The 57,671-nt window shown below is 48.7% G+C and carries 45 protein-coding genes (1 of these 45 running past the window's edge); 22 read left to right on the top strand and 23 right to left on the bottom strand.

Going from position 1 to position 57,671, the window contains the following annotated elements:
- From ABJO30_05265 to trxA, 8 genes are all read left to right on the top strand, one after another.
- Window positions 1–656: the 3' portion of an acyl-CoA synthetase gene (locus ABJO30_05265; GenBank protein ID MEP3232217.1), read on the top strand. Its footprint begins 946 nt before the window's first position; the window shows 656 of its 1,602 coding nt (coding positions 947–1,602); the start codon falls outside the window, past its left edge; its stop codon occupies window positions 654–656.
- Between the two features lie 175 nt (window positions 657–831).
- Window positions 832–2,235, top strand: a complete 1,404-nt coding sequence (ahcY, locus tag ABJO30_05260) for an adenosylhomocysteinase (protein ID MEP3232216.1) — start codon at window positions 832–834, stop codon at window positions 2,233–2,235.
- Between the two features lie 222 nt (window positions 2,236–2,457).
- Window positions 2,458–4,986, top strand: a complete 2,529-nt coding sequence (locus ABJO30_05255) for an ATP-binding protein (GenBank protein MEP3232215.1) — start codon at window positions 2,458–2,460, stop codon at window positions 4,984–4,986.
- The gene (gene tsaE / locus ABJO30_05250) at window positions 4,986–6,491 is read left to right on the top strand and encodes a tRNA (adenosine(37)-N6)-threonylcarbamoyltransferase complex ATPase subunit type 1 TsaE (GenBank protein MEP3232214.1); all 1,506 of its coding nucleotides are present in this window, start codon (window positions 4,986–4,988) and stop codon (window positions 6,489–6,491) included. The genes ABJO30_05255 and tsaE overlap by 1 nt, the downstream gene beginning before the upstream one ends.
- A gap of 47 nt (window positions 6,492–6,538) precedes the next feature.
- Window positions 6,539–7,267: a nucleotidyltransferase family protein gene (locus ABJO30_05245; protein MEP3232213.1), complete on the top strand. Its 729-nt coding sequence runs from the start codon at window positions 6,539–6,541 to the stop codon at window positions 7,265–7,267.
- An 8-nt stretch (window positions 7,268–7,275) separates the two neighbouring features.
- Window positions 7,276–10,494, top strand: coding sequence for a double-strand break repair protein AddB (gene addB, locus ABJO30_05240; GenBank protein ID MEP3232212.1), 3,219 nt, complete (start codon window positions 7,276–7,278; stop codon window positions 10,492–10,494).
- The gene (addA, locus tag ABJO30_05235) at window positions 10,491–13,976 is read left to right on the top strand and encodes a double-strand break repair helicase AddA (protein MEP3232211.1); all 3,486 of its coding nucleotides are present in this window, start codon (window positions 10,491–10,493) and stop codon (window positions 13,974–13,976) included. The genes addB and addA overlap by 4 nt, the downstream gene beginning before the upstream one ends.
- Before the next feature lie 177 nt (window positions 13,977–14,153).
- The gene (gene trxA, locus ABJO30_05230) at window positions 14,154–14,471 is read left to right on the top strand and encodes a thioredoxin (GenBank protein MEP3232210.1); all 318 of its coding nucleotides are present in this window, start codon (window positions 14,154–14,156) and stop codon (window positions 14,469–14,471) included.
- Between the two features lie 87 nt (window positions 14,472–14,558).
- On the opposite strand, the gene ABJO30_05225 is transcribed toward trxA, so the two are convergent.
- Window positions 14,559–14,810, bottom strand: coding sequence for a hypothetical protein (locus ABJO30_05225; GenBank protein MEP3232209.1), 252 nt, complete (start codon window positions 14,808–14,810; stop codon window positions 14,559–14,561).
- A 500-nt stretch (window positions 14,811–15,310) separates the two neighbouring features.
- Here ABJO30_05225 and ABJO30_05220 point away from each other — a divergent pair, with 500 nt between their 5' ends.
- From ABJO30_05220 to ABJO30_05200, 5 genes are all read left to right on the top strand, one after another.
- A complete protein-coding gene (locus ABJO30_05220; protein MEP3232208.1) occupies window positions 15,311–16,606 on the top strand; it encodes a cyclopropane-fatty-acyl-phospholipid synthase family protein in 1,296 nt (431 codons plus the stop codon).
- Window positions 16,607–16,703: 97 nt separating this feature from the next.
- A complete protein-coding gene (gene cobW / locus ABJO30_05215; protein ID MEP3232207.1) occupies window positions 16,704–17,741 on the top strand; it encodes a cobalamin biosynthesis protein CobW in 1,038 nt (345 codons plus the stop codon).
- 48 nt (window positions 17,742–17,789) lie between these two features.
- Window positions 17,790–21,473, top strand: coding sequence for a cobaltochelatase subunit CobN (cobN, locus tag ABJO30_05210; protein MEP3232206.1), 3,684 nt, complete (start codon window positions 17,790–17,792; stop codon window positions 21,471–21,473).
- Window positions 21,470–22,087 carry a cob(I)yrinic acid a,c-diamide adenosyltransferase gene (gene cobO / locus ABJO30_05205; GenBank protein ID MEP3232205.1) on the top strand — a complete coding sequence of 206 codons (618 nt, stop codon included), beginning with the start codon at window positions 21,470–21,472 and terminating at the stop codon, window positions 22,085–22,087. The genes cobN and cobO overlap by 4 nt, the downstream gene beginning before the upstream one ends.
- A 96-nt stretch (window positions 22,088–22,183) precedes the next feature.
- The gene (locus ABJO30_05200; protein ID MEP3232204.1) at window positions 22,184–22,582 is read left to right on the top strand and encodes a hypothetical protein; all 399 of its coding nucleotides are present in this window, start codon (window positions 22,184–22,186) and stop codon (window positions 22,580–22,582) included.
- A gap of 22 nt (window positions 22,583–22,604) precedes the next feature.
- Here the strand turns inward: ABJO30_05200 and ABJO30_05195 are convergent, their stop codons facing one another.
- A complete protein-coding gene (locus ABJO30_05195) occupies window positions 22,605–24,098 on the bottom strand; it encodes an LTA synthase family protein (GenBank protein ID MEP3232203.1) in 1,494 nt (497 codons plus the stop codon).
- Window positions 24,099–24,279: 181 nt separating this feature from the next.
- Here ABJO30_05195 and ABJO30_05190 point away from each other — a divergent pair, with 181 nt between their 5' ends.
- Window positions 24,280–25,533, top strand: a complete 1,254-nt coding sequence (locus ABJO30_05190) for a capsular biosynthesis protein (protein MEP3232202.1) — start codon at window positions 24,280–24,282, stop codon at window positions 25,531–25,533.
- On the opposite strand, the gene ABJO30_05185 is transcribed toward ABJO30_05190, so the two are convergent.
- Window positions 25,530–26,843: an FAD-dependent oxidoreductase gene (locus tag ABJO30_05185; GenBank protein ID MEP3232201.1), complete on the bottom strand. Its 1,314-nt coding sequence runs from the start codon at window positions 26,841–26,843 to the stop codon at window positions 25,530–25,532. The genes ABJO30_05190 and ABJO30_05185 overlap by 4 nt on opposite strands.
- Before the next feature lie 128 nt (window positions 26,844–26,971).
- On the opposite strand from ABJO30_05185, the gene ABJO30_05180 reads away from it, so the two are divergent.
- A complete protein-coding gene (locus ABJO30_05180; protein MEP3232200.1) occupies window positions 26,972–27,763 on the top strand; it encodes an SDR family NAD(P)-dependent oxidoreductase in 792 nt (263 codons plus the stop codon).
- Here ABJO30_05180 and ABJO30_05175 read toward each other — a convergent pair whose 3' ends face one another.
- From ABJO30_05175 to ABJO30_05145, 7 genes are all read right to left on the bottom strand, one after another.
- The gene (locus ABJO30_05175; protein MEP3232199.1) at window positions 27,764–29,182 is read right to left on the bottom strand and encodes a hypothetical protein; all 1,419 of its coding nucleotides are present in this window, start codon (window positions 29,180–29,182) and stop codon (window positions 27,764–27,766) included.
- A gap of 115 nt (window positions 29,183–29,297) precedes the next feature.
- A complete protein-coding gene (locus ABJO30_05170) occupies window positions 29,298–32,891 on the bottom strand; it encodes a hydantoinase B/oxoprolinase family protein (protein MEP3232198.1) in 3,594 nt (1,197 codons plus the stop codon).
- Window positions 32,892–32,977: 86 nt separating this feature from the next.
- Window positions 32,978–34,261 carry a TRAP transporter large permease gene (locus tag ABJO30_05165; protein ID MEP3232197.1) on the bottom strand — a complete coding sequence of 428 codons (1,284 nt, stop codon included), beginning with the start codon at window positions 34,259–34,261 and terminating at the stop codon, window positions 32,978–32,980.
- Window positions 34,261–34,821: a TRAP transporter small permease gene (locus tag ABJO30_05160; GenBank protein ID MEP3232196.1), complete on the bottom strand. Its 561-nt coding sequence runs from the start codon at window positions 34,819–34,821 to the stop codon at window positions 34,261–34,263. The genes ABJO30_05165 and ABJO30_05160 overlap by 1 nt, the downstream gene beginning before the upstream one ends.
- An 86-nt stretch (window positions 34,822–34,907) precedes the next feature.
- Window positions 34,908–35,957 (bottom strand): TRAP transporter substrate-binding protein, encoded by a 1,050-nt coding sequence (locus ABJO30_05155; protein ID MEP3232195.1) that lies wholly within the window; start codon window positions 35,955–35,957, stop codon window positions 34,908–34,910.
- Between the two features lie 38 nt (window positions 35,958–35,995).
- The gene (locus ABJO30_05150; GenBank protein ID MEP3232194.1) at window positions 35,996–36,814 is read right to left on the bottom strand and encodes a putative hydro-lyase; all 819 of its coding nucleotides are present in this window, start codon (window positions 36,812–36,814) and stop codon (window positions 35,996–35,998) included.
- 85 nt (window positions 36,815–36,899) lie between these two features.
- The gene (locus tag ABJO30_05145) at window positions 36,900–37,784 is read right to left on the bottom strand and encodes a LysR family transcriptional regulator (protein MEP3232193.1); all 885 of its coding nucleotides are present in this window, start codon (window positions 37,782–37,784) and stop codon (window positions 36,900–36,902) included.
- A gap of 264 nt (window positions 37,785–38,048) precedes the next feature.
- Here ABJO30_05145 and ABJO30_05140 point away from each other — a divergent pair, with 264 nt between their 5' ends.
- The 3 genes from ABJO30_05140 (at window position 38,049) to ABJO30_05130 (ending at window position 41,086) form a co-directional block, all read left to right on the top strand.
- On the top strand, window positions 38,049–38,471 hold the full coding sequence (locus ABJO30_05140; protein ID MEP3232192.1) for a hypothetical protein: 423 nt from the start codon (window positions 38,049–38,051) through the stop codon (window positions 38,469–38,471).
- Between the two features lie 132 nt (window positions 38,472–38,603).
- The gene (locus ABJO30_05135) at window positions 38,604–39,710 is read left to right on the top strand and encodes a serine/threonine protein kinase (GenBank protein ID MEP3232191.1); all 1,107 of its coding nucleotides are present in this window, start codon (window positions 38,604–38,606) and stop codon (window positions 39,708–39,710) included.
- A gap of 17 nt (window positions 39,711–39,727) precedes the next feature.
- Window positions 39,728–41,086, top strand: a complete 1,359-nt coding sequence (locus ABJO30_05130) for a saccharopine dehydrogenase NADP-binding domain-containing protein (protein MEP3232190.1) — start codon at window positions 39,728–39,730, stop codon at window positions 41,084–41,086.
- Between the two features lie 44 nt (window positions 41,087–41,130).
- Here ABJO30_05130 and ABJO30_05125 read toward each other — a convergent pair whose 3' ends face one another.
- Window positions 41,131–42,159 carry a TPM domain-containing protein gene (locus ABJO30_05125; GenBank protein MEP3232189.1) on the bottom strand — a complete coding sequence of 343 codons (1,029 nt, stop codon included), beginning with the start codon at window positions 42,157–42,159 and terminating at the stop codon, window positions 41,131–41,133.
- 15 nt (window positions 42,160–42,174) lie between these two features.
- On the opposite strand from ABJO30_05125, the gene ABJO30_05120 reads away from it, so the two are divergent.
- Window positions 42,175–42,663: a hypothetical protein gene (locus ABJO30_05120; GenBank protein ID MEP3232188.1), complete on the top strand. Its 489-nt coding sequence runs from the start codon at window positions 42,175–42,177 to the stop codon at window positions 42,661–42,663.
- Window positions 42,664–42,674: 11 nt separating this feature from the next.
- Here the strand turns inward: ABJO30_05120 and ABJO30_05115 are convergent, their stop codons facing one another.
- The 3 genes from ABJO30_05115 to ABJO30_05105 all read right to left on the bottom strand — a co-directional run bounded on the left by ABJO30_05115 (window position 42,675) and on the right by ABJO30_05105 (window position 46,812).
- Window positions 42,675–44,444: an SLC13 family permease gene (locus ABJO30_05115; protein ID MEP3232187.1), complete on the bottom strand. Its 1,770-nt coding sequence runs from the start codon at window positions 44,442–44,444 to the stop codon at window positions 42,675–42,677.
- Window positions 44,445–44,497: 53 nt separating this feature from the next.
- The gene (locus tag ABJO30_05110; protein MEP3232186.1) at window positions 44,498–45,130 is read right to left on the bottom strand and encodes a class I SAM-dependent methyltransferase; all 633 of its coding nucleotides are present in this window, start codon (window positions 45,128–45,130) and stop codon (window positions 44,498–44,500) included.
- A 71-nt stretch (window positions 45,131–45,201) separates the two neighbouring features.
- The gene (locus ABJO30_05105) at window positions 45,202–46,812 is read right to left on the bottom strand and encodes a SulP family inorganic anion transporter (GenBank protein MEP3232185.1); all 1,611 of its coding nucleotides are present in this window, start codon (window positions 46,810–46,812) and stop codon (window positions 45,202–45,204) included.
- Window positions 46,813–46,993: 181 nt separating this feature from the next.
- On the opposite strand from ABJO30_05105, the gene ABJO30_05100 reads away from it, so the two are divergent.
- Window positions 46,994–47,644: a class II aldolase/adducin family protein gene (locus tag ABJO30_05100; protein ID MEP3232184.1), complete on the top strand. Its 651-nt coding sequence runs from the start codon at window positions 46,994–46,996 to the stop codon at window positions 47,642–47,644.
- On the opposite strand, the gene mtnA is transcribed toward ABJO30_05100, so the two are convergent.
- Window positions 47,634–48,719 (bottom strand): S-methyl-5-thioribose-1-phosphate isomerase, encoded by a 1,086-nt coding sequence (gene mtnA / locus ABJO30_05095; protein MEP3232183.1) that lies wholly within the window; start codon window positions 48,717–48,719, stop codon window positions 47,634–47,636. The genes ABJO30_05100 and mtnA overlap by 11 nt on opposite strands.
- 4 nt (window positions 48,720–48,723) lie before the next feature.
- Entirely contained in the window at window positions 48,724–49,992 is a 1,269-nt protein-coding gene (gene mtnK, locus ABJO30_05090; GenBank protein ID MEP3232182.1) for an S-methyl-5-thioribose kinase, read from the bottom strand.
- 196 nt (window positions 49,993–50,188) lie between these two features.
- Between mtnK and ABJO30_05085 the strand changes: the two genes are divergently transcribed.
- Window positions 50,189–50,689, top strand: coding sequence for a c-type cytochrome (locus ABJO30_05085; protein ID MEP3232181.1), 501 nt, complete (start codon window positions 50,189–50,191; stop codon window positions 50,687–50,689).
- 69 nt (window positions 50,690–50,758) lie between these two features.
- Here the strand turns inward: ABJO30_05085 and ABJO30_05080 are convergent, their stop codons facing one another.
- Window positions 50,759–51,436: a sulfate transporter family protein gene (locus tag ABJO30_05080; GenBank protein ID MEP3232180.1), complete on the bottom strand. Its 678-nt coding sequence runs from the start codon at window positions 51,434–51,436 to the stop codon at window positions 50,759–50,761.
- Between the two features lie 112 nt (window positions 51,437–51,548).
- On the opposite strand from ABJO30_05080, the gene ABJO30_05075 reads away from it, so the two are divergent.
- Complete coding sequence (locus ABJO30_05075) at window positions 51,549–52,550, top strand: adenosine kinase (protein MEP3232179.1); 1,002 nt, start codon at window positions 51,549–51,551, stop codon at window positions 52,548–52,550.
- A gap of 55 nt (window positions 52,551–52,605) precedes the next feature.
- Here the strand turns inward: ABJO30_05075 and ABJO30_05070 are convergent, their stop codons facing one another.
- From ABJO30_05070 to ABJO30_05045, 6 genes are all read right to left on the bottom strand, one after another.
- The gene (locus ABJO30_05070) at window positions 52,606–53,430 is read right to left on the bottom strand and encodes an alpha/beta hydrolase (GenBank protein ID MEP3232178.1); all 825 of its coding nucleotides are present in this window, start codon (window positions 53,428–53,430) and stop codon (window positions 52,606–52,608) included.
- Between the two features lie 14 nt (window positions 53,431–53,444).
- A complete protein-coding gene (locus ABJO30_05065) occupies window positions 53,445–54,503 on the bottom strand; it encodes a 3-hydroxyacyl-CoA dehydrogenase family protein (protein MEP3232177.1) in 1,059 nt (352 codons plus the stop codon).
- Window positions 54,503–55,387, bottom strand: coding sequence for a helix-turn-helix transcriptional regulator (locus ABJO30_05060; GenBank protein MEP3232176.1), 885 nt, complete (start codon window positions 55,385–55,387; stop codon window positions 54,503–54,505). Before ABJO30_05060 ends, ABJO30_05065 begins: the two co-directional genes overlap by 1 nt.
- Window positions 55,388–55,432: 45 nt before the next feature.
- Window positions 55,433–55,891, bottom strand: a complete 459-nt coding sequence (locus ABJO30_05055; GenBank protein ID MEP3232175.1) for a flavodoxin domain-containing protein — start codon at window positions 55,889–55,891, stop codon at window positions 55,433–55,435.
- A 39-nt stretch (window positions 55,892–55,930) separates the two neighbouring features.
- Window positions 55,931–57,385, bottom strand: a complete 1,455-nt coding sequence (boxB, locus tag ABJO30_05050) for a benzoyl-CoA 2,3-epoxidase subunit BoxB (GenBank protein MEP3232174.1) — start codon at window positions 57,383–57,385, stop codon at window positions 55,931–55,933.
- Between the two features lie 8 nt (window positions 57,386–57,393).
- Window positions 57,394–57,671, bottom strand: a 278-nt coding sequence (locus ABJO30_05045; protein ID MEP3232173.1) for a benzoyl-CoA-dihydrodiol lyase, incomplete at its 5' end; no start/stop codon positions are given.

Below are 57,671 nucleotides of genomic sequence, written 5' to 3'. Positions count from 1 at the left end.
TCGTCCAGTATTTTGGTCTGGGTGAAGTGACAGGGTGTATTACGGTGTTACCTGTTGATGATCACAGCCTCGATGATGAGAAAATGCCTGTTGGTTCATGTGGTTATCCGCGCACGGGCATTGATGTTGCAATCTTGGATGATAAGGGAGGGCAGTTAGCAGCCAATAGCACGGGCAATATCTGCATCGGTGGTTTGGGCGTTTTTGCAGGCTATTACCAAAACGATGAGGCAAACCGCGAAGTGTTTCTTGATGGTTGGTTCATGACAGGTGATCTCGGTCATGTGGATGATCGGGGGTATGTCTACATTACAGGACGGCGTTCAGATATGTATATTTCTGGTGGCTCCAATGTGTATCCACGTGAGGCAGAAGAGAAAATATTAGAGCATCCAGCCATTGATGAGGCAGCGATCGTCGGCGTACCAGATGCTGATTGGGGCGAGGTTGGCGTTGCTGTCATCACGCTGCATGAAGGAGCAGCCTTTGATGAAGCAGAGTTCAAGCTTTGGCTCATGGATAAGGTTGCCCGCTACAAGCAGCCAAAATCGATTTATATCTGGGGTGAGATGCCAAAATCGGGATATGGAAAAATCGAAAAGAAGCGGATTAAAGCCATGCTTGAAGAGCAAGGTTTGATTGATTTTTCAGGCTAAATTGCGTGTTCAAGCAGGTGAATTTGTGAGTCGGCTGTAGCTTCATATAAAGATTTCCTTATGTGTTCTTGCTTCATTAACCCAAGCCGTGCTATGCACGCGCCAAATACGTCGGAACGGCAGGTTTTCTGTCGTTTCTTTCTTCTTTAAAAATGATGCTTATGGGACACCGATAATGGCTGACTATTACGTAAAAGACATTGGGCTTGCTGACTTTGGCCGCACAGAATTGGATATTGCTGAAACAGAAATGCCGGGCTTGATGGCTCTGCGTGAAGAGTTTGGCAAAAGCAAACCGTTGAAGGGCGCGCGCATTGCGGGTTCACTTCACATGACTATTCAAACGGCTGTGTTGATTGAAACATTGGTTGAACTTGGCGCAGAAGTGCGTTGGGTGTCTTGCAACATTTTCTCAACACAAGACCACGCTGCTGCTGCAATTGCTGCTAAAGGCATTCCGGTTTTTGCTTTCAAAGGCGAAACACTTGAAGAATATTGGGCGTTTTCAGACCGTATTTGGGAATGGCCAGATGGCGGTTATGCAAACATGATCTTGGACGATGGTGGCGACGCAACAATGCTGATCCTCAACGGTTCAAAATCTGAAACAGATCCAAGCATTCTTGAAAACCCAGAGAACGAAGAAGAAGAAGCCTTCTTCGCGACAATCAAGAAGCGTCAGGCACAAGACCCGACATTCTATTCAAAAGTAAAAGCAAGCTTGCGCGGTGTTTCTGAAGAAACAACAACAGGTGTTCTTCGTCTTTATGATTTGGTGAAAAAGGGTGAGCTTCCTTTCCCTGCAATCAACGTGAACGACAGTGTAACGAAATCAAAATTTGATAACCGTTATGGCTGCCGTGAATCATTGGTTGACGCGATCCGTCGCGGTACAGACACAATGATGGCCGGTAAAGTTGCAATCGTTTGTGGCTACGGTGATGTTGGTAAAGGTTCTGCACAATCACTTCTTGGTGCTGGTGCCCGCGTTAAAGTAACTGAGATCGATCCGATCTGTGCGCTTCAAGCGGCAATGGATGGCTATGAAGTTGTAACAATGGAAGACGAAGCGCCAAACGCTGATGTTTTCGTTTCAGCAACAGGCAACAAAGACGTCATCACCGTTGACCACATGCGCGCTATGAAAGACATGGCGATCGTTTGTAACATCGGTCACTTTGATAATGAGATCCAAGTTGCTGGTTTGAAAAACTTCAAATGGACAAATGTTAAGCCACAGGTTGATTTGATCGAGAAACCAGATGGCAACCGTATGATCCTTCTTTCAGAAGGTCGTTTGGTGAACCTTGGCAATGCAACAGGCCACCCGTCATTCGTGATGTCTGCGTCATTCACGAACCAAGTTCTTGCTCAAATGGAGCTTTGGGCTGATTCGAATGCGGCAGAGAAAAAATACGAAAACGACGTTTATATCCTGCCAAAACACCTTGATGAGAAGGTTGCTGAACTGCACCTTGAAAAACTTGGTGTAAAATTGACAACGCTCTCAAAAGAGCAATCAGACTATCTTGGCATTTCTCCACAAGGCCCATACAAGCCAGAGCACTACAAGTATTAGTTGCATCTTAACTGCATACTAGATGTTGTATCCGCGCGAGATTTATCTCGCGCGGATTTTTATTTTTCAGCTCTTTTTCAAAAAAGAGCTTTTGTTTGAGCGCATTCAAACAGTATCTTGGTAACGATTCGGTAAGATTTAGGTTCAATATTGTAGGTTGTAGAGCTTTTGTAACGGGTGGCTCGTCAGCACGATTGCGGATTCTTTGGCCAGGGAAAAAATATGCACACCCGCTTCAAACAACAGTTCAAGAACAAAGCGTCGAGCTTTGCTGGATTGTGCCTGAAGCGTATGAAGACCTTTGCCATATCGTCTACATCGCTTTTCTCACCTTTATTGTTCACCCAGTCAGCATCTGCCAATGAGCTTTTCCAAGCGGTCGGCGCTGACCTTCGAACAACACAAGTATTTTCTTATGCAGCCTTTCTTGCGACGCTTGCTTTCGCCATCGTCAGCACTTTCGTCTTTTTGCGTTCACGCAATGAAGCGGTAAAAGATCGCGACGCCATGGCCGAAGAGTTGGCTGATTTGCGGGCAAACTCAGAGCGGTTTGAGAGCCTCATCCAAGCAGATGATCAACGCCTCATCGTTTGGGCAACACCAAAATCAAATGCGACTGTGATCGGCAATCTGCCAGAAGGCTCTGATGCCCCAGAAGATGTTGCAACCTTCATGGCGTTCGGCAAATGGTTGGCTCCCGCATCGGCTGCTGGCCTAGAGCGCCATATCGAGGATTTGCGAGAGAACGGTACCGCCTTCCAATTGGCCGTTAGTACGAGATCTGGCAATTACCTTGATGCTTTTGGGCGTACTGTGGGCGGACGGATTTTTGTTCGTTTCCGCGATTTGTCCGGTGACCAGCAAGTCATGATGGAATTGCGCCGTCAGCTTAAGCAGAGTTCTGCTAATGTTGAAAATTATCAGGCCTTGCTCGAAGAAATTGAACAACCGGCATGGTTGATGCAAAACGGTGAAGACGGCCGAGTGCTGCATTGGGCCAACAAAGCCTATCGAAGCGCCATAGAAACAAGTGGTTCGGAAGATGAGCAAGCCTACTTGTTTGAGAGTGAAGCGCGGACAGCTATTGCAGCATGTCACAGCGAAGACGCTCTTTTCAAGGAGCGGGTAAACGCGATTTCTAAAGGCGCTCGCCGAACTTTTGATGTGGTGTCTGTTCCAACAAGCAATGGTAGTGCAGGTATTGCAACCGATGTGAGTGAGGCTCAAAAAGCACAGGCAGCCCTCAGCCGCACCATTGAAAGCCATGAAAAGACCTTCGATGATTTAGCAACGGCTGTTGTGATCTTCGATAAAAATCATAAGCTAACATTCCATAATAAAGCCTATAGTGAGTTGTTCGACCTGTCGGAATCTTTCCTTTCAAGCGGGCCAACAGATTCTGAGGTGATTGATAAGTTGCGCTCACTGGAAAAATTGCCAGTGGAAGCAAACTTCAGAGAATGGAAAAGCAATCTTTTAAAAACTCATCTTAGCGCTGAGATGAAAGAATTTACTTGGCACCTGCCAGATGGACAAACGTTGCGCGTTGTTTCTAGTCCTCGTTCAACGGGCGGTGTTACGTGGATTTATGAAAATCTGACCGCAAAGCTAAATCTCGAAAGTCGCGTCATTGTCTTGTCTCGTCTCCAAGATGAAACGCTGAACCGTTTGAATGACGGCGTGGCGGTGTTCTCAAGCGATGGCAGATTAACGCTTTCAAATCGCTCGTTTGGCGATTTGTGGAAAATGGATGATGAGATGCGAGGCGAAATGCCTCACGTCAATCAGATCGCGGATTTCTGCGTCGAGACACAAGGCTGTAAGGACGATTGGCATCAGCTTAAAATGGCTGTTGTTGGTGTCAGCGAGAACCGCGACGAAGCCTCCGGTACAATGGAACGGCCTGATGGATCGGTCATTCAATATTCAACCAATGCCCTAATTGATGGGCGTACGATGGTGACCTTCATTGACACGACAGACAGTGTCAATTTTGAACGCGCGTTGACTGAAAAGAACGAATGGTTGAAAGAGGCCGACACGCTGAAAAATGATTTTGTTCAGCACGTGAGTTACGAATTACGCTCACCGCTGACAAACATTATCGGCTTTACGCAGTTGTTGGCTGATGCTGATATTGGTCCACTGACGGAAAAGCAAAAAGAATATACTGATTATATTCTTTCTTCATCGTCCTCGCTGCTTGCCATTATCAATGACATTCTCGATCTAGCAACGGCAGATGCTGGTGTGCTGGAGCTTGATTTAGGAACAATTTCAGTTCGCGATGCGATTGAAAACGCTACTGAAGGTCTGCAAGATCGTCTGCGTGAACGTGAGATTGAATTAGAAATGGAAGTTTCTAAAGAGATCGGCGAGTTTGTTGGTGACGAACGTCGGATCATCCAGATTTTGTTCAACCTAATTTCTAACGCCATCAAGTTTTCAGACGATGGTGGAAAAGTGGCGCTGAATGTTCGCCAGACAGAAGAAAACATCGTGTTTGAAGTGCAGGACTGGGGTGCTGGCATTCCAGATGCCTTTATTGACCAAATCTTCAGCCGGTTTGAAAGCCGCGCAAATGGCCAAGTTCGCGGCGGTGCCGGTCTTGGTCTTTCCATTGTGAAGCAGCTTGTTGAACTTCACCAAGGTGAAGTTAACGTGGATAGCACTGAAGGGCAGGGAACGATTGTAACGTGCACAATGCCAGCCACACCGCCAGTTGATGCTGATAAGGCGGCTGCAGAATAGTGGCGCATAACAGCCCCTTTTATTCCCTATTTCTTGAAAATGAAGCCGCAAGTTTGCGCTTCGGTGAAGACTTTTCGCCCGTGCTTCGGCCTAATGATTGCGTGCTTTTAGATGGTACGCTGGGTATGGGAAAGACCACCATTGCCCGCGCCATTATCCGCTCGTTTTTGGGTGATGATGAAGCAGAAGTGCCAAGCCCGACATTCACGTTGGCGAATATCTATGACAAAGGCCGCACGCCGCTCACCCACTACGACCTTTATCGGTTGTCTGACCCAGAAGAGCTTGAAGAGATAGGTTTTGCTGAAAGTTTGGACGCTGCCATTGTGCTGGTAGAATGGCCAGAGCGTGCCTTGCAAGAGATGCCAAGTGATGGTTTGCGCATTGAAATTACAGAGAAGGATGGCGGGCGTCTCTTAGAGTTTTTTGGTCCAGAGCGCTGGCAAAAGCGATTGCACCGAACGCTTTCAGTCAGAACATTTCTCAATGACAATAAGTGGGAAAATGCAAAGCGTCGCTTCTTACAGGGTGATGCTTCTCCAAGGGCTTATGAGCTTATAACGCATACAAATGGCACTGAGGCCGTTTTGATGGATAGCCCTGCCATTGAAGATGGCCCTATTGTCAAAGATGGGAAGCGCTATAGCGAACTTGCCCACTTGGCTGAAGATGTCAGACCATTCCTCGCAATTGGTGAGGCGCTGCGGTCAGCTGATCTGCCAGCACCTGAAATGTACGCTTTTGACTTGAAGCAAGGCTTCTTGTTGATGCAAGATTTCGGGCAGGAGACAGTGATCGCCAATGAGGCGCCGCACCCAGAGCGTTATCAGGTGGCCGTCGATATTCTAGCAAAAATGCACGGTCAAGAGTGGCCTTCCGCCGTCTCTCTTCCAGATGGAAGTAAGTATAGTCTTCCCACTTTTGATCAGAGTGTTTTCGATATTGAGATTTCATTGCTTGCTGATTGGTATGCCCCAAAAGTGGCTGAAACCACCTTTAGTGAAAAGGCTTGGGCTGAATATTTGGCCATATGGCAAAGCCTGTTTGAACTTGTTTCAACGGGAGAAAAAAGCTGGTTTCTGCGTGATTATCACTCGCCCAATCTCATGTGGCGTGAAGATCAAACCGGATTAGAACAGATCGGCCTGATTGATTATCAAGATGCGCTCATTGGTCCTTCGGCTTATGATGTCGCGTCACTTTGTCAGGATGCGCGTTATACGGTGCCGCAGGACATGGAGTTGATGCTGAAAGCGCGCTACATTGAGACAAGAACCGCGCAAGAAAAACCATTTGATAAAGATGCTTTTGAGCGCGATTACGCCATTATTGCAGCAGAGCGCGGCACGCGTTTATTGGGGCTTTGGCCGCGCCTAAAATATCGCGATGGCAAGCCGCATTACATGAACCACATGCCACGAACCAAAGACTATCTTCGCCGCGCTTTAAAACATCCAGCACTTGTTGACCTAAAACGCTGGTATGCAGATAATCTCGGGCTATAATCATTGTAGTGAGTCGCTTGGGCGGCGTGCAAGGGATATGATTGGCGATGAGCGGTAAACAACATCCAACAAAGGCATTTGTAGCGGCGGCAGGCCTTGGCAAGCGCATGCGCCCACTAACGGCGACCACACCAAAGCCATTGATTGAAGTTTGCGGCAAGTCCCTGATTGATCACGGTTTAGATGCCCTCGCTTTGGCAGGCACAGAGCTGGCTGTCGTCAACGTTCATTACATTGCGGATTTATTGGAAGCCCATGTCTTGCGCCGTAGCGAGCCTGAAATTATCATTTCTGACGAGCGTGACGAATTGCTTGAAACAGGCGGTGGAACGGTCAAGGGTTTGCCTCATTTAGGCGATGAAGCGTTTTTCTATCTCAATGCGGATTCTATTTGGATAGAAGGTCTAAGACCTAATTTCACCATTCTTGCTGATGCATGGGATGACGATAAGATGGACGCGCTTTTGCTGTTGTCACCGACGGTCAGCGCTGTCGGCTTTAGTGGCGCCGGTGATTTTACAATGGATAGTGAAGGGCATTTAGCGCGCCGCCGTGAGAACATCGTCGCACCCTATGCTTATGCGAGTGCTGCGATCTTCCATCCGCGCCTGTTTAAAAATGCACCTGACGGAAAGTTTTCGCTCAATGTTCTGTTTGATCAAGCCATTGAGGCTGACCGTTTGTTCGGTGTTCAAATGGATGGCACTTGGCTGCATGTTGGAACGCCTGAGGCAATTGACGAGGCCGAGCGTGCCATTCGCTCTGCTAGAAGCTGAGGATAGAAGTGGACGGTTTTCAGCGAGCCAATGTTTACACAATTCCGCCTGACGTTCCCTTTTTAAAAACGCTGGCTAATGCCATTTTAGACGGTAGTTTGTTGCCGCCAAATTTTGATAGTGCAGATCCGCTGGCGCTTTCAACAATCACGATATATCTGCCAACCCAGCGTTCTGTCCGCTTGTTAGAAGATGCCTTTTTGGAAGCGGCATCTACACCAACATTGATTTTGCCAGCTATTAAAGCGCTTGGTTCTGTTGATGAGGATGACATCTATTTTGATGTGAACCAGTTTGCTGAACCTGACCAATCTGTTCTACCTGCCATCTCCCCAATAACCAGACAATTGGTGCTCACCCGCCTTGTTATGAGTTGGGGCCAAGCGATGAGTAAACAAGACAGTGCCGTGCGTTCAGGCGACCAGCCTCTGCTCGTGCCTGCCTCGTCCGCTGATGCGGCGTGGCTTGCGGCCGACCTTGGCGATTTGCTGGACCGTGCCATTACGGAAGAGATCTCATGGGACAAACTTGGTAGCTTGGTAGAGGCCAAAGATTTGGCGGCCTTTTGGGAGCTGAGCGTCGAGTTTTTAAAAATCGTCACCGAGCTTTGGCCCGCCCTGTTGAAAGAACGAGGGTTGATTGACCCCGCTGCAAGACGAGATTTATTGATTGGGCAGGAGCAAGCAAGGCTTGCAACAACCAACGGGCCAGTCATTGCCGCTGGTTCAACGGGTACCCTGCCATCAACGGCACGTTTTCTGGCGGCCGTTGCAAAACTTCCCAATGGTCGCCTTGTTTTACCGGGCTTTGATAAAAGCCTTGATGATGCTTTCTATGAGGCGATTGGCGGCACTGATAAACGTGATCAAGCCATCAGTGGCCATCCACAATATGGTTTGAAGCAATTGCTGACGGACTATGTGAAAATTCTTCCAAGTGAAGTGGAAGAATTAGGCACGCGCAACCAAGCTGCACAGAACCGTTCAACCCTAGTCTCTCACGCCATGTTGCCTGCCCCTGTGACAAATCATTGGCCGCATTTGCGTGCTCAATTCAATGACGAGCAGGTCGCCCGCGCTTTTGAAGGCATTACTTTTGTCAACGCGAAAAGCGATTCTGATGAAGCGCTGGCAATTGCTGCCGCCTTACGCGAATTTGTGGGAACGACTGAAGGTTATGCCGCCTTAGTAACACCAGACCGTGCGCTTGCCCGTCGTGTGGCGCTGGAGTTACAACGCTGGGGGTTGAAGGTAGACGATTCCGCTGGTCGTCCGCTGCCCAAAACAGCGCTCGCTATTCTTTCTCAACTCACCATCGAAACAGTATCCAGCCAATTTGAGCCGGTAAAATTACTAGCCCTCTTAAAGCATCCGCTCGCAACTTTCGGTCTTGAACCTTTAGAAGTGCGTCGCGCAGCGCGTGTGTTAGACCTTGCTATTTTGCGCGGTCCTAGAATTGCTGGCGGTATGAGAGGGCTTTCAAATCGTCTCGATAATATGCGCAATGAAGTTATGCGCGGGACAGGCAAAGAACCTGATGTAACAGGCAGTGAACCTGTTGATAGAGAAGAAGCGAAACGGGCGATTAGTCGGCTTCATCCTGCGATTAAAGGCTATAGCATAGAAGATTGGGATGCGGCGGAAGTGCTCGTCGCACGACTTCGTGGGATATTCGAACCTCTCGAAGCGCTGTTTTCAGCGGGCGATACTGTGCCAGTGAGTACCCTTTCAAAAGCGCATCAAGCAGCGCTGTCTTTGATTGAAGGTGAGGGCGCAAAACCGCAGCCCGCACGAAAAGAAATCGCAAACTTGTTTGAGACGACCCAGCTACCAGATGGCGATGATTTCGTGGTCATGCCTCATGAATATCCAAAGCTTTATCGTGCGCTGCTGGGCAATGGCACCGTGCGTGAACGGGGGGCGGAAGATCCGCGCATTCTAATTCTGGGCGCTTTGGAAGCACGGCTCTTAAATCCTGAGTTTATTATTTTGGCAGCCCTCGACGAAGGATCGTGGCCGAAGCAAGCAGATACAGACGCCTTCATGTCACGCAGTATGCGGGCGGAGATGGCGCTGGAAGCTCCAGAGCGACGTATTGGTTTGGCCGCTCACGATGTCTGCCAAGGTCTTGGCGCGCCGCGTGTTATGCTAACGCGGGCTGCAAAACGCGGTGGAACGCCAACGGTGATGTCGCGTTGGTTGCAGCGCCTCTTGGCGTTGATCGGGCAAGATCACGCAAAGTCATTAGAACAACGCGGGCGCGCTTATCTCAACCATGCCTCAAGCTTAGATAAGCCGCTTTCAGTATCGCCACCGAACGTTGAGCGTCCGAATCCAAAACCACCTGTTGAAACGCGACCGACATCGCTTTCGGTCACCAGAATTGAAGTTTGGGTGCGTGACCCTTACGCGATTTATGCCGACCGTATTTTGCAATTAAAGTCGATTGATCCACTCGGTCATATGCCTGGCTTTGCCGAACGCGGCACCATCATCCACGAAGCGCTGGATCGGTTCAATCAAAAATGGGACGGCGTTGTTTCCGAAGAAGCATTGCAGCGCTTCCTTGAAATTGGCCGTGAACTTTTCATGGAAGAAATGGCAGACTTTCCAGATCAGCGCGCTCTATGGTGGCCACGCTTTGAACGCATCGTGCACGCTTATCTTGCATGGGAAGAAAACCGCGAACCGCAACCAACCAAACGTCATTCTGAGGTTTATGCCCGCTTACCAATTCCTGTTGATGGCCAAGATTTTGTCTTAAGCGGAACGGTTGATCGGCTTGATGTCTTGTCAGACGGGTCGCTTTCCATCATTGATTTTAAAACCGGCAACCCACCAAGTGCCAAGCAGGTGAAATCAGGCCTCGCCTCGCAATTGCCGTTGGAAGTTTTAATGCATCATCGCGGCGCGTTTGAGCCGCAGAGCTTGGCGCAAGATATGCCTGTTTCAGAACTTGGGTGGGTGAAGCTTGATGGTCGTGAAGACCAAGCGCATCTGCAAAGCGCTATTCAATCGGTGAAAAAGGATGAGGTGCCAGACACACCAGATGATCTTGGCGATATGGCAGAAAAGCAATTGCTTGGTCTCATCAAACAATACCGCGATCCAAACCAAGGCTATATGTCGCGCCCGCGTCCTGATTTTGATTTCCGTTATGTCGGCCCTTATGACCATTTGGCCCGTGTAAAAGAATGGTTGGTGGCTGATCAGGAGGAGGGCGAATGAGTGCTGATTTCGCCGTTGATGAGCGCACTAAGAGCTTGCAAGCGACCGCATCAAACCCTGCCTTGTCCGCATGGGTTGCAGCCAATGCTGGCTCGGGCAAGACCTATGTTTTGGCGCGGCGGGTTATCCGCTTGTTATTGGCAGGTGCTGACCCATCGAAAATCCTCTGCCTCACTTTCACCAAAGCGGCGGCGGCTGAAATGTCAGCGCGGGTGTTTGATGAGCTTGCAAATTGGGCAACGCTGAGTGATGAAGCCTTGTCTAAAGAAATTGGTGAGCTAACGGGAAAGCCGCCAAACGATTTGGCGCGTAACACCGCACGTCAGCTTTTCGCCAAAGCGCTCGAAACACCAGGCGGGCTGAAAATTCAAACCATCCATGCGTTTTGCGAACGCTTGCTACACCAGTTTCCGGTGGAAGCAAATGTCGCAGGGCATTTTGAAGTTCTGGATGATGTTGGCAAAGAACACTTGATCAACGAGGCGCAGCGTTCCGTTTTGCTGGAGGCGGCAGATCATCCAACAAGCCCGATTGCAAACGCCTTGTCTGACGCTATCGCAAACGCGTCTGATACGGGCTATCAACAAGCGCTCTCAGCTTATCTGCACAGTTATAAAAAGCTTGATCAATGGCTTGAAAATACAGGCGGTATTGATGGGGCGTTGCAGGAGTTGGCAAAGCACTTTGGTATCTCCAGTAATGATACAGCAGCAGGCCTCAAAGAGCAGATGCTTGCCTCGCCTCATATGGATGACGTCTATCTGGAAAGCGTTCGCCAAGAGCTGTTACAGAGCTCTGTGAAGTTCAAGAAAATGGGAGAGATCCTAACTGACGCTTTGCAACCCAATCCGTCCAATGTGCGTGTTCAAGCCATGCTCTCTTTCTTCTTTACTCAGAAAGAAGAAGCGAGAAAAATATCAAGTATCGCGTCAAAAGACATCGTTAGTCTGTTTCCTGATCTTGAAGAACGGGTAGCACAAGAACAAGAGCGCTTGTCTGGATTACTAGATAAGCAAAAAGCGCTTGCCACATTGGATGCAACGCGGGCTTTGTTGATCTTAGGCTCAACAGTGAGTGCAGATTATCAGCGTCGTAAAGCCGATACGGGCATGATGGACTTTGATGATTTGATCGAGAAGGCGGCCCAGCTGCTTGAAAAGCCAGATGCGGCAGCATGGGTGCATTTCAAACTTGATCAGGGGCTTGATCATATTCTGGTCGATGAGGCGCAAGATACAAGCCCACGCCAGTGGGATGTGGTGAGCCATCTTGCTAGCGAGTTTTTCACCGGAGAAAGCGCCCGTCTTGTTGACCGCACCATGTTTGCGGTGGGCGATGAAAAACAGTCGATCTATTCGTTCCAAGGCGCGTCCCCTGAGAAATTCTCTGACATGCGTGAACATTTTATCCAGCTTTCAAGTGCAGCTCAAAAGCCTTTTGAAAAAGTGCCGCTCTCGCTCTCGTTCCGTTCGACAGCAGATGTTTTGGGTGCCGTTGATTTGGTGTTTGCGAATCAAAATATTTCGGAGCAATTGACAAGCGATTACGTCGACCACAGCGCTGCGCGACTAAATCAACCTGGCTCAGTTGAGGTTTGGAAAGCATTCACCCAACCGCCAAAACTGGAGCACGATGACGATTGGTGGAAGCCGCTTGATCGGTTGGGTGAGGATAGCGAAAAGGTGGCGCTGGCCAAGAAAATCGCGACCGAGATCAAAACCCTCACAGCTGGCGATGTGCGTCTTGAAGGCACAGGTGAGATTATCACTGCAGGCGATGTTTTGATCCTCACCAGAAAACGCGGACCGCAGGTTGAGGCGATAAACCGAGCCTTAAAATCGCAAGGCGTGCCCGTTGCAGGTTCTGATCGATTGAAGCTTCTCGATAATATCGCCATTTTGGATTTAATGGCGCTTGCTGATTTTGTCCTTCTCTCAGAGGATGATTTAGCGCTCGCAGGTGTTTTAAAATCACCGTTGATTGGTCTATCAGAGGACGAGCTGTTTGATCTGTCCCATGACCGTCGAGGCACATTGTGGAGTGAGCTTTATCTGCGTGCTCAACACGGTGACGCGCCTTATGTGAAAGCCCATCAGGTGCTAGATCGCTGGCGGCGAGAAGCCGACTTTGTGCCGCCGTTTGATTTCTTCTTGAACATCCTATCCCGTGATTTGGGCCGTCGCGCGTTTTTGACATCACTTGGTGCTGAAACGGATGAAGTGCTCGATGCCTTCTTGTTGCAAGTGCAAACTTATGAGCAAAGCGAAGTGCCGACCTTGCAAGGCTTCGTGTCTTGGTTCCGCGATGGGTCGGTTGAAATTAAACGCGATATGGAATCAAGCCGCGACGAAGTTCGTGTGATGACGGTGCACGGTGCAAAGGGTCTTGAGGCGCCGATTGTTTTCCTTGTCGATGGCGGCGCGCCTTATCATGCGGTCCACCAACCTGATATTTTGGGGCTGGATGATAAGGACGGTGCACCGTTTATTTGGAAGCGTGGCAAAGAGCACCAGACTGAAGCGCAAGCTGCAAGCCTTAGCCGTGATAAGCAATCATCAATGGCTGAATATTACCGCCTGCTTTATGTTGCCATGACCCGCGCCCGCGATCGGCTTTATGTGGTGAGTACAGCAGATAAAAAAGGGGCGACCAACAAAGATGGTTGGTATGCGACGATTTTCAATGCGCTATCTAATGATGAAAACTGTCAGAAGGTTATGGGCGAAGACGGCGAGGTTGACCGTTGGCGTTGGCAAATGAGTTCGGCGCCTGCATTGCCTGCTAAAGAGCACAAGGAACAACTGGTTGACCCTTATCGCCCACCCCATTGGTTGAGCGAGACAGCGCCCGAGGCGTCGACGGGACTCAATTATCTCTCGCCATCAAAAGCGCTTGGTGCTGATGAACTATCCGAAAACATTGACTATGCCGCACAAGAGAGTGACGCGGGTGCTGATATGTTGGCCGATATTCCGCCCGCTGAGCGCGGCACGCTTATGCACCGATTGTTAGAACGATTGCCAACCCATTCACCTGCTGAGCAGCCAAACATTGCCGCACGCTATTTAAGTGAGATATTGCCCCAAGCAAGCGCTGAAAGTCGCGCCATCATGCAAGCTGAAGTGCTTTCTGTATTGTCGCATCCTGATATGGCAGGGCTGTTTGATGAGAAGGCGAAAGCCGAGGTCACGGTTGCAGGTCGCGTTGATTTAGAGGCAAGCAGTGTCATGGTGCGCGGTCAAATTGACCGTTTGGTTGTCAGTGATGAGAGCGTGCATATCGTTGATTTCAAAACCCACCGCAAAATTGTAACTGATGGCGCGGAGCGCAAACAAATTGAGCGCCAACTTGCGCTTTACGCCAAGCTTCTAATGTCAATTTATCCTGATAAAGAGATAATGGCTTCTATTCTGTGGACATCTAAGCCGCAGCTCGAAACACTTGAATTTGGCTGTCTAGAAAACGCTCTCAAAGGGTTATGAACACGCTAACGTGAGCTAAATGGAATATCAAAACCTTGCAAATCGGCGCGAAATTCCTATTTCTTATAACGAATTAACAATCGAATCCTACTTGCTTATGGGCAAGGATATGGAATCATTGTAGAAAGCATTCAAGGAAAGCCGCAAAGAGCAGGTTTTAACAAAAGGGACAGAAATATGCCAACAACAGCCGTGACAGACGCATCTTTTGAGCAAGAAGTCATCAATTCAGATACACCCGTTGTCGTAGACTTTTGGGCGGAATGGTGCGGACCTTGCAAAATGATCGGCCCATCACTTGAAGAAATCTCAGATGAGATGAGCAACGTGAAAATCGTTAAAGTGAATATTGATGAGAACAATGAAACAGCCATCAAATATGGTGTGCGTTCAATTCCAACAATGATCATGTTTAAAGATGGCGCGCCGGTAGACACAAAAGTTGGTGCAGCCCCTAAAAGCGATTTGGCTAAATGGATTGGCGCAAGCGTTTAATTCAAAACCAAATGACGAAGACAAGAAAGCCGGAGCTTGCTCCGGCTTTTCTTTGTTTTGGCTTTGAAAATTTTGAATTTGAAATGTTTATTGCGTCTCAGGCATTTCGAGACAGCGGAAATCTGCGGGTAGTCGATTTCCTTGGAAATCAATATGCACCACGTTGATGTTATGGCGTCTGCACCAAACCTGCACGCCAATGCTGGTAAATCCTATATCAACGGCTGCATATTCACGCATCGACAAGCCATTAGAGCGGCCTTGCAGCACATCTTCTGAACATTTGGCGCAAACGATAGGGTGCGTCAGGCTATATTTAAGCGCGGTGGTATCTGTCATGTCGCAAAGCCTTATCTAAAAAGCGAAAAAATTCAATATTTGAAGTGCGGTTGATAGAGTTTATCCCACGATGAAACCATTAGGCAAAAGAAAAGGGGCCACCTGTAAGTGACCCCCGTCCGCAAGAGGCGTGGAACGTTGCCCCAATGCGCTTTGGGCTTTCGCCCGTGCCAATGGCTATGCAGACCCAAAAGTCATGCAGATAATGAAGGCTGCTCCATCATCATACCCATATGGCTTTGCACATTGTGCCTCAAATACGTGACTGACATTGGATCACCTCCTCTCGTTTGTTTCAGATATTCATGAGAGTAGAGATTCTTTGTAGATTGGCAAGAGGGAGGTGTGTTTTGGCGTGATGAGAGCAATCTCTATTCAACTCAAAATTTATTTGCCTCAAATTGCATGGCCTCTATAACAAAGACGCATTCCAATAAAGCAATCGAACCGATGGTCGATGGGCTTGGATGAACAATGATGAGCACTGAAAGTTTCAATTAATGGCATCTAACGCTTCCGATCAAAAGACATTGCGCTTTGTGCGTACTGTTGTTGAGCACCTTGAATTGCCAATTCCCGTCTCGCTATGGAATGGCGATGTGCTGGGTGGGGCCGATGATTTTGATGCTCAAAAGACTTTGCATGTGCATGTGGCGTCCCCCCAAGCGGTGCGCACTGTTGCCCGTCATCCCTCTATTGATAGTTTGGTTGAACTTTGGGCTTCCAAGCAAGTTGATTTGATAAACGGCACCATTTTTGATGTCGCTGCCATGAACAAGCCATCGGGCTTGAAAGCGAAACTCAAGACCTTGCCAAAATGGGCTCTTGCTAAAGACCTGCCTTCCTTATTGCTGGGTGATCGCAATTACGAAGCCGCAGCTAGCAACCTTTCTGGTGACAACGCTCATGTGGGTGGCTCCAGCAAAAGCGCGATCCAGCATCATTATGATGTTTCCAACGGTTTTTATAAGCTCTTCCTTGATGATGCGATGTTGTACACATGCGCCTATTTCAAAGATTGGAACAACACGCTTGAACAGGCGCAGTTTGATAAGCTGGACCATATTTGTAAAAAACTCCGCCTAAAGCCTGGCGACCGTTTGCTTGATATTGGGTGCGGTTGGGGTGCGATGCTTATTCATGCCGCCAAGCATTATGGCGCCACGGGGCATGGTGTTTCCTTGTCGCAAGAGCAGACCGAACTTGCCAGAAAGCGAATTGAGGAAGAAGGCTTGAGTGACAAGATTACCATTGAGATAAAGTCATACACCGAGCTTGATCAGCGCTTTGATAAGATTTCATCCATCGGCATGTTTGAGCATGTTGGCATTGAAAACTATGAAACTTATTTTTCAACGGTTGCGCGGCTGTTAGAACCGGGTGGAGTTTATCTGCATCACGCGATTACGCGGCGAAATAAAAAGGGCAAGCGCTTTAACAAAAAGAGCAAAGAGCATAAGGCGCTGGTTAAATACATCTTCCCCGGTGGAGAACTTGATCATATCGGTATGTCGCTCTCAAATTTGGAAGCACATGGTTTTGAAGTTCACGACGTGGAAAACCTGCGCGAACATTACGGGCGTACGTGCCGGATATGGGCAACGCGGTTGTGGGATCGGTTCGATGAAGCGATTACAGAAATTGGTGAGCCGAAAGCGCGGCTTTGGTTTTTATACATGGCTGGATGCGCGCTCGCCTTTGAACGCGGTGCAGTGCAAATCAACCAAACCGTTGCAACACGTCGCAAACGCAACAAAAATGTGATGCCACAGACACGCGACGATCTTTATAACTAGCCAAATTCACCGCCAATCAACAATGACGGGAACAAAGCGCTAGACAGCGCCATTCGTTCGTTTATGTCATGAGCACGAATTAAACGGAGCATCGACCATGCACAACAAAATCCCAGCAACTGTTTTCACAGGCTTCCTCGGTGCGGGAAAAACGACCATCATTCGCCAGCTTTTAGAACAAGCAAATGGCAAAAAGATCGCGCTTATCATCAATGAATTTGGTGACGTTGGCGTGGATGGTGAAGTGCTAAAAGGATGCGGCGACGAGGTTTGCTCCGAAGATGACATCGTTGAGCTGGCAAATGGTTGTATTTGTTGCACCGTGGCAGATGACTTTCTACCCACCATGTCGAAGCTTCTAGACCGTGAAACACCGCCAGATCACATCGTCATTGAAACATCGGGTCTGGCCCTGCCTCAGCCGCTGGTTAAAGCCTTTTCTTGGCCAACGATTAAAGAGCGCGTTTCTGTTGATGGCGTCATCACCATTGTGGATACACCGGCTGTTTCAGAAGGCCGTTTTGCTGCCAATGAAAAAGCGGTTGAAGCGCAACGTGCTGCCGATGAAAATCTTGATCATGAAAGCCCATTGCATGAGCTTTTTGAAGATCAACTCGTTTGCGCTGACATGGTGCTTCTCAATAAATCTGATTTGGTTGATGGCGATACGCTTTCTAAAGTCGAAGCAGACCTTCGTAAAGAAGTGCGCCCAGGTGTTTCTTTTATTGCGACCCACGAAGGGGCCATTGATGGTGGCATGTTGTTAGGTCTTGATAGTAAGGCGGAAGACGACATGGCAAACCGCCTCTCGCACCATGAAGCGGACCACGGGCACGAAGATCACGACCATGATGATTTCGAAAGCTTCGTGGTTGAAACAGGGACATTTGCAGATAAAGAAGCAGCTGTTGAGCAATTCACTAAGGTGATGCAAGACCACGATATTTTGCGCCTAAAAGGCTTCGTCTCGTTGGAAGGTGTCGCAGCCCGCCTCGTGGTGCAAGCCGTTGGCCCACGCGTGAATGCTCATTTTGATCGCCCTTGGAATGCGGGTGAAAAACAGGCAACATCCCTTGTTGTCATCAGTGAAAAAGGCATGGACGAAGCGGCGATCCGTTCAGCGCTTTCTGCGTAAATCTAAAAGACATTCAAAGCCAATTCAGCAGGTTGAAAATAGAGACATATGCATTTATTGGCAGCACAAGCAGGCGAGATTAGCGATGGTGATGAAGCCATCGACCTTGGTCAATCGCCTGCCGATGTGATTTTTCTGAGTGCGGCTGATACGGAAATAGTCGCTCTTTCAAAAGCAGGTGCGAACACGCCTTATTCATTACGGCTTGCCAATTTGATGCAGCTTAAACATCCAATGTCCGTGGATGTATATCTTGAAAAAACCTGCGGCAAAGCGAAGCTGATTGTCGCCCGTCTTTTAGGTGGTCGTGCTTATTGGTCTTATCTGGTGGATGAGCTGACAGCTTTTGCTAAAGCCAACAATATTCAACTCGCACTCTTGCCTGGTGATAATAAACTGGATGACGAACTCACCAGCCTCTCAACGGTGAACGAAGAAGATTTTCATGCGCTTTGGGGCTATTTGATTGAGGGTGGTCCAGCCAATGCATCGGGCTTTATCGGCTATATCGCGCATATGCTCGACCCCGAACGGCCAGAAGCAAACCCGCCCAAAGCGCTGTTGAAAGCAGGTTATTACTGGCCCGGTATCGCGCAACCCTCGCTGATTGATTTGGAAGCCACATGGATACCGAATGCACCGGTCGCCGTGGTCGTGTTCTACCGCGCGCTTTTAGAAGGCGGTAATGCAGCACCGATTGATGCGTTGATCCACGGGCTATGGAATGAAGACATCAACGCGCTGCCGATCTTCGTGCCAAGCTTAAAAGACCCGCTCGCCATGGCGCTACTTGATGAAGTGGTGCGCGAGGCAGAACCTTCGGTGATCCTCAATACAACGGGCTTTGCCGTCTCAAGTTATGATGGAAGCGAAAGCCTCAATCCGTTTGAAGAAGCGGATTGTCCTGTACTGCAAGTGGTGCTTTCTTCAAGCTCTAAGCAAGCGTGGGAAGATGATATTCAAGGCCTCTCCGCCCGTGATTTAGCTATGCATGTGGTGCTGCCAGAACTTGATGGCCGCATCATGAGCCGCGCGGTTTCGTTTAAGTCTGCCGCCCAATTTGATGAGCGAACACAAACCAATATTGTCACCTATGAGCCGCAGCAAGACCGCATTGCCTATGTCTCAAAACTAGCCAAGCACTGGGTAAAGCTTCGCAACGCTGAGAATAGTGAGCGCAAGGTTGCGATCATCCTAGCCAATTACCCAAACCGCGATGGACGCATTGGCAACGGCGTCGGCTATGACACGCCACAAAGCACGATTGAGATTTTAAAAGCGTTGGATGGCGAAGGTTATCAGGTTGAGGGTATTCCAGCTGACGGCACGACCTTGGTGCACCAGCTTTTAGACGGCACTACCAACGCAGAAACACGCGGGATCAGTACCGCGCAATTGTCCGTTGCAGACTATGAAACAGCCTTTGCAACGCTCCCGCAAAAATTGCGCGATGAAGTTCTGGAGCGCTGGGGCGAGCCATCCAAAGACCCTTTTGTAAAAGGCGGCGCATTTCAACTTGCACTGCAAATGCATGGTAATATCGCCGTCGGCATTCAGCCTGCCCGTGGCTATAATATCGACCCGAAAGAAACCTACCATTCACCAGATCTCGTACCGCCTCATGGCTATTTCGCGTTTTATATTTGGTTGCGTGAGCGGTTCGGCATTCATGCAGCAATTCATAATGGTAAGCACGGCAATCAAGAATGGCTTCCGGGTAAAGCGTTGGCCTTGTCTGAGGAATGTTACCCCGAGGCGGTCCTTGGTCCGTTGCCAAATCTCTATCCGTTCATCGTCAATGACCCGGGTGAGGGCACACAGGCAAAGCGTCGTTCTTCTGCTGTCATCATCGACCATCTCACCCCGCCGCTCACCCGCGCAGAGACTTATGGCCCGCTTAAAGACCTTGAGGCTTTGGTGGATGAATATTATCTCGCCAGCGGCCTTGATCCGCGCCGCCTGACGCTGTTGCGCAAACACATTCTTGATTTGGTGCGGGCTGAAAAACTCGACCTTGATGCTGGCATCTCAGATGACGATGGAGAAGATGACGCACTCCAAAAACTAGATGCCTACCTGTGCGATCTGAAAGAGGCGCAAATCCGCGATGGTTTGCATGTGCTGGGTCTCTCGCCTGAGGGTGAGCAGGAACGCGATTTATTAGTCGCACTCACTCGGGTGCCGCGCCGTTTGGGTGAGGGCGGTGATCAATCCCTGATCCGCGCTTTGGCTGGTGATTTGGGTTTTGATTTTGATCCGTTGGATTGTGATTTTTCAAACCAATGGGACGGTGAAAAACCATCTGTCTTGGCTGAGTTGGATGCTAGCCCATGGCGCAGTGTTGGTGACACGGTCGAGCGCTTGGAACTCTTGGCGCAAAAGCTTGTAACGTCGCATTCCACGTTGTCAGACTTGATCCAACAATCAGGCTCTGAGGATGAGCCGTTTTCTTCAACAACTGTCCTTGAAGCATTGGAAAGCACCATTCGCCCGAAACTCCAATCTTGCGGGCCTAATGAACTTGGTAATCTCGTCAAAGGTTTGAACGGTCAATTCGTTCCCGCTGGCCCTTCTGGTGCCCCAACACGTGGGCGGTTGGATGTGCTTCCGACAGGGCGCAATTTCTTTTCAATTGATAACCGAACCTTGCCAACGCCTGCAGCTTGGGCGCTTGGTGAGAAGTCAGCCTCTTTGCTCATTCAGCGCTATTTCCAAGACAATGGCGCATGGCCTAAGAGCTTTGGTTTGTCAGTCTGGGGCACATCCAATATGCGCACAGGCGGTGATGACATTGCGCAGGCTTTAGCCCTGATTGGGGTGAAGCCAAAATGGGACCCTGCAAGTTGGCGCGTGACAGGATTTGAGATTACCCCCCTTGCAAAACTTGGCCGACCACGCGTGGATGTCACCTTGCGCATATCTGGCTTTTTCCGTGATGCCTTTCCAGCGCAAATTGCTTTGTTTGATTCTGCCGTTCAAGCCGTCGCTGCCTTGGATGAAGAAGAAGCAGAAAACCCGCTTACAAAGAGCGAAAACCCAATTCGCATTTTCGGGTCAAAACCCGGTGCCTATGGCGCGGGGCTGCAGGCCTTGATTGACGAGAAAATCTGGGATGATCAAACCGATCTTGCCAATGCCTATATGGAATGGGGCGGTTATGCTTACGGCGCGAAGCTTAAGGGCGAGGCCAAGCATGATGATTTTAAAGCGCGTCTTTCAAGCATTGAAGCGGTGATCCATAACCAAGACAACCGCGAGCACGATCTTTTAGATAGCGATGATTATTATCAGTTTGAAGGCGGCATGACAGCAGCTGTGGAAACCACTTCTGGCAAGCGGCCAAAGGTTTATCACAACGACCATTCCCGCCCTGAGCGCCCTGTTATTCGCTCGTTAGAAGAAGAAATTGGCCGTGTCATGCGTTCGCGTGTTGCTAATCCAAAATGGATTAAGGGCGTTATGCGGCATGGCTATAAGGGTGCTTTTGAGATCGCTGCCACAGTTGATTATATGTTTGCTTTTGCAGCCACCACGGGGGCTGTGAAAGACCATCATTTTGATATGGCTTTTGATGCTTATATCGCTGATGAAGAAGTGCGTGCCTTTATCGAGGAAAATAACGCGCCTGCCCTCACCGAAATTTCAGAGCGTCTCAAGGAAGCAATTGATCGCGGCCTATGGACGCCGAAGCTAAATTCCGCCTATGGTTTGTTGGAGGAGATATCGACATGACCGAAAAGACCGAAGAAGAAATCAATGCACGCCATTCAGAAAAAATGGCCAAGAAGAAAGCCGCTCGCGACAAAATCCTAGCGACCAAAACGGAAGAGCGCGGCCTTGTGATCGTGCATACCGGCAAGGGCAAGGGAAAATCCACGGCAGCTTTCGGCATGGTATTCCGCTCTCTCGGTCATGGGTTTAACGTCGGTGTGGTCCAGTTCGTCAAAGGCGCATGGGAAACGGGCGAGCGCGATGTGCTTGAGAAGTTCCCTGACCAAATTACCATCAAAGCCATGGGCGAAGGCTTCACATGGGAAACGCAAGATCGCCAACGCGACATCGATTCTGCGCGCGCTGCATGGGAAGAAGCAAAGCTAATGATCGCCAATCCAGACATCAAAATGGTGCTCTGTGATGAGCTGAACATCGTGCTGCGCTACGATTATCTGCCGGTGGAAGAAGTGGTTGAGGTTTTGAAAAATAAACCAGAAGACAAACACGTCATCATCACAGGCCGTAACGCCAAGGATGAAATAATTGAAGTGGCTGATTTGGTGACTGAAATGGAACTGATCAAACACCCATTTAGAAGCGGCGTGAAAGCACAGGCAGGTGTTGAGTTTTAAAACTTCTTTTGTTGGAGTGGCTATTATTCGATGTGGCCTAACCGGGGTTGCGATTACCTTTGGATAGATACCCAAACAAGCTGGAGGATTTGAAAATTGTTAAAGCTATTTTTTACCGTACCATTCTGGTTTCTCGCATGGGGAACATTGTCAGTTGCCGCATCTGAAAATATTGTCGGCACATATAATGGTGTTATTACATCAGGTCGGGAAACTGCTGGGACTACTATTTTTTCTCTTTCTAACGCCAGAGAAATCAGCGGTGTATATAAATTCAAATATGACGGCGGAATTGAAACGGGTGAATTGACAAATTGCCAGCTTACGAACTTGAACCTTTATTGTATTTGGCATGATAGGTTTGGATCAGGCGATTTTAACGTAACATTTTCAGACGACTTTAGTTCATTTGATGGCAAGTGGTATGAAGCTGTTGGAGACTTTCAAAAATACGGACGAACCGCTGGCGAACGTTGGAGCGGCGAGAAGTCTTAGAACGATTGCTTTCGCGCCATTGCTATTGGTTCAAACCTTTGATCAACGCTTGAACATCCCACGCTGCAATATCTTTTTGAACGCTCGTTGCTTTCGATTTTTGCGTTCCAAGCTCAAGCAAGAGGTAATCGGTCTCTCCGCTTGGGAACGGATTGGCGAAATCCATTAATAGTGGCAAATGGTCGCCGTAAAAGAGTAACAAGAAGCGACCTTCTTGCGCGTCTAAATAGTCAACAACTTGCCCCAGCATAGCATCTGCGTTTTCAATATGCTTGCAATAGACATCCACAGCGCCCAACTCAGGAAAATCTGGAAGGCGGCCTTCATACCACGGGGCGTGATTTTCCATTGTTGTTATGAAAAAGAAGTCTTTTTTGTCATTTGCATCGAGTGCTTTTTTCGAGGTTGAAATAAGGTACTCACCCAACGCGTGATCGGATGTGTGTGGACCGTATGTTGCAAGCTCAGATAGGTCACCTTTCATCATTAGCTTTTCAAAGCCCATAGCTGGCATGGCCTTCTTACGTCCGAAAAACTTCTCCATAAATGGATGGATAAAAGTGGTGCGGTAGCCATTGTCGACTAAGCTTTGGGGAAGTGACAGAGAGCTAAAATCTGTGGTTTTAAAATAAGGGTAATATCGATCGAATCCGATATCCTCGACACTTAATCCCGTTAGAACAGCAAATTCAGTTCGCTGTGTGTATCCCCCAGAAAATGCGCTTTCAAAAAGCCCATACTGCAATGTCTCGCTTTTCAACCGATCAAGGTTTGGCAACGACACATTCTTTGCACCAAACCGTCTTAAGTCGCAAAAAGCTTCAGATTGGATGATGATTATTTGATCATAAATTGGTGCAGTTGGGGTTTTTGAGTGTTCTTTTTTAGCTTGAACGAGCGCGGATCTATCCGCGGCTAACCAATGGATAAAATAGCCCACAAATACGGTTAAAAGCCCATATTTGCGACAATCTTCTTGGATGTCTGGTCTTATGATAAAGCGACTAACCCAACCCTTCATCAATGGCTGTGTCAGCGGGATGAATGGGGCTGCTAAAATGGTTGCGATCATGCCAAAAGCGATGGCTCTCCAGTGCGAAACATCATGGCCTGCAAGCGGTGTTTCAAAGGTGGTCGTAAAAATAATCACGAAACCAGCAGACACAAATCCCAATAAGATGAGCTTGGCTAGCTTGGGCGTAATGTGAAACAATTCCGGATAGCGGAATACATCGATGTATAAAATACAATCGCTGAACACCAGCGGCTCTTGCAAAACACTGGTTTTCCCCAGCGATACTCGGTTGGCCAGCAGTACGACAGCTTGGGTGAAAACAAACGCATGTATACCGCGCCATGTCAGAGCAAAATCGATGAAGAATAAGCCGACAAATATCGTGAGCCGCATAAGGTAAGCGGGCAGGCTGGCGGCAAGCCATGGGCCTTTGGGTGAATGGAACCGCTCGATTAATGTCGCGCAGACAACGGTAAGGACAAGTAATAAAAGCAGTTGCATTGTTCCATCTAAAACGGTTAGTGGATATCGGCAAGGGCAAAATAAATAGATACGTGATTTTAAAGACCGACAAATCATATCAGCGGCATAAAACAGTTGAACAGATGAGGAGACCGGAAGTTCCGGCGATCCGTTGACCGATAACAAAAACAAGCGCACTTTTTTATTTCTGCAAGGACCGATGTCGCCGTTTTTTTCACGGCTGGCCGAACGATTACGCACAGAAGGTCATGATGCACATCGCATCAATTTAGGATTTGGCGATTGGTTGTTTTGGCGTTCTGGCGGTGCGCGTAACTTTCGTGGACGTTTAAAAAACTGGCCAAATTACCTTGAAGAGTTTCTCAAAGACAAAAACGTAACGGATATTATTCTACTGGGCGATTGTCGGCCTCATCACCGTGTTGCGATAGAAAAAGCGAGAGCGCTTGGTGTTGAAGTTACCGTTATTGAGCTTGGATATTTGCGACCAAATTGGTTGACGATTGAGCGCTATGGTATGAGTAGCTTGTCGCATTTTCCCAACGATCCAAAAAAGATTTTGGCGATTGCCAATCAAGTAGATGAAGTTGATGTGCCAGCGGCTGACCCCGACCGCTATTTTGCACGAATGGCCTTTTGGGATGTTTGTTATAAGCTCTCAACGGTGTTTTTTTTCTGGCTTTACCCGTTTTACAAGTTCCACTCTATCTATCATCCAATCCATGAATACTTTTTCTGGATCATGAGACTTTTTGGTGAGAAGAGAAGGAACAAGCAAGCAGATCATATCGTTGATGATGTGGTGGCGCACGCTCAAGAGAAGCCTTATTTCGTCTATGCTCTTCAATTGAATACCGACTATCAAATCAGATCGCATTCGCCTTTTGATGATCAAGAGCGCGCGCTTGATCTTGTCTTTCAGTCGTTCAAGCTGAATGCCGATGAAAATGCCCGCATCGTGGTAAAGCAACATCCGCTTGATGCAGGTGTCGTCAATTGGAGCCGTGTTGTGCCGCGTTTAGCGCGGGAAAACGGTGTTGAGGATAAAGTGGTGTTTGTCGATGGCGGCAATCTAGACTTGCTACTGGCAAACAGTCTCGGCTTGATTGTGGTCAATAGTACGGTTGGAACTTCAGCATTATCCTTAGGCGTGCCGTTTATAACGCTTGGTGCTGCGATTTTTGATGTCGAGGGTTTAAGTTTCCAAGGTTTTATTGATGACTTTTGGTCAAATCGAAAACCACCGGACCCTGAATTGTCTGCGGCATTTTTGAAAACCATCAAAGCGACGGTTCAAATTCCTGGCGGGTTTTATTCCAACCTAGCCATGGAGCAGGGTATTGAAGCAGCTACAGCCAAGCTTCTTGGCCGCGGGGTGAATGGGAGCGATGCTTACGAGTTGCTGCCGCCGCGATACAAGATCAAGGCAAGTGTGGAAGTGCCGTGGTTCTAGTAGAAGCCTTTTTTGCCTGTGATGCGTGTTACCGCACGTTCAGAACTCCAAAGTGCACATTCTAGATAGCCGCCTGAAAAATAATCGCCGCAAAATTCGATACCGTCACGTTGATCAACCAGTTCTAAGAAAGAGCGGGCTGCTGCATTATGCCCTGGCTTTGCTTGCGGCACAGATTGAGCATGGCGTTGAACGTGGCTGTGTTCAATCTGATTTTGAATGTCTGGAAAATGCTCTTGTAGCTCCGCGGCGACGGTGGCTGTGATTTCATCATCGCTTAGGGCTGTGAGTTTTTCACAAGCTGGATAGCAAATCCACGCTTGAAGGGCTGCCTTGCCAGTGGGGGCCATGTTTGGGTTTCGCTTTGCGCCATCGACACAAAAGCTTATCAATTTGTCATCTTCTTCTCGGAAAACATAAGACCAGACTTTTGTCTCTAAAGCGCGATCTAAAAACAGGGTTACGACCATCATCGGCGGATGGGAAATACTTTGTAAGAAGTCTTGTTCTGTAGCCCAGTCATCTGGAATAATCGCGGAAGTAGCACTTGGTGGCATGGCAAGAATTGTGTGATCTGCTTCGATGGTTTCACCACTAGCCGTTACAACACCGCCAACCTTCTCACCCTTCATAATCAGTGATGAAATAGGCGTGTTGTAGTGCACTGTAAGCTTGGCTGCCATTGCTTCATGAAACGCGGGCATACCGTGATTGAGCGATAGGTAATTGGTCGGGACAATAATACGCATCAACCGTAAAACCTGAAGATAGGACTGCTTCTCCTCGATCTGATCTGGTTCAACTAAGGAACCAACAGAAATGAGTGCGCGGGCATTATATTCCCACTCAAATTCATTTGGGACGAGTTCCTTCGCAGACTTTGCGTCGATATAATCATAATTGCCGACTGCATAAGGGTTGATTGGATGGCGCAACATCTGCCAACCACCCGAAAAAATCAGCCGTATATTGTCCCAGATAGAGCCGGACGCAATGTAAGGAAACCAGTGGTGGACGAGAAACGAGCCAGATTTTTTCCTTTTGTCGAAAAAGCGGGTCGGTCCATTGATCATGTGTAGGTCTTTGTGCAAACCACAATCGCGCAACAAAGAACGGGCGCGTTTATAGTTGGAATGAAAGTACTGCGTTCCCACATCGAACAGGTCATCAGACTGCGGACGTTTCGCAATTTTTGCACGCCCACCAGCACGGTCTGTTGCTTCTAAAACTTCAACCTCATGGCCAAGTTTTGTGAGCCACGTGGCGGCCGCCAAACCTGAAGCTCCAGCGCCTGCAATGATAATTTTCATATAACCACAACCCACAAACAATGGATGATTGTAAACCAGCGCCCTGCGCATTCATCTACCCTTATAGGCGCAGTTCGTTGAATATGCTAACTGTGCCGCATCATTGTTTTATACCGCATCGAGTAATTATGAAAAACACACAGATAATTGCCATTACAGGTGCCAGCGCAGGTCTTGGCAAAGCGCTGGCTCTGAGCTATGCCGGTGAAGGAACACAGTTATTCCTCTCCGCTCGCAATGAGAAACGCTTGGAAGAGGTGGCTGCGCTTTGTCGTGACAAAGGCGCTGAGGCTCATGTGCAAACTGTTGATGTATGCGACGTATCAGCGGTTGAGAACTGGTTAGCATCAATTGCAGCTTATGGTCCGATTAATCTGGTTGTCGCCAATGCGGGCATCATGATGACCAACGATGAGATGGGCGAAGATAAGTCGATTGAAATTGCTCATCAGCAGGTCGATACAAACATGAAAGCAGTGATGACACTGACCTTTGCTGCAGAACGGATCATGCGCGGCCAAGATAAATTTGAAAACGGTACCCGTGGACAAATCGGTATTGTCGCTTCTTTATCGGCCATTCAACCCATTGGAGGCATTGCTGCCTATAGCGCCTCAAAAGCAGGCGTTAAAGCCTTCGGCGAGGCGATGGGAGAGCACCTAGCAAAACGCGATATCGAAGTAAGCGTGGTCTGCCCAGGATACATCAAAACAGACATGATAACCCGCTCGCGCAGTTTTCGGCCTTTCACCATGACAGCCGAACAAGCAGCGGCCAAAACCAAACACGCCTTCGACCGCTTAAAGCCCTACGCCGCTTTTCCACTCGTTCTCGTCTTAATCACGGCACCCGCACGATTGTTGCCAACAAGATTACGCAGGCTCGCTACGGCGGCATTTGGATTTAAGAAATTGGGGTGATTAGGGTGAGAGGGTGGTTTGTTCTTCGGTGGCAGAAGATGTTGCCATTCCCAATAAAAACGCACCACATCCAACTAACGTTGTCCCTGCTGACAGAAGTAAGAGCTTGGCGTATTTGTGCTCCAGTCCGGTCATTGGGTTGATGATATCTGTGTAGCCTGATGACTCTGTAAAATAGAGTGTTGCTGCAATCATCGCGCTGGCGAATGAAGCGAGGTAGCTCCAAACCGGAATGTCTGTGCGGCCCATCCAGAGGGAGAAGAAAATCACAGGGGCTAAGAACATCGAGGCGGTGCCAGAAACGGCCACGGCTGAGAACAAATCTTTCGAGCCGAAGAACACCATCAACAATCCGCCGATTAAAAAGACGACCATGGCGATGCGCCCGTTTTGAATGGTCTCTTTGCCAAGCCCCATATTCACGATTGTCAATTTCGCTGTGCTGGAAAAGGTTGAATCCAATGTGGACATGCAGGAGATGACAAGCGCGATGTTGAACAAGACAAGCGGCCATTCGCCAATCAATCGTCCAAGCGAAGATGTGAAATTCTCATCAGCCAATTTTTCAAGCCCTGCCCAAACGCCGATGAGGCCGAAGGCTAAGATGCATAAAACAGAAATCCAACCAGCATGATAAAAACTTGCCAAGGTGGTTTTACGGTCAGCGATAAAGCCGCGATCCATCATAACGGGATCATGCAGCGGGTAACTCCAAACCTGCAAGAAGGCGACGGCGAGCAAAATCCAACCTGGGTTATCAACATCAGGAGTGGAGGCATAAACGGCGCTCATATCAAGCGAACCAGTTGAGAAGACGAAGCCCAATAAAACACCCAAAACGGCAATGAAAAAGACCATTTGAAAAACGTCAGTTTTAAGTGATGCATTGAGGCCGCCCATGACTGAATAACCAAGAGCGACACCACCGACAATTAAGATGGACGCTGTGTAAGCAGCGCTGCCGTCGACGCCAAACAACAGCCCGATGACCAGCAAGTTGGCGAAGATTTCAGACACCAGTCTAACGCCCACAACGAAGTTGTAGCTTGTGGTGCCAGCAACGCCGAACCTATCGCTTAAAAAGGCTTGCACACTGTCATAACCGTGACGGAAACGAAGGCTTCGAATAATCCAAGCACCCGTCAGGAATGAGAGGTAGTAAGCGGCATAAGCAAGTGCGCCGCCGATGCCGTAAAAGTACCCAAGAATTACCGCGTTCATGATGGAGCGGGCGAAAATCCAAGTGGTAACTTGCGAGAAGGTGAGTGTCCAAAGGCCAGGAATTTTTGCGGAGAGTTCGCTACCATCACTATGCCCTTTAAAGAAGGAGGCGATGCTGCGGGCTTTTGGGCTGAGGTAGAAACTGGCGAGAGAAATGATCGATGTAACAGCGATCAAGGTAATAAGCTGCGGGGACACGGTGTCTCAATTTTTTGCGAAAGAACGGTTGTGTTCTCATGCGGCTTTATGTTGCGCCGCACAAGTCTTTTTACTTCACAAATTTGAGAATGCACTCAATTGTCTTTGATGAGCTTTATTTTCCAAATCCGCCGCCGCCCGGTGTCAGCATTTCATAGACGTCACCTGCTTCAAGCGCGCATTCATCGTTGCCTTTAAGCTCCACCCGTTCACCGCTCATGCGCAGCACACGGTTTTCGCCGATGGCACCTTTTTCACCACCTGCAACACCGTGAGGTTGGGTAACGCGGTGGCAGCATAGGGTGGTGACGATGACGGGTTCTAGGAAACGGATCTGTCGCTTAATCCCTTCGCCGCCGTGCCATTTTCCGCCGCCACCTGAACCGTTGCGGATTGAAAACTCTTCAACGCGCACGGGAAAGCGTTTTTCTAACACTTCAGGGTCGGTCATGCGCGTGTTGGTCATATGAATTTGGATGGCATCTGTGCCATCAAACCCTTCGCCCGCACCTGAGCCACCGCATATGGTCTCATAATTTTGGAAGTGATCATTACCCCAGACGAAATTGTTCATCGTGCCTTGTGAGCCCGCAATCACGCCGAGTGCCCCAAGCAGACAATCGCAGATTGATTGGCTGACCTCTGTGTTGCCTGCGATAACGGCTGCAGGGTATTGCGGGTTAATCATGGAGCCTTCGGGGGCGACGATTTTGAGGGGTTTTAAGCAGCCTTCATTAAGAGGAATATCTTTGCCCGTGAGCAAGCGGAAGACATAAAGCACCACCGCTGTGCAAACAGCACTTGGCGCGTTGTAATTGCCTACGTCTTGGCTGGAGGTTCCCGTAAAGTCGATGGTCGCTTCGCGGGCCTGCTGGTCAACGCTGATCTTAACTTTGATCTCTTGCCCTTCATCCAGCGGATAAGTGAAAGAGCTATCTTTCAAGCGGCCAATCACTTCGCGAACAGATGCTTCCGCGTTGGCTTGAACGTGGCCCATATAAGCGAGAACGACATCAAGGCCGAAGGTGTCCATCATGCGGTGCACTTCACGGATGCCCGTTGAATTGGCCGCAATTTGAGCTTCTAAATCGGCCATATTTTCTTCAATGTTGCGGCATGGATATTTGCCAGAGGCAAGCAGGGCGCGCGTCTCACTCTCGCGCAAAGTGCCGCCATCAACCAGCCTGAAATTGTCGATCACGACGCCTTCTTCTTCGATATGTTTGCTGTCTGGTGGCGCAGAGCCAGGCGTGCGTCCACCAATGTCTGCGTGGTGGCCGCGGGAGCCGACGTAAAACAAGATCGTCTCACCTTGTTTGTCGAAGACGGGGGTAATCACGGTGACATCTGGAAGGTGTGTGCCGCCATTATAAGGGTTGTTCAGCATGAAGCTGTCACCCGGTTTAATTTGCCCTTCATTAAGCCGCGCCACGGTGCGCACGCTTTCACCCATTGAGCCTAAGTGTACTGGCACATGCGGCGCATTGGCGACCAAGCCGCCGGTGCTATCAAATAGGGCGCAGGAGAAATCGAAGCGTTCTTTGATGTTTACAGAATAAGCGGTGTTGGCAAGCGTCGCGCCCATTTGTTCTGCAATCGACATGAAGAGATTGTTGAACACTTCAAGCATGATCGGGTCAGCATCTGTGCCCATTGCGGTCATGCGCTTGGCTGCGATAAAGCGCTCGAGAATGAGATTGCCATGAGCATCAATCGTGCCCTGCCAACCTGGTTCAATCATATTGGTGCCGGTTGGTTCCACGATGATAGCAGGACCTTTGACGACGGCACCTGCCGCGAGGGTTTCGCGGTCAATCATTGGAATGTTTTGCAATGCCCCTTCAAGGTGAACAGGGACATTTGTTGGTGCGCTCTCGTCTTTGGTCTGGGTGATATTATTAGCATCCGATACATCGCCCGCACGGCCAACGGCTTCTGCACTTAGCATGTCAAAAATCAAAGCGCGGTCTGGTGATGAAAAACCAAAGCGAGCTTTATGGGCACCGTCAAAACTCTTCGACATGGCCGCCGTATCGCTAAACGGCACCTCAAGAGTTTGGTGGGAGCCTTGATAGCGCAAATGGGCGCGTGTGATGACCTTGATGCCGTCTTCGCCAATACCTTGCTCGGTTACTTCCTTAGTGACAGCTTTTGAAAGGCGGGAGAGCATCTCGCGGGCACCGTCTAGTGCATTAAGCGGTTGCTCATATTGCTCTTCTTTTATCGCACGAATATCGGCAAGGCCCATACCAAAAGCAGATAGAACGCCTGCGAACGGATGAATGAACACACTCTTCATGCCAAGCGTGTCAGCGATAAGACAGGCGTGTTGTCCACCCGCACCACCAAAACAATTGAGCGTATATTGAGTGACGTCATAGCCACGTTGGACCGAGATTTTCTTAATCGCGTTCGCCATATTTTCCACGGCGATTTTCAAGAAACCTTCAGCCGTCTCTTCAGGAGACAAGGGCGCATTGCCTGTGGCATCGGCCACCTCTTGTGCAATGGCCACGAACTTTTCACGCACAACATCGGTATCTAGTTTTTCGTCCGCATTAGGGCCAAAGACGGCAGGGAAATAGTCAGCGTTTAATTTGCCCAAAAGCACATTGCAATCGGTCACTGTTAGCGGTCCACCACGGCGGTAGCATGCAGGGCCGGGATTTGCGCCAGCGCTTTCTGGGCCTACTTGGTAGCGGCCATCTTGGAAGGTGAGGACAGACCCACCTCCGGCAGCAACGGTATGAATATTCATCATTGGCGCGCGCATACGAACGCCTGCAACCTCGGTTTCAAACGAGCGTTCATATTCGCCTGCATAGTGACAAACATCGGTTGATGTGCCGCCCATGTCAAAACCGATGAGCTTGTCGAAACCTGCTTGTTCTGCTGTCTTCACCATGCCAACAACGCCACCAGCTGGGCCAGACAGAATGCTATCTTTTCCTTGGAACAAATTTGCGTCCGTTAGCCCGCCATTTGATTGCATAAAGAAGATACGTTCACACGCACCGCCTTTTACATCCAAAGCGGTTGCCACTTGGTCGATATAGCGACGTAGAATAGGCGAGAGATAGGCATCCACCACCGTGGTATCACCGCGCCCGATGAGCTTGATCAGCTTGGATGTTTCATGGCTTGTCGAAATCTGCGTGAAGCCGATTTCTTTTGCAACATCTGCAACCTGCAATTCATGATCTGGATTGAGGTAAGAGTGCATGAAGGCAATCGCAACACCGCGCAGGCCCTTATCATAGGCGCGTTGCAGGTGTTGACGCGCAACATCGAGATCAAGCTCGGTTACAACCTCGCCATCCGCATTCAATCGTTCTGGTACTTCTTGCACATCGGTATAAAGAAGCTCTGGCAATTGGATGTTTAGATCGAAGAGCTTTGGTCGGTTTTGGTAGCCAATGCGCAACAGATCGCCAAAGCCTTGCGTGATGAGCAGGAGGGTCGGATCGCCCTTGCGTTCCAACAGAGCATTGGTGGCAACAGTCGTTCCCATTTTAACGGCATTTATGCTGTGCGGCGGCAAGGGGGCATCTTGGGAAAGACCCATAAGATCGCGCACACCTTGCACGGCTGCATCTTTATATTGCTCAGGGTTCTCAGAAAGAAGCTTGTGAGTAATTAATTCCCCGTCAGGTCTTTTGGCCACCACATCTGTGAATGTGCCACCACGATCTACCCAAAATTGCCACATCGGACATAACTCCTTCATTCGCCGACAAGGTTGCGGCGGTATTCATTTTAAAACTTATAGATACAAAACGACTTAGATCAACTTACTCAATAAAATAGTGAGGGGAGCCAAAGTGCGATTTGTGGGAACGCTAATAGCAGTGCGATCATGGCGAACATGGTGCCGACAAAAGGCAAGGCACCCTTCATGACATCCAGCATCTCACCTTTTCCGCGCACGGCCTGCACAACATAAAGGTTGATGCCGATTGGTGGGGTGATCAGCGCAGTTTCCAAAAGAACCATCAACAAGACACCAAACCATACCGGATCATAACCAAGGGCAACGACGATGGGCGTGATCAATGGCGCTGTGACGAGCAGCATGGAGAGTGTCTCCATGAAGCAGCCGAGGAATATCAACAGCGCGACAATGAGTAGCAGCGTTTGAAAGGGTGATAGCCCAAGGCCGGTCACAAAATCTGCCAGTGCTTGTGTCAGCCCGATCACTGAAAGCACGAAATTTAAGAACACGGCGGCCAAGATAATCAACATGATCATCGAGGTCGTACGCATGGTGCCCTCAACCGCTGCTCGCAACATAGGGATCGTCAGTTTGCCATTGAAGGCTGCAAGGATCATCGCGGCAACAACGCCAAGTGATGCAGCTTCTGTCGGTGTTGCAATGCCTGCATAGATAGAGCCAACGACTACTAAGAAGATGCCAATTGGCGGAACGAGGGAAGGGAGTGCTCCAAAGCGTGTTGCCCAGTCAGCATTGACCGTTTCACCGCCCCAGCCTGTTTTGATTTTGCATAGGATGACCACAGTCACCATAAAGAGAAGAGCCAGCAAGAAACCCGGAATGAAGCCTGCTAGATAAAGCTCTGGTACTGAGGTGTCCGTTAGAAGACCATAAAGAATAAGGTTGATGGAGGGCGGAATGAGAATGCCAAGGGTGCCGCCTGCTGCAATTGTGCCAAGGAAAAGCTGCTCGTTATAGCCGCGTTTTTCAATTTGTGGAATTGCGATGGTGCCGATGGTGGCAGCCGTTGCAACTGAAGAGCCAGAGGTTGCCGCAAACAAGGCTGACGAACCAATGTTGGAATGCATCAAGCCACCTGGCAACCAGCCAAGCCATTTCACGATGCCTTCATACATGCGCTCTGTGATGCCTGCGCGAAGGAGGATCTCGCCGAGCAGTACGAACATTGGGATAGCAACCAGCAGGAAGTCCGTGCCTGTTTGCCAAACCATATCGCCAAGGGCGCGGTGAAGCGGCATGGGTGTATCTAAAAATTGCAGGGTTAAACCAAGCCAGCCAAGCGAGGCGGCAATTGGTACGGCGAAAGCAATGAGGGCGACGAGTATGAGAAGTGGTTTAGTGACCATTAGATTGTCTCCTCTTCCACTTGCTCATCAAGCGTTTTTGCCCCGATCAGTGCTTCTGCTCCTTTGATGTCACGTTTTATAAGCGCGATGACCGCTGTTAAGATCAATAAAACAGAGCAGAACACGAAATAGATCCAGCCAAATAGCCACGGGATTTGCGGGTATTTTAGTGGTGTTCTAAGCGGAGTTATGGAGTGGGAGTTATGTGTCAGCGTATCTGCCACCAACTGCCAAGACATAACGGTGATAACACCAGCAAAGCTTGCAAGAAGAATGATGCCAACAAAGTCAGCGATTAATTTCAACCAAGCTGGAAATAGATTGTAGGCTGCATCAACGCGAATGTGAGCGCGCTGGAAAAGAGCGTATGCCAGACCAAAGGTGGTTGCGATGCCGAAGGCGTAGCCAGATAGTTCGTCTGCACCGCCAATGCTGACATTGAAAACCTTGCGTAAGAAGACCTCGAGGGTGACCAGCAGGGCTGACAAAATAATGAGGCCGCCACCGATCCAAACCAATACATGGCTAAATTTTTCAGACAGGTTGAGGAGCTTGGTCATCGGGTACTCATGAGGTTTTTATTGGATTGCGCGATTTTTAAAAAAGGTCGGCGACAATGCCGCCGACCCAGTTCGTCGGTAAGAGATTACTTGGCTTTCGCTTCAAGACCAAGGATGGAGCCGACAGTTTTGTTCCAGTTTGCAGCGCACTCTTCGCCACAGCGTTCTGCCCAACGAGCAAGGATCACGTCGTTGGCGACTTTGTCACGTACTGCCAAATCAGCAGCTGTTGGCTCAACCAATTTCATTGCACCTGGTTCGCCAATGTCACATTTGCCGCCTGTAATGCATGAAATTGCAACTTCGTCTTCTGTCGCTGTTTCTGCCCACATGCGGTCGTTCAAAGCAGAAATTTCTGTTTCTAACGTTGCTTTTTGTGCGTCAGACAATTTGTTCCACTTGTCCAAGTTCATCGCACCAAAGGCAAGACCCCAACCAACGCGTAAGGTGTAAGCATGGGTTGCAACTTGGTGCCATTTTGCTTTGTAAGCAGACATGGTGCCCGTGATGCCGCAATCAACAACGCCTTTTTCTAGCGCTGGGATAACTTCGGCAAATGGTACGGTTACAGATGTACCACCGACGCCTTCAACAAAGTCGCCAAGTGTTGTTGAGTAAACGCGGATTTTCTTACCCTTAAGGTCAGCAAGCCCTGCAACTTCTGCGTTGCACCATAGTGTTTGACTTGGGAACGGGTAGAGCATCATCAGCTTAGCGTTGTAGATTTCTTGGAAGGATTTTTCCAAGGTTGGATAATAAGCGTCAGCCACTTTGCGCTGTGTTGCGATGTCTTGCGTTACAGCGGATAGGTCACCACCTTCAAAGATTGCGTTTTCAGCAGCCACATAGCCTGGCAAACCAAAGGCAAAATCAAACACGCCGTTTTTCACAAGGCGCATAATTTCAAAGCCCTTAAGGCCAAGTTCTGTTTGTGGTTTGATGTCGCCAATGATGGAGCCGCCACTTGCTTCGGAAATTTTCTCATTCCAAAACGGGCCTTCATGTTTTTGGTAGTTTGTAAGGCTACCCCATGTGCCAACGGCTTTGATGGTGGCAGGCTTATCAGCGGCCCCAACGCTCGTTGCTGCAAAGGCCAACGCCGTTGCTGCTAGTAGTGTTTTCATCGCGTATTTCATTTTTTTCTCCCTTGTTAAATGGTATTTTGACGTGTCGTTTATTGAAATGATGTCATGCCTGTAATCGGCGAAATGCGTTCGCTGGACGCAATGTCGGTTACCAGCATGTGGCCCGGTGCATGGGTGATGGATAAATGTGGTTTGGCTTTTTCAATCGCTGCTTGCGGTGTTACGCCACACGCCCAAAAGACGGGCACTTCATCATCCATGACAGTGACGGGATCGCCGTAGTCTGGTTTTTGTAAATCAGCAATTCCGATTGCGTCAGGATCGCCCCAATAGATAGGCGTGCCGTGTGCGTGCGGATATTGAGCGCAAAGATCGAAAATTGCGGGAATTTGATCCTTCTTATAAGGGCGCATTGTAACCACGAGAGGGCCATTGAAAATGCCACTTTTAACGGTCTCAATTCCGCATTTGAACATTGGTACATTTTGACCTTCGCTAATATGGCGCACGCCAAAGCCATCACGAATGAGGGCTTCTTCAAAAGTGAAGGAACAGCCAAGGACAAAAGTTACAAGATCATCGCTCCAAAGGTCATCAATAGTGTTCAGCTCACTATCCAGTATCCCATCACGATAAACGCGGTAACGCGGTACATCAAAGCGAATGTCAATGTTGGAGCCAAGACTTGGAATGCTCGCGTCACCCGGTTTTGAAAGACCAATAAGCGGGCAAGGCTTTGGATTATTCAGGCAAAATTGCAAAAAATCAGATGCGTATTGCTGGGGCAATACCACGACATTACCTTGCAAATGATCAGGCGCTTGGCCTGCCGTTTGCCCATTAAAGTCGCCAGCACGAACCAGTGCACGCAGTTCCAAACCATTGCTTGTTTGTATCGCCAAATCCATCAAGACGTCTCCCTATAAACAAAGGAAACAATGGTTTTGAAATAAAATCAAATCGAATAAATTTGTGAATTTCAATAAAATATTTTTATGAATAGCTCTCTAAAAACACAAGTGCTCCGTCTGTGATGTCGGCTAAAAGAGTGCTCAACGGTGAACCTGAAACATAAGAAGCGGTGAACGTGAGAGGCGGCAAATTTTCTGGGGTATCAAGTTCCACAAGTTGATTATTGTCCAGCTCATCTGTGATTACCGCGCGGGGAATGGCACAAATTCCCATGCCTGATACGGCCAACCTTATGATGGCTCCAAGCGATGTTGATGTGGTCATTTTGGGTTGTTGTTTGTCGCTTGTTAAAAGCTCTTTGATTTGGCGACTTGGTTTGGTGTTGGTTGAGAACGTTAGAACAGGCTCATTGGCGATGTTTTCAAGCGACCAACGCTTATGTTTCTTCGCCAAGTTTGGTTCTGCTGCAAACACCATATCATAGGCGCAGACTTCATGATTGGTAATGCTGACCTCTGCCACTGGGCCCATCAAAAAGGCAAGGTCAATCTCGCGGGCAACCAGCGCGTTTCTTAAGTTATCGGTAGAATCCACCCGAAGATCGAAGGAAAGTCCCGCCCGTTGCTGGCTAAAGGTGCTCATAAATTCTGGCAGCCATGTCGATACAATTGTCTCCGATGAGCCAACTCGTATGGTCTGTTCTATATTGGCTGTTTGAATGAAGGCGCTTAAAATATCTTGCTCAAGGTTCATAAACCGCTCGGCATAATTAAATAGTTTACGACCGGCAGGTGTCAGCTCCGCATTGCGGGTTTCGCGTATGAATAACTCCGTGCCGATATCTTGTTCAAGCACCTGTATGCGGGCAGAAATGGCGGGTTGCGTCAAATTGAGTTTTTCCGACGCTGCGCGAAAACTGCCAAGATTTGCTATCCAATAAAATGTATCAAGATTTCGAACCTTCAAGATGGGCTCCCTGTATCCAATTCAATAAAATTGATTGATCAATATACATAGTAATAAATCATTTTTATCTAATTGGGCAAAGTTTATAATACTGGCTTTGGTATTGAGTGGGATCGGATTTAAGCGGAAGGTTATTCCAGCAATCGGCAACAGATAAGTTGATCTCAAAAATTGATTTATTATAATCGCCCTGATTTTTAAGCGGGCTGCCTGACTCATGATGAGTTTGAGGTGTGGCTACAAACCGAAATAGAAAGTACTACCATGACGAATGATCGTTCTACTGAATTGGGCTTGTTTTCCCTCCGTTTGACTATTTTCATCCTAATGATTGTCTGGGCCGGACTAAAAATTATTGCTCCCGGTTCTTACGCGGGTGCAGGTGATAATCCGGGTGTTTTCCAAAATTTCTATGGTGTTAGTGTTGGCGCCCAGATTGTTTTGATACTAGGCATCGCACAAGTCCTCTTCCTTCTCGCCTATTTAGCTGGCCTGTTTAAAACCATCACAGTCGGTGGTGTGATGTTGATGAACCTTTCATCAATGATTGTTTCAGCCCCTAAATTTCTCGCCCCTTTTGCAGACAAACCTAACCTTTTATTCCTTACGTCGGTGACAGTGTTTGGCGCGTCACTTGCTCATTTTCTAATGCGCAAAAACGATACGTTCCTATCCTTTGGAAAATAGACTGTCGACATTGAACCGATGGCGAATTTGTCTTGCCGTCGGTTTTATTCAATCAGGCTAATTTACTGCTTGACCGGCGGTTTTTACACTCCTAACGTCCCTCCGAAATTATGGTCTTGGAGGGGCATTTAAATGAGCACTGTCGTTGAATCTTGGAACGAGTGGGATCCACTCAAACACGTTATTGTTGGCCGTGCAGATGGATGTTGTATCCCGCCGCCAGAACCAGCCTTAGACGCTAAAGTTCCTGAAGACAGCGACATGCGTGGCCAGTTTGGCCCGCGCCCGCAAGAAACAGTCGACCGCGCCAATGAGTTGCTCGATAATTTCGCCGCTATGCTTCAAAAGCGCGGTGTGATTGTTGATCGCCCAACACCGCTTGATTTCAATCAACGCTCAGCAACACCCGATTGGGAAACCGAAACCATGTTCGGTTGTATGCCGCCCCGTGATGTTTTGTTGACTGTTGGTAAAGAGATGTTGGAAGCGACAATGTCTTATCGTTGTCGGTGGTTTGAGTATCTTTGTTACCGCCCGCTTTTGCAGCGTTATTACGATGAAGACCCAAAGATGCGCCACGAGTCTGCGCCAAAACCACGCCTAACAGACGAAGACTATCGCCCTGATTATCTGTCAGAGAAAATCGGTGTTGAAAAACGTCTGGAATGGACCGCTGAGAAGTTTTTCGTCACCACAGAAGAAGAGCCGCTTTTTGATGCAGCCGACGTTTTGCGTTTCGGCAAGGATTTGATTGTTCAACATGGCTTCACGACAAACCTAAAAGGCATTGATTGGCTACAACGCCACTTCCCAGACCATCGTGTTCATGCGGTGAATTTTCCAGGTGATCCTTACCCAATTCACATTGATGCGACCTTCACGCCTATCAAGCCGGGTCTCATCATCAACAATCCAGATCGCCGTTTGCCGGATGATCAACGTGCTTTGTTTGAGAAGAATGGATGGGAGATCGTGGATAGTGCGCGCCCAGCCCACAACACACCGCCGCCACTTTGTTATTCTTCCACTTGGCTCTCCATGAATGTCTTGGTGCTTGACCCTAAAACGGTTTGCGTTGAAGCCAGTGAAGTGCACCAGATGGACCAACTTGATAAGCTTGGTATGGAAGTTATCCCCGTTGATATGCGCGATGCATATGCCTTTGGCGGCGGTTTGCATTGTTGTACAGCGGATGTTCTTCGTGAAGGCACATGTGAGGACTATCTTCCAAAACAATAACGTTATAGAACAGGGCGATGGGTGGTTATTTAGCAAAATTTACTGGTAAAAAATTTCTTGTCCTTGGGGCAGGGTCCATCGCCTCCACTTTTTTGCCGATGTTACTGCGGCATATTGATATTGATAAAGAAAAAATCGTTGTTCTGTCTGAAGCGCATATATATGGCCATGCGCTTGAAGAGCTGGGTATCGCCCAAGAAAACATTCGTTTAACGCCAGATACATTTGAACAAGTGTTCACTGAACGATTGAGTGCTGGTGACATGGTGCTCAATTTAACGGGCGGTGTGTCCGCGATTGATTTGGTGACATATTGCCTCAATAACGCGATCAACTATCTCGATACCAGCAATGAACGCTGGGAGCATGGCGCGCTTAATAATGATGCGGGCGACTACTCACAGCAATGGAACAAGATGATTGGGATGCGTCCTAATCTGCCTCAAAACGCCACGGCTTTAGTGAGCCATGGCGCCAATCCGGGCATCGTCAACCATTTTGCGAAACAAGCGGTTGAAGATTTGGCCCGTGCTAATGGTTTATGGCCTGATGGAGATCACAACGCGGTTGATTGGGCAGACCTTGCCCAAAAACTTGGCGTGCGAACTTTGCATATTTCCGAGCGAGATACGCAGACCACGAAGATTGAAGAAGGGGCGGGTGATTTCTTCAATACATGGTCAATCGAAGGGCTTTTAGAAGAAGCAGAATCGACCCCTTATTTTGCTTGGGGTAGCCACGAAGAACTGTTCGACGATTTGTTCTCACGTCGTGATCCTGTTTCCATGATTGCAGCAAAACCGGCCTTGGCGAAAGATTGCCATTTAACAAGCTGGCTCCCAGGGCATGGTTGTTTTGAAGCACACCTCATTCCCCATGAAGAAACATTCAGTATTGCTGAACTCTTCAGTGATCCTGATGGCACTGGCTATCAACCAACAGTTTTGTTTGCTTATCGCCCTTGCGACCTTGCTTATGGCCGTCTTCAACAAGATTATAGCAAGAAGAAACCGCGCGTTCTAATTGATGAAATTGCTGACGGCATTGATGAACTGGGCATCCTCGTTTTGCGCGAAGGGACCGAGGAAGTTTACTGGTATGGATCAACCCTAGATGTGCATGAAGCACGTTCCATGGTGCCTTTCACCAATGCGACGAGCTTGCAGGTAGCTGCTGGTGTGTTGGGTGGCCTTGTCTGGCTTTTAAACAATCCGCCGCATGGGTTGGTGTCTGCGGAAATGACAGATCATCACCAAGTACTAGAGGCAGCACGCCCCTATCTCGGGCGCTTAGAAGGTGTCTATGGCCAATGGGATCATGCGCCTAAAAAATGGCTCATGCGCGATTTGATGAAGCGTATGAAGGAAAGCGCTTAGCAAGATAGAGCCTCCCTTTCAATTTTGCCCACACATTGCAGGCGTTAATCCCAGCTTCCTGTTGCCCCGCCCCCATAGTCAGCGTCACCACCGCCGTATTCACCACGCTGTCCATAGACTGCGAGAATTGTGAATATCACAGTAATGGGCACGATTATAACGAATACAAGAAGCAGGCCTATGGCTCTAAGGGTTTCAATGCCGCTATGCGTTTGGGCGTGAACATAGCCGTAGGTGGCGATGCCGATAAGTTTGATTGCAATATAGATTGCGAGTGTGATGAGGAATTCAATGTGATTGAAGCCTCCAAACCAGTAGATGGCCAGCAAGCCTAAGGAAAGCCCACCAACACCACCTGCGCATACTTTGGTTGTGTGGTTTTCGCGTTCGCCTATGGAGATGATCATGAGGTAAAACAAGCTGCCAGCAATAAGCATTAATACAAGTACAGAGAGTATGATTTTTTGCTGACTGATAAGGAATTTCAAGTCCGTGCGGGCAAGTTTATCAAGGCTGATAACCCCTTGTTTAATGCCTTCTGAAAACGCCCCTTTTTTAAAATGAGGAATTATTGTTTGATCCATAATAGCTTGAGCGTGGTCGTCATAAAGAAAACCCCAGCCGCTACCAAATTGGATGCGAGCAACTTTGTCATTTTCGGAAATTAGGAGTAAAACGCCGTAGTTATGGGCTTTGTGGCCAATGCCCCAATGTTTAAATAATACTCGGGAATATTTCTCGATGCCCAGATATTCGCCGTCTGTATAGGTGAGTAAGCTGTCAATCGTGGCCACGATTATCGGGATTTTATACTCATCTTGAAGTCGTTGCGCGGTTTGCTGAATTTCTATTTTATCCGCGATTGAAATCATATCGACGGTATCGGCGATAAACTCACCAATAGCAGGGCGTTCCGGCACAAGCAGAGCTTTGGCTGGTATAGTTGTTATTACAATCGAAAATAACAAAGCAATGATCGGAAATGCTATCAGTCTCATGTTTATTGCCCAATTTAAAAAATTATTTGGGTATATTAAAATAAAATAAATAAATTTTAGTGAAAATATTTTCATGGTGGGGATTTAATCATGAAAAAAGAGTATTCATTTTATATTTTGGGGCTAGTTGTGTTTTTGTGGGTGATTTTACCTGTAACCGCACAAACAACAGCCTATACGAGTTACTTGCAATTAGGGCGTGGATATACGCCGGTTGCCGATTTTCGTGCGCATCCTAATCCGCCTGAAATAGAGGGTAAAACCTATTTTAGCCTCGTTTGGTATCATGAGCGTTATTCGTTTTTTTGGCTCCCATTTGCGGGATCAAAAAAAGGTCAATACGGCTTGTATAAACGGACGACTGCCCAGGGTGGGAGAAAACGGCGTGTTAGTCATTTAAAATCGTTCAAGGGTATTTCTGTTGAAAAGGCTAGAGAGCTGGCGGCAACGGTAAATGTGAAATTACCTGCTGGTAGTCCAGTCAGCTATTGGAGCCTCTATTTTGGCTGGATCGTATTTTTGCCATTTGGTTTTTTGCTGGTTACTGATCGTAAAACGGTTTCTGAGTGGGTTGGCTAATTAGCAGCGTTTCAAAGCGGCCAAAAGAACATGATCGCTGGCACGGCGACAGCAATTACAATCACTTCGAGCAACAAACCCATGCGCCAATAATCACCAAAGTGGTAATTGCCCGGTCCCATGATGATCGTGTTGTTCTTGTGCCCGATTGGAGTCAAGAAGGCACAAGAGGCAGCCACCGCAACGCCCATTAAGAACGGATCAGGGTTCGCGCCAATACTTTCAGCAACCTGCACACCGACAGGGGCTGCAATGAGGGCTGTTGCGACATTGTTTAAGAAGTCAGACAAAGTCATGGTGACGACCATCAACACCGTCAAGATCACCCAATTAGGCATGCCTTGGGTTTGATTGACAATGAGGTCTGCAATGAGTTGTGTGCCTCCTGATGCTTGAAGAGCGGCACTCAATGGAATGAGCGAGGCAAGCAGCACAATCACCTTCCATTCAATCAGCGCGTAAAAATCTTCACCGCCCACCAAATTCACAGCAACATAAAAAATAACACAAAGCCCGAGGGCCACTGAAAGCGACGTAATGCCAAAGGCCGAAAGCGCGATGGCAAAGGCAAAGGCTGCGATGGCAAGAATGGCTTTCGTGCGTTGAATGACGTCTGTCTTTCGGTCTGCCAAAGGCAATACGCCGAGCCAATTTGTCACCGTGTCCATACGTTCACTTGGACCCAGCAGCAGCAAAACATCACCCGCCTTGATCGGCAATTTGCGAACACGGTCGCGAAACTGTTTGCCTTCTCTTGAAACACCAAGAAGCGTGACCCCATGGCGATACAAGAGGCGCAGGTCCATTGATGTGCGCCCTGCAATGCGCGATGTATCAGGAACAATTGCCTCAATCAGTGTGAGGCTTTTTCCGCGCAAACCGCCTTCATGTTTCTCAGAGCCGGCGAAGGTCAGTTGTGCCCCCCCCATAAAGGCTTCGATTGATTTTGGATCACCTTGTAAAACCAAAAAATCACCTTTGCGGGTTACTTCATTGCGGGAGAAGCCGCGCAGGCGTTTGCCATTTCTTACAAGGCCTAATATCCGAATATCGTGCTCATTAGCGAGTGGATAAAGTTCGTTGAGGGCCATGTCGATTGACTTTGATCCCTCTTCAACGCGCGCTTCAGCGACATAAAGGCCCGCATCTTCTTCAAGCGAGGCGCGGTCGTTTCGTTTCGGCAGTAAGCGCCAACCAATCAGCGCCACATATAATATGCCAACGGCTGCAATGGTCAGGCCGACCGGCGTGAAATCAAACATGGAAAACGGTTCGCCCAGTGCGTCTTGGCGATATTGGGCAATGACGATGTTAGGCGGCGTACCAATAAGCGTGATCATACCGCCTAATATGGTGCCGAATGAGAGCGGCATGAGGCTAAGCGAAACCGCCCGTTTTGCTTTTTTTGCTGCATCAATATCAAGGGTCATTAACAGGGCGAGGGCGGCCACATTATTGATGACAGCGGATAAAAGCGCACCAGCAACGGACATGATCGAAATATGAGTGGATAGGGGGCGTTCGGGTTTGACCACATAGGTGGCGATCAGTTCGACAGCACCTGAGTTCATTAAGCCACGCGAGACAATGAGTACTAAGGCTATGATGACGACCGCGGGATGACCAAAGCCTGCAAATGCTTCCTTGGCATTGATGAAGCCCATTAGCACCGCGATTAAGAGAGCGGCAAAGGCAACGAGGTCGTATCTAATCTTACCCCAGACCAAAAATCCGAAGAGCAAGCCAAACAAGCTAAAGAGTAAAATTTGTTCCGTGGTCATGTGCCGCTCCGTTTTGTCTATTGTGGACTACGGTTTTGGCTAAAGGCAAGCCACTAAGCCTTTTTAAACACAGCAATATGCCCTTCATCGCTTTGATGGCCGCTATCCTCACAAGAGCCGTAAATTGAAACTGTATGGAGAGCGAAATCGTCGATCTCGTTGTTGAGTTGCTCGAACTTGGATGCAAACCCGTGAGAAACAAAATGTTCAGCGTTTATGGAAAGCACAAAGAGAGCACCTTTTTTGCAGATACGCAAAAGCTCATCCAGCGCATCAGGCCCAACGTGGCCATGGGTGAATGTACCCGAACTTACAATAGCGTCATAAGAACCGCTCTTGATCGCAAGTGGCTTTGTTAAGTCGGCGATTATCGTATTGCGATAAAGACCTTTACGGCTGGCTACATCCAGCATGGCCGCTGATATATCCATGGCGTCAATGATGAGGTCTTGTTGGTTGTTCAAACAATCAGCAAGCAGACCAGTGCCTGCGCCCACATCCAAAATAGAGCCAGTCGTCGATCTATGGTGTTTGAAGTAATCAGCCACATGGCGTGGCAATTGATAATCCATTCGCTGGGCGAAGTCCTGATCATAAGTATCGGCCCAATCTTCATAAAGGGCGATGTTATCATCAGGTGTTTTCAGCGAATATGCTTTATCAAGATCGGGTCCGTTCTCCGCCAAACTCACTCCTCCGTTTGGAAGGGTAGTTTAGCGAGGATGAACCATCACACAAGGCTGTAATTTAAAGCGATCTAATGTCCGCCACCGAAGCTGCCGGTTTTAATAGAGTAGTCAACGGCAAGCTCATAATCAGGATCATCATCAGCATCGACTATCAATTGTCCTGCACGGTTAAGCAAACGGTGACAATCACGGGTCAAATGGCGAAGCTGAAGCTGCTTTCCTTGCTCTTCATATTTCGTCGCTAGAGCTTCAATCGCTTGAAGAGCAGATTGATCAACCACGCGCGATTCCATGAAATCAATGATCACGAGGTCTGGGTCAGTTTCTGGGGCGAAGAGTTCAGTAAAACCATGGGTGGAGCCGAAGAACAATGGACCTTCTACATGGTACACTTTGCAACCGTCTGCTCTTGTTTCTGCCTTCGTGCGAATACGGGTTGCATTGTTCCAAGCATAAGCAAGGGCTGAAACAATAACGCCGACAATCACTGCGATGGCCAAGTCGGTGAGAACTGTCACAACTGTTACCAAGATCATCACCAAAGCATCTGTCAGCGGAATACGGCGCAGGATGCCGATGCTTTGCCATGCGAATGTACCGATCACCACCATGAACATAACGCCGACTAGCGCTGCGAGTGGGATTTGTTCAATAAGGCCGGATGCGACCAGAATAAAGGCCAGCAGGAAGAGCGCTGCAACCACGCCAGACAAGCGGGTGCGGCCGCCTGATTTTACATTGATCATTGACTGACCAATCATGGCACAACCGCCCATACCACCAAAAAAGCCGGTGACTGTATTTGCAATGCCTTGCGCGACGCATTCTTGAGACGCGCCGCCGCGTTTACCTGTGATCTCGCCAACAAGGTTGAGCGTCAAAAGGCTCTCGATCAATCCAATCGCGGCAAGAATAAGCGCGTATGGAATAATGATTTGCAAGGTTTCAAGGTTGATTGGAACCGTTGGAATATGGAAGGTCGGCAAGCCACCTTTGATGGAAGCCAAGTCGCCAACCCGTGGCACATCAAGACCGAAGGCAATCACAAGACCTGCAACCACGGCAATGCCTGCAAGTGGGGCGGGAATGATATTGGTGAACTTTGGTAAGCCCCAAATAATCACCATGGTGAGAGCAACTAAACCAAGCATCATAACGAGCGGCCAGCCAGTCATCCACACGAGGGCACCATCGGCACCGGGTACTTTAAACTGGGTTAGCTGAGCCATGAAAATTACGATCGCAAGCCCGTTCACAAAACCCAGCATAACTGGATGCGGCACGAGGCGAATGAACTTTCCAAGTTTGAAGAGGCCAAACGCGATTTGCAAAATGCCCATGAGAACGACCGTTGCAAACAGATACTCAACGCCGTGCGTTGCGACCAACGACACCATCACCACAGCAAGCGCGCCAGTAGCACCAGAAATCATGCCTGGTCGGCCGCCGATAAGCGCTGTTACCAAACCAACGATGAAGGCTGCATAAAGCCCAACCAGCGGGTGAACGCCTGCGACGAAAGCAAACGCCACAGCTTCAGGAACCAACGCCAATGCGACCGTTAGGCCAGACAGCAATTCGGTTTTGATGCGTGAAGGTGTGAAGTCACCGGGTTCGCCGCCGGTAAGTTCAGGTATGGTCAATTTGCTTGCAAAGGCGGCAAGGGTCGGTCGAAGCATAAAGCTATCCGATCTACAGCTAGAATTTAACGTGGTGGTGAATAAAACAGGGAGATTCCACCTAACCTCTCAAATACAGGTTTTTTGACACGCTGCAAGGGTTTTAACTGATTTTGGGGGTTCATTATACGGTTTTCAGCATTGGTTAGATTGTGTATGGAGGGTTCTACTGGAGGCCCCCATGACAGATTTTAGCCTAAGACAAGAATTGATTGATACCTGCCTTGCAATGAATGCATCTGGCATTAATAGCGGCACGTCTGGAAATATTTCGGTGCGCACGGGCAATGATAGTTTTCTCATTACCCCGTCTGGCCTTCCGTATAAAACCATGACACCCGATCAAGTGGTTTCAATGAACATTGATGGTTCGTTCGATGGCGCATGGAAGCCATCAAGCGAATGGCGCATGCATGCTGATCTTTACCGTGCACGTGAAGACGCAGGCGCGGTTTTGCATTGTCATGCCCCGCATGCAACGGCGATTTCTTGTTTGCGCCGTGATGTTCCAGCGTTTCATTACATGATCGCTATCACAGGCGCATCGACGATTAAGTGCGCCAAATATGAGCTTTTTGGCACGCAAGAATTGTCCAATGCCATGATTGAAGCCTTCGGCTCGTCAAAGGCTTGCTTGTTGGCCAATCACGGCATGACGTGTTTCTCGAAAGATTTAACTCAAGTTTTGAAGTTAGGTATCGAGATTGAAAACATCTGCCAGCAATATCAACTGGCCTGCACGATGGGTGATCCAGTATTACTCAGTGACGCTGAAATGAGCGAGGCTCATGCAGCTTTTGTAAATTATGGTATGCAGCCGCCTAAGGCTTAAGATCAGGGAAGAGGTCAGCCAAGCTTGCTTCTGTTGCTTTGCAAATGCCGCGCTCAGTAATCAGGCCCGTCACATATTTAGACGGCGTCACATCAAAGGCATAATTGCTGCACGGTGTTGTCTCTGGCGTGATGCGAACTTCTTCGATCTTACCATTTAAAAGGCCTTGCACATAAGCGACTTCACGGCTTGATCGTTGTTCGATGGGGATCTCTTTCACCCCGTCTCTGGTGTTCCAATCAATGGTCGGCGAAGGCAAGGCAACATAAAATGGAATATTGTTGTCATGGGCTGCAAGCGCTTTCAAATAGGTGCCGATTTTGTTGCAGACATCGCCCGTCGAGGTCACGCGGTCTGTGCCGGTGATGCAAAGGTCAACTAGACCATGTTGCATGAGGTGGCCGCCTGCATTGTCAACAATCAGGGAATGAGACACGCCATGGCTTCCCAGCTCCCAAGCCGTTAAATGAGCCCCTTGATTGCGAGGGCGGGTTTCATCAACCCAGACATGAACATCAATACCAAGGTCGTGCGCTTGATAGATCGGAGAGGTGGCCGTTCCCCAATCAACCGTTGCAATCCAACCGGCGTTGCAATGGGTTAGAATGTTAACTGGGCCGTTCTTTTTTTCCGCGATTTCTTTGATGATTTTAAGGCCATGCTCGCCAATTTTACGATTGATCTCAACATCTTCATCGCACATATGTTCAGCGCAATGAAAGGCCATATCTGCTCGTTCAGAAGTGGGCACCATCTTGAGATGGTCCGACATGCGGTCAATCGCCCAACGTAGATTGATCGCTGTTGGTCTGGTTGCAGCCAGTGTTTCGCAGGCTTGTTCAAGGCTGTCGTTTGACGAATCCTCGCGCAAGGCCAGAGCAATGCCATAGGCAGCTGTCGCGCCAATTAGCGGCGCACCGCGGACGAGCATGTCTTTGATTGCCCGAGCCGCGTCGTTCATGTTGGTAAGTTCAACCTTACGCACTTCGTGAGGCAATTTGGTTTGATCAATGATCATAACCTTGCGCTGCTTATCCACCCATATTGAACGGTGTGGAATACCATCGATTTTCATGGAATTACCCTTGATTAATCGCTCTAGCCATACGAACTACGTCGTTAAAGTCAGAGAGATTCTTTCTGTCTGTGATCATTATACGCCCTAGGGCGAGTGCTTTTCTTTCACAGTCAGCGCGAAGATTTTCATCTTGAATTGTTTCTAGGTCTTCCACATGGGCAATACCTAAAATGCGCCGCACTATTTTTGCACCGGCAAAACCAATGCTGTCTTCTATCACGTCGCGTAAGTAGCGACTTAATGCTTGTTCATTTGCTACATTGTCGTCAGGCGAAAGTAGCGTTTCGGGATAAAGTGCCCCGGTTCGTTGGTTTCGCCATTTTTGAGAGAAAGTTTCTTCAAAGACGGCATATGTTTTTAAAAGTGTTTCTAAAATCCATTCGCCATAATCGTCACGGTCGGCCTCTTTCGTTGCGTGGCCAGCTTGTGAGAAATAGGCAAGCAATAGATTCGCCATAAGCGCGCCAATGTCAAAACCCATGGGGCCATAAAATGCAAATTCTGGATCAATTATCCGTGTCTCATCCTCGGTCACCATAATGGAGCCAGTGTGCAGATCACCATGAAGCAAGGTTTGCGCCTTCGACATGAATAAGGTTTTGAGTTCTTGAATGGCGATTTTTAAACCAACGTCTTGGCGAATGTCTGCCGCAACATCATCAAGCTGTGGGCTGGTGTGTCGGTTGAGTTCTGCTTCAAAATAGGGGTCATCGAAAATCACTTGTTCGGTTAGCCCGCACATGACGTGATTTTCAGAAAACATTGCGACATTGAGTTTTTTAGTTTCAGCATCAAGAGCAAGGTCTGAATAATCAAACAAGGTCGTCGCCATAAAATGGCCCGCATGCTCAGCCAACTGTGGATAACGAATACCTTGGATAAAACCTTTACGCAAAATGATGTGCGGCGTGAGGTGTTCCATCACAATCAGTGCCATCTCATGGTCATAGAGAATGATTTCAGGCACCAGTTGTGGGGCAACGTCAGCTTCTCTGCTTAACGCTTGATATTCGAAATAGGCACGGGAAAGAGGCAGCGGCCAACTTTCACCAACCAAACGCACATAGGGTAACGCTTGTTTGGCAATGACAGATTTATCACCGTTTTTGACAATAAAAACCAAGTTGAGATTGCCGTCACCGACTTCTTCAGCACTCCAATTTTCAGCCGATCCGCCAAGCAAGACGCTGACTTTTTCGTTTTGTGCCAGATAGGCCGCCACAGTTTGCGTTGTCAAAGCGTGGTAATTCTCGGGTGCTTGGTAAGCCATTTTATTCGTTCAATTGTTTCAAGTTCAAAATAAGTGGTTATGAATGTCGTTCAGTTCAACTAGGCGGGTTCAAATAAATTTGATATTTCGTGTTTGAATTAAGTAACACGTTTTAGTTGGTTGACGTTGGTTGCGCAACCAAGCAAAGTACTTTTGATTTGAATGGAATATTGATGTTCGAGGAGACATTCACACGATGACAATCTCTATCAAAACAATTGGGCTTAGTGCCTTATTTGGTGTTGGTCTTGCTGTTGGCATGACAGGCGGTGCTGTCGCAGCTGATGCTGTAGCTGGCGAAAAAATCTTTAAGCGTTGCAAAGCCTGCCATGTGGTTGGTCCAGATGCTAAAAACAAAAACGGTCCCCAGTTGAACGGTATTGTTGGTCGTACTGCTGGTATTTCTGATGGCTTTAAATACGGCACAGGCATCATTGAAGCACGCGGCGAAGTGGGTGACGATGCGGATGGTGACGGGTATCTTGATGTGCCTGAGGGTTCCTCAGGGCTGGTTTGGACAGAAGAGGCTCTTCTTGAGTATCTCATCAATCCAAAAGCTTACTTGATCAAAGTGACAGGTAATAAGAAAGCAAAAGCACGTATGGCGCTTCGCCTTAAGAAAGAAGACCAACGCGCTAATGTGATTGCTTATTTGAAAACATTTGGCCTTGATGGAAATCCAGCGGCAGCTGAATAACTGATAGCTAATTGTGTTAAAAAATCAAAAGGCCGCGAGTTATCTCGCGGCCTTTTTGTTTGTTCAGGTCTAGTCACCTATTGGCCGTTTTGAGCCTGACACCATCTTATAGATGTGCACCATAAAGGCTGTAGCAAACAGGGGGGTTAAAAGGTTCAAAAATGGGACCGCTAGAAAACCTGCGATAATAAGGCCCGATAGAAACACGGTGGTCGAATGCTTGCGGCGGAGGTCTCTAGCGTCTTTGGTTGGCATAAAGCGCATGGCCACCATCTCGAAATATTCGCGGCCCAATAAGTAGCCATTGGCGATAAAGAAAACGGGAAGGCCAAGGCCAAACACGAAGACTAACAAGAGTGCCACCAAGTTTACCGCAACAACCAGCGCGACAAATTGGATGGTGAGGCCGAGCGACTTGAGCAAAGGCATGGCTGTCCCATGTTCGTCTTGCGGATAATGGCGCGCTTCTACTTTCTCGGCGATCTCATCCAAGAAGATACCGGCAAACAGGGAGGTGACAGGTGCGATGAAAAAGCCAAGTCCAACCAGAAGCCCAGCCCCTGCTGCCCACGCAATGGCGGTCTCCAGCCACGGATAAGGAATGACGAGAAAAAAGGTGAGCGCTGCCTGCACGCCAACCCATAAAAGTACGAGCATAAGCAGGGTAAGACCGAGCGCCTTCCAAAAGACCGATCTGAACGGTTTTGAAAAAATTTGATTAAATGCAAGCGTTGCGGCGTGAAACATGTAGGCCTTTTCCCTGTTTTGATGTTGCGTGCTTGAAGTAAGTCTCTATTTGTGTTTGTGCAAGCATGCAGCGTGATAATTGTGATGTTGCCAATGATGAAGAGGATCAAAGATGACTGACAAAAAGTTTGACGTTCTGGGTATTGGGAATGCAATTGTTGATGTTCTGGCGAAGGTTGATGAGGGGTTTCTTGCCACTCATAATCTCGACAAAGGGGCGATGATGCTAATTGATGCAGAACGCGCCCTTTATCTAAGTGGCAATATTCAAGATGCGCAGGTTCGTTCTGGTGGTTCAGCAGGCAACACAATTGCAGGCCTAGCAGAACTTGGTGCATCAACCGCATTTTTCGGTAAATTAGCTGACGATGAAATGGGCAAGCAATACCGTGCGGACATGGTGGATGGTGGTGTGCATTTTCCAACCGAAACATTGAGCGAGCAAGAACCGACAGCGCGTTCAATTATTGTGATCACGCCAGATGGTGAGCGCACAATGAACACCTTCCTTGGTGCGTGCACTGAAATTGGCCCTGAAGATATGGACAAAGATGTCGTAGAAGCATCGCAAGTAATCTATTTCGAAGGCTATCTTTGGGACCCACCACGGGCAAAAGACGCATTGCGCGCTGCCGCTGAAGTGGCACACAAAGCAGGTAACAAAGTGGCCCTTACCTTGTCTGATGCCTTCTGTGTTGATCGTTACCGCGATGAATTCCGTGAACTCATTCAAAATGGCACTGTGGACATTCTGCTTGCAAACGACGCTGAGTTGTTGTCGCTTTATCAGTCAGATGATTTTGATGCTTGTGTGCAAAAACTTAGCACCGAAGTCGCTCTTGCAGCTATCACCAAAGGTGAACAGGGTGCCGTAGTCGTCACTAAAGATGAAACCGTTGCTTGTGATCCGTTCCCTGTAAGCAATGTCGTCGATACAACAGGCGCAGGCGATATGTTCGCGGCCGGATTCTTGTTTGGCCTCAGCCGTAATTATGCGCTTAAAGATGCAGGTCGTCTGGGTTGTCTATTAGCCTCCAACATCATTCAAGTCGTCGGACCAAGACTAGATGGCGGCTTAAAACAGATTGCGGAAAAAGAAGGTTTCAGCCTCTAAGCGGCTACCTGCAAGATGTGATTTAAATAGCGTTTCTCTGCCAGTCAGGGGAGCGCTATTTTGTTTCAAAGATAGCGTTGACCAGGGGCGACTGTTCGTCGCACAAACCATCAATTATATCGAAATGATGCCTATCGGGCTCTTCAACTGCTTGCGTTTCCATGCCAAGCCCGCGCCAGATATTGGCAAGCAACGTATTCTGCCGAACAAATTCAGACCGCTCATTGGCCCCCACCCAACAAGTAACAGGGGCGTCGATAAGGGGAGTGAGGAGGGCAGGGCTTTCCTTTTGTGCTTCTGATAAGTCCAACCCAATTCCTTTGTTAAGGTCACTCTTAAGCAGAGGCCGTAAATCATGCACACCCGAGATCGAAACAACATGGGCAATGCGATCTAGCGTGACTTTGTCGAGTGCAGATCCTTCACTTATCAAACGCGTTACCAAGTGCCCGCCAGCCGAATGGCCAGAAAGAATGATCGGGCCTGCGACTTTGCTTGCTGCATGGGTAACAGCGCGGGCGGCACTTTGGGAAATATCTTGAACGCGCACTTCAGGACAAAGCGGATAAGATGGAATGGCAACACAATAGCCGCGCTCCAGCGCTCCTTTAGCAAGGTGCGTCCAATAGGACTTATCAAGCTTCAACCAAAAGCCACCATGGATGAAAACGAAGAGGCCTTTGCTTTCTCCCTCAGGTAAAAACAAATCATAGCTCTCGCGTTCATGGTCGCCGTAAGAAATATCTGTTTCGACATTCGGCCACGTCGCGCGAAAATTTTCAGCGGGCGAAACCCATGCTTCGGGCCATGCATCGCCGTTTGGAATGTTGGGGGCGTTGGCGTAGGCGTCGGTGAAATCAGTGACTTTAAAGTGCGGCATGTTGAGGTCCGAAATCAAGAACAATGTTTGTCAGCATAGCTGCAAATTCCATCATGTGGAAAGTGCAGCGCTTCCATCGACAATTTATCGAGGTCACTGGCTGATGGCGCAATGTCATTCTTCAAAATGAATGCGGCTTCCTCTGAGAGTGAAGAAACCACGCGCGAAACGATCTCTTGATCAGAAATTACTCGCCTTTCAATTTTCGCAAAATGCGCTTCTTCAACAATCAAATCTTCAAGCAACGGATCAATCACCGCGCCGCCGCCGCCGGGGTAGCGATACCAACCCACACCAACTTTCTTGCCCAAGCGCCCTTCTTGCACCATACGGTCAGAAATGAGGAGAGTCTTGTTCGCCTGTTTACGTTCATAGAAAGGGCCATCCAGACCAGTAAGGTCTTGTGCTTCATAAGGGCCAATTTGAAATCCAAATTTGGTGAGTGCTTCATCAATCTCATAAGGCAGCGCCCCTTCAAGCAGCAGGCTATCCAGTGCCCCATAAAGCGTGGCTGACAACCTGCTCGCGACAAAGGGGCCGCCTGGTTTCGTGAGGATGACTTGCTTGCCGAGCGTTTGCCAAAATCGCGAGAGTGGGTCGATGTTCATGCCAGCAAACTTTGCGCATTCAACAAGGGTTGCAAGATGAGGTTGGCCGCAGATGTGGAATTGATGGATGGTTGGCAACGTCGCGGTGATTTTTTCAACGATCAAGAGATCTGGCGTTGATGTTTGATAGGCAATCAATGCGTCCGGATTTAGGCACTTTGAAACGGTGCTTAATATTTGACATCGCTGATCCAAACCAGCGTCACTTGTATCAATCAAGACATCAAAACGACCATCAAGTTTTTCAAAGGGTAGGGGGGTTGGCTTTGAGCTATCCGTCGCCCAAGATGATTGCCCTTCATAAAAGCGTTTCAAGAAATCGCGGCTACGTACGGCGTCGATTTCATCGTCTTCCATCAAGACGGCTTCAAACCCATGGTGGGCCAACAAAGCGGCATGGGATAGCGCCATTGAATTCCCACCGACAACAAGGGCACGCTTGTTTGATGTTGAGGCGGGTGTCATTAGGCGAGGAACTGCTTGGCTTCAATCATGCTTAAGAGAGCCTGCGTGCTCATTTCAAGCGAGGTCCGTGTAGTGTCCACAACCGTGCTTGCTCGTTGATAATGTGCTTCGCGGCTGGTCAAAATTTGACGAAGCTGCTGAAAGGCTTCTGGGTTGCCTGCCATTGGGCGTTCATCGCCTTGGGCACGGACGCGGTCCATATGTTCTTCGGGTGCGGCTTTAATCCAGATCGTGTGATAGTGGCGCAACAGATAGTTGAAGGTTTCAGGCTCAGACACAATGCCACCAGCGACGGCCAGAATAATCTGTTCCTTTGTCGTAGCGATTTTCTCAATCGCTTGGCGTTCTAAAAGTCGGTAGCCTTCTTGCCCATAAAGTTCGATCGTCTCGTTGACGGACATCCCATTGGAGCGCTCGATTTCGTCGTTTAATTCCATAAACTGGGTTTGTAGGCGCTCGCCAGCAATGGCTCCAAGGGTGGATTTGCCCGCGCCACGAAGACCAATGAGAGCAATCCGTTTATGCCTATGTTGTCGCGCTGCTTCCGGATCGAGAATTGCGAGAACCTGCGCCTTGGTTTGGTCATCTGCTTTTTTGAATAGAGTGATCGCGTGGTGGGCATCATCGGCATTTTCATGATCGACGATGAAACTTTCAATCGGCTCGCCGAGACCAACGGCAACCTTTAACAACAGGGCGATTGAGATGTTGCCTGATCCAAGTTCCAGTTGGGCGAGGTAGCGCTGTGAAATGCCTGAACGTTCCGACAAGATACGTCTGGAGATGCCATGCATTTTTCGTGCTCGGCGTACCCGCTCACCAACTTTTGCGATGAACTCACTGGTGTTGATTTCTGGTTGAATATGTTCAGGTATGTCTAACAAGCGATATTCTCCTGATCATGAAGGCTGGGCGCGACCATAATAAACCTATGCTGCGATGGCAGAAAGTTGAGGCATGATTGTTTGCAACCAAGGAAGACCAGCATCTTCTGGCAGGTCTCCTGTTGAGGTGTCGTAGACGCCGCGTTCGCCAATCATGGAGGCCTTGTTTTCCAAAAGAGCAGTCATTAGCCGCTCTGAGCCTTGATTAAAGGTCGCATCAAACACCATGTCGCCAAGGCCGAAGACCGCAAATTGCACGCCGCTTAAATCGGGCTTTTCTTCCACCAAACGGTCATAAAAAGAAACCGCTGTGGAGGGAAGGTCGCCGCTGCCATAACTGGAGGCAACGAATATATAGAAGCACTCGCGGTCGAGGCTCGTTGGGTCAACTTCGCCCATATTTTGGATGGTGCATTCGTAACCTTCGCCCAATTCCCCCTCGAAATCATCGCACAGCATTTCTGCATTGCCTGTTTCTGTCGCGTATAGGAGTTCGATCTTCATAGTGTACCTTTGTTGTTGTCTTCTTATGCGTAAAGAACGCTAAGCCATGTGAAGTTTCACATATTCAAAATCGCCCGGTTTATTGTCGATGCCAACCCGCGGCGGCGCAATCCAAGAGGCATATTTGCCCGGCTCATAACATGGCACCATCAGTGATTGGATGAACGCGCCATCTTCTTTGGTCGGCAACCATTTGTCTTTATTCTCATTCCAGGTTTCATTGGAAATGATGGAGCCATCTGGACCTGCTTTAATGGCAGAAAAGACGCCGATTTGGCGGTGGAAAGCTTCGTCTGGCAGGGCGAGTTCAAACTCAATACCCATCTTCGCCATCTGCTTATTCCAGCGACGAAGGCCACCAGATGCATCGCGAATATAATCGTCCCGCAATCTCATATTAATAGCGGTGAGTGCAGGAGCGTCGTTTTCGACGATCTTACCATCTTCAACTGTACGCACTTTGTAGGTGTCATTGTTGAGTTTGTGGTCATCCTCAATCCGGCTTTCAAGGTAGCGCCCTTTGATGCCCGCATTAAAGGCATTGGCCGCATTGGTTGAGACTTCTTGTCCGAACAGATCAAGCGACAGCGAATAGTGCATGTTCAGCTTTTTCTGGATGGTTGGAAGATCAATCACATTGAGGTCACGGATTTTGTTGATGTCATAAGGGTCGGTGATGCCCGCATTCTTCATCGCTTCACAGGTCGCTTGTATCACGCGGCCAACGCCAGTTTCACCGACAAACATATGGTGGGCTTCTTCTGTCAGCATAAAGCGGCAGGTGCGTGACAGTGGGTCGAAACCTGATTGCGCGAGGCTTTCAAGTTGCATCTTGCCATCGCGGTCTGTGAAGTAGGTGAACATAAAGAAAGAGAGCCAATCGGGCGTCTCTTCATTGAAGGCACCAAGCATACGCGGCGCTTCCTCTGAACCAGAAGAACGCAGCAACAAATCATCCGCCTCTTCGCGTCCTTGCTTGCCGAAATATTTTTGTAGCAAATAGACCATTGCCCAAAGGTGGCGGCCTTCTTCCACATTCACCTGAAACAGATTGCGCATGTCATAAAGTGATGGCGCGGTGAGGCCTAGGAAACGTTGTTGCTCAACAGAACCTGGTTCAGTGTCGCCTTGGATGACGATGAGGCGTTGAAGCATGGCGCGGTATTCGCCGGGCACTTCTTGCCAAGCTGGTTCGCCGTAGCTTTCGCCAAACGGAATTTTACGATCTTCGCCAGCAGGTGCTAGCAAAACGCCCCAGCGATATTCTGGCATTTTCACATAATCAAACTTCGCCCATCCTTTCGGGTCTACGCTGACAGCCGTGCGTAAATAGACCATGGATTCTTGGAAGTTGTCAGGGATCAGCTTGTTCCACCAGTCAATATAACCAGGATGCCAACGCTCTAGCGCTTTCAAGACTTTTTTGTCGCTTGAAAGATTGACGTTGTTTGGAATGAGTGAATCGTAATCTACATTAACGAGATCAAGCATGATCGTTCCCTCTATACTCGGTTCATATCAAATTTGGCACGTGTGCCGGAGCCGTATTTTTGCAAAGCACCTTCTTCGCCAACCGCGTTGGGGCGCTGGAAGACCCAGTTTTGCCAAGCGGTAAGGCGGCCAAAGATGCGGCTTTCCATTGTCTCAGGGCCAACGAAACGGAGATTAGCTTCCATGGCAGTGAGGCCATCTGGCGAGTAGCTGCTGCGCTCTTCCAAGAAGAGGCGCACTTCGTCGTCCCAGTCGATATCATCGAAGGCGAAGGTGGCGAGGCCCAGTT

The organism is Hyphomicrobiales bacterium, from assembly GCA_039973685.1.
Lineage (GTDB): Bacteria > Pseudomonadota > Alphaproteobacteria > Rhizobiales > JACESI01 > JACESI01.
The sequence above is the reverse complement of the archived record's forward strand: the minus strand, read 5'-3'. Positions and strand labels throughout refer to the sequence as shown.

What these genes read in the sequence shown, in the direction of transcription:
- ABJO30_05055 (MEP3232175.1), bottom strand. Translation starts at nt 55,891, where the DNA reads ATGAAGATCGAACTCCTATACGCGACAGAAACAGGCAATGCAGAAATG.
- ABJO30_05085 (MEP3232181.1), top strand. Translation starts at nt 50,189, where the DNA reads ATGACAATCTCTATCAAAACAATTGGGCTTAGTGCCTTATTTGGTGTT.
- ABJO30_05165 (MEP3232197.1), bottom strand. Translation starts at nt 34,261, where the DNA reads ATGGTCACTAAACCACTTCTCATACTCGTCGCCCTCATTGCTTTCGCC.
- ABJO30_05080 (MEP3232180.1), bottom strand. Translation starts at nt 51,436, where the DNA reads ATGTTTCACGCCGCAACGCTTGCATTTAATCAAATTTTTTCAAAACCG.
- ABJO30_05065 (MEP3232177.1), bottom strand. Translation starts at nt 54,503, where the DNA reads ATGACACCCGCCTCAACATCAAACAAGCGTGCCCTTGTTGTCGGTGGG.
- ABJO30_05070 (MEP3232178.1), bottom strand. Translation starts at nt 53,430, where the DNA reads ATGCCGCACTTTAAAGTCACTGATTTCACCGACGCCTACGCCAACGCC.
- ABJO30_05185 (MEP3232201.1), bottom strand. Translation starts at nt 26,843, where the DNA reads ATGAAAATTATCATTGCAGGCGCTGGAGCTTCAGGTTTGGCGGCCGCC.
- ABJO30_05255 (MEP3232215.1), top strand. Translation starts at nt 2,458, where the DNA reads ATGCACACCCGCTTCAAACAACAGTTCAAGAACAAAGCGTCGAGCTTT.
- ahcY (MEP3232216.1), top strand. Translation starts at nt 832, where the DNA reads ATGGCTGACTATTACGTAAAAGACATTGGGCTTGCTGACTTTGGCCGC.
- trxA (MEP3232210.1), top strand. Translation starts at nt 14,154, where the DNA reads ATGCCAACAACAGCCGTGACAGACGCATCTTTTGAGCAAGAAGTCATC.
- ABJO30_05160 (MEP3232196.1), bottom strand. Translation starts at nt 34,821, where the DNA reads ATGACCAAGCTCCTCAACCTGTCTGAAAAATTTAGCCATGTATTGGTT.
- ABJO30_05120 (MEP3232188.1), top strand. Translation starts at nt 42,175, where the DNA reads ATGAAAAAAGAGTATTCATTTTATATTTTGGGGCTAGTTGTGTTTTTG.
- addA (MEP3232211.1), top strand. Translation starts at nt 10,491, where the DNA reads ATGAGTGCTGATTTCGCCGTTGATGAGCGCACTAAGAGCTTGCAAGCG.
- cobN (MEP3232206.1), top strand. Translation starts at nt 17,790, where the DNA reads ATGCATTTATTGGCAGCACAAGCAGGCGAGATTAGCGATGGTGATGAA.
- ABJO30_05245 (MEP3232213.1), top strand. Translation starts at nt 6,539, where the DNA reads ATGAGCGGTAAACAACATCCAACAAAGGCATTTGTAGCGGCGGCAGGC.
- ABJO30_05115 (MEP3232187.1), bottom strand. Translation starts at nt 44,444, where the DNA reads ATGACCACGGAACAAATTTTACTCTTTAGCTTGTTTGGCTTGCTCTTC.
- mtnK (MEP3232182.1), bottom strand. Translation starts at nt 49,992, where the DNA reads ATGGCTTACCAAGCACCCGAGAATTACCACGCTTTGACAACGCAAACT.
- ABJO30_05100 (MEP3232184.1), top strand. Translation starts at nt 46,994, where the DNA reads ATGACAGATTTTAGCCTAAGACAAGAATTGATTGATACCTGCCTTGCA.
- ABJO30_05220 (MEP3232208.1), top strand. Translation starts at nt 15,311, where the DNA reads ATGGCATCTAACGCTTCCGATCAAAAGACATTGCGCTTTGTGCGTACT.
- ABJO30_05150 (MEP3232194.1), bottom strand. Translation starts at nt 36,814, where the DNA reads ATGGATTTGGCGATACAAACAAGCAATGGTTTGGAACTGCGTGCACTG.
- mtnA (MEP3232183.1), bottom strand. Translation starts at nt 48,719, where the DNA reads ATGAAAATCGATGGTATTCCACACCGTTCAATATGGGTGGATAAGCAG.
- ABJO30_05180 (MEP3232200.1), top strand. Translation starts at nt 26,972, where the DNA reads ATGAAAAACACACAGATAATTGCCATTACAGGTGCCAGCGCAGGTCTT.
- ABJO30_05195 (MEP3232203.1), bottom strand. Translation starts at nt 24,098, where the DNA reads ATGCAACTGCTTTTATTACTTGTCCTTACCGTTGTCTGCGCGACATTA.
- cobW (MEP3232207.1), top strand. Translation starts at nt 16,704, where the DNA reads ATGCACAACAAAATCCCAGCAACTGTTTTCACAGGCTTCCTCGGTGCG.
- ABJO30_05075 (MEP3232179.1), top strand. Translation starts at nt 51,549, where the DNA reads ATGACTGACAAAAAGTTTGACGTTCTGGGTATTGGGAATGCAATTGTT.
- ABJO30_05125 (MEP3232189.1), bottom strand. Translation starts at nt 42,159, where the DNA reads ATGAAAATATTTTCACTAAAATTTATTTATTTTATTTTAATATACCCA.
- ABJO30_05135 (MEP3232191.1), top strand. Translation starts at nt 38,604, where the DNA reads ATGAGCACTGTCGTTGAATCTTGGAACGAGTGGGATCCACTCAAACAC.
- ABJO30_05130 (MEP3232190.1), top strand. Translation starts at nt 39,728, where the DNA reads ATGGGTGGTTATTTAGCAAAATTTACTGGTAAAAAATTTCTTGTCCTT.
- ABJO30_05155 (MEP3232195.1), bottom strand. Translation starts at nt 35,957, where the DNA reads ATGAAATACGCGATGAAAACACTACTAGCAGCAACGGCGTTGGCCTTT.
- cobO (MEP3232205.1), top strand. Translation starts at nt 21,470, where the DNA reads ATGACCGAAAAGACCGAAGAAGAAATCAATGCACGCCATTCAGAAAAA.
- ABJO30_05170 (MEP3232198.1), bottom strand. Translation starts at nt 32,891, where the DNA reads ATGTGGCAATTTTGGGTAGATCGTGGTGGCACATTCACAGATGTGGTG.
- ABJO30_05140 (MEP3232192.1), top strand. Translation starts at nt 38,049, where the DNA reads ATGACGAATGATCGTTCTACTGAATTGGGCTTGTTTTCCCTCCGTTTG.
- ABJO30_05225 (MEP3232209.1), bottom strand. Translation starts at nt 14,810, where the DNA reads ATGACAGATACCACCGCGCTTAAATATAGCCTGACGCACCCTATCGTT.
- ABJO30_05190 (MEP3232202.1), top strand. Translation starts at nt 24,280, where the DNA reads ATGTCGCCGTTTTTTTCACGGCTGGCCGAACGATTACGCACAGAAGGT.
- ABJO30_05105 (MEP3232185.1), bottom strand. Translation starts at nt 46,812, where the DNA reads ATGCTTCGACCGACCCTTGCCGCCTTTGCAAGCAAATTGACCATACCT.